At 68.0% G+C, this 57671-nt stretch carries 51 protein-coding genes and 2 riboswitches (2 of these 53 running past the window's edge); of the genes, 30 read left to right on the forward strand and 21 right to left on the reverse strand.

Annotation, left to right across the window (positions count from 1 at the left end; translation table 11 throughout):
• The 9 genes from FHS97_RS14615 to rimP form a co-directional block, all read right to left on the reverse strand.
• Positions 1–408, reverse strand: the 5' portion of a protein-coding gene (locus tag FHS97_RS14615; protein WP_184039490.1) for a thymidine kinase. It extends 177 nt beyond the left edge of the window; only the first 408 of its 585 coding nucleotides appear in the window; the start codon lies at positions 406–408; the stop codon falls past the left edge of the window.
• Positions 408–797: a type II toxin-antitoxin system VapC family toxin gene (locus FHS97_RS14620; RefSeq protein ID WP_184039493.1), complete on the reverse strand. Its 390-nt coding sequence runs from the start codon at positions 795–797 to the stop codon at positions 408–410. Before FHS97_RS14620 ends, FHS97_RS14615 begins: the two co-directional genes overlap by 1 nt.
• Positions 794–1069: an AbrB/MazE/SpoVT family DNA-binding domain-containing protein gene (locus FHS97_RS14625; RefSeq protein ID WP_184039496.1), complete on the reverse strand. Its 276-nt coding sequence runs from the start codon at positions 1067–1069 to the stop codon at positions 794–796. The genes FHS97_RS14620 and FHS97_RS14625 overlap by 4 nt, the downstream gene beginning before the upstream one ends.
• Positions 1070–1090: 21 nt before the next feature.
• The gene (rbfA, locus tag FHS97_RS14630) at positions 1091–1474 is read right to left on the reverse strand and encodes a 30S ribosome-binding factor RbfA (RefSeq protein WP_184039499.1); all 384 of its coding nucleotides are present in this window, start codon (positions 1472–1474) and stop codon (positions 1091–1093) included.
• 130 nt (positions 1475–1604) lie between these two features.
• Positions 1605–4427, reverse strand: coding sequence for a translation initiation factor IF-2 (infB, locus tag FHS97_RS14635; protein WP_184039502.1), 2823 nt, complete (start codon positions 4425–4427; stop codon positions 1605–1607).
• Complete coding sequence (locus FHS97_RS14640; protein WP_184039505.1) at positions 4428–5162, reverse strand: DUF448 domain-containing protein; 735 nt, start codon at positions 5160–5162, stop codon at positions 4428–4430.
• Entirely contained in the window at positions 5143–5373 is a 231-nt protein-coding gene (locus FHS97_RS14645) for a tautomerase family protein (RefSeq protein WP_184039508.1), read from the reverse strand. Before FHS97_RS14645 ends, FHS97_RS14640 begins: the two co-directional genes overlap by 20 nt.
• Positions 5373–7004: a transcription termination factor NusA gene (gene nusA / locus FHS97_RS14650; protein ID WP_184039511.1), complete on the reverse strand. Its 1632-nt coding sequence runs from the start codon at positions 7002–7004 to the stop codon at positions 5373–5375. The genes FHS97_RS14645 and nusA overlap by 1 nt, the downstream gene beginning before the upstream one ends.
• On the reverse strand, positions 7004–7609 hold the full coding sequence (gene rimP, locus FHS97_RS14655; protein WP_184039727.1) for a ribosome maturation protein RimP: 606 nt from the start codon (positions 7607–7609) through the stop codon (positions 7004–7006). Before rimP ends, nusA begins: the two co-directional genes overlap by 1 nt.
• 199 nt (positions 7610–7808) lie before the next feature.
• Between rimP and FHS97_RS14660 the strand changes: the two genes are divergently transcribed.
• Positions 7809–8990 (forward strand): PQQ-dependent sugar dehydrogenase, encoded by a 1182-nt coding sequence (locus FHS97_RS14660; RefSeq protein WP_221233335.1) that lies wholly within the window; start codon positions 7809–7811, stop codon positions 8988–8990.
• Between the two features lie 299 nt (positions 8991–9289).
• Positions 9290–10483: an MFS transporter gene (locus tag FHS97_RS14665; protein ID WP_184039514.1), complete on the forward strand. Its 1194-nt coding sequence runs from the start codon at positions 9290–9292 to the stop codon at positions 10481–10483.
• Here FHS97_RS14665 and FHS97_RS14670 read toward each other — a convergent pair.
• Positions 10476–10739 (reverse strand): hypothetical protein, encoded by a 264-nt coding sequence (locus FHS97_RS14670; protein ID WP_184039517.1) that lies wholly within the window; start codon positions 10737–10739, stop codon positions 10476–10478. The genes FHS97_RS14665 and FHS97_RS14670 overlap by 8 nt on opposite strands.
• Before the next feature lie 117 nt (positions 10740–10856).
• A riboswitch (glycine riboswitch) is annotated at positions 10857–10959 on the forward strand.
• A riboswitch (glycine riboswitch) is annotated at positions 10960–11065 on the forward strand. It begins immediately after the preceding riboswitch.
• 58 nt (positions 11066–11123) lie between these two features.
• On the opposite strand from FHS97_RS14670, the gene gcvT reads away from it, so the two are divergent.
• The 4 genes from gcvT to gcvPB all read left to right on the forward strand — a co-directional run bounded on the left by gcvT (position 11124) and on the right by gcvPB (position 15721).
• Entirely contained in the window at positions 11124–12272 is a 1149-nt protein-coding gene (gene gcvT, locus FHS97_RS14675) for a glycine cleavage system aminomethyltransferase GcvT (RefSeq protein ID WP_184039520.1), read from the forward strand.
• 2 nt (positions 12273–12274) lie between these two features.
• Positions 12275–12646 carry a glycine cleavage system protein GcvH gene (gcvH, locus tag FHS97_RS14680; protein WP_184039523.1) on the forward strand — a complete coding sequence of 124 codons (372 nt, stop codon included), beginning with the start codon at positions 12275–12277 and terminating at the stop codon, positions 12644–12646.
• Between the two features lie 145 nt (positions 12647–12791).
• Positions 12792–14150 (forward strand): aminomethyl-transferring glycine dehydrogenase subunit GcvPA, encoded by a 1359-nt coding sequence (gene gcvPA / locus FHS97_RS14685; RefSeq protein WP_184039527.1) that lies wholly within the window; start codon positions 12792–12794, stop codon positions 14148–14150.
• Entirely contained in the window at positions 14147–15721 is a 1575-nt protein-coding gene (gene gcvPB, locus FHS97_RS14690) for an aminomethyl-transferring glycine dehydrogenase subunit GcvPB (RefSeq protein ID WP_184039530.1), read from the forward strand. Before gcvPA ends, gcvPB begins: the two co-directional genes overlap by 4 nt.
• A gap of 96 nt (positions 15722–15817) precedes the next feature.
• Here the strand turns inward: gcvPB and FHS97_RS14695 are convergent, their stop codons facing one another.
• Positions 15818–16717 (reverse strand): DMT family transporter, encoded by a 900-nt coding sequence (locus FHS97_RS14695; RefSeq protein WP_184039533.1) that lies wholly within the window; start codon positions 16715–16717, stop codon positions 15818–15820.
• Positions 16718–16844: 127 nt separating this feature from the next.
• Between FHS97_RS14695 and FHS97_RS14700 the strand changes: the two genes are divergently transcribed.
• Together FHS97_RS14700 and proS are read left to right on the forward strand one after the other, a co-directional pair.
• Complete coding sequence (locus tag FHS97_RS14700) at positions 16845–17210, forward strand: hypothetical protein (RefSeq protein WP_184039536.1); 366 nt, start codon at positions 16845–16847, stop codon at positions 17208–17210.
• Positions 17211–17241: 31 nt separating this feature from the next.
• The gene (proS, locus tag FHS97_RS14705; RefSeq protein ID WP_184039539.1) at positions 17242–18771 is read left to right on the forward strand and encodes a proline--tRNA ligase; all 1530 of its coding nucleotides are present in this window, start codon (positions 17242–17244) and stop codon (positions 18769–18771) included.
• A 103-nt stretch (positions 18772–18874) separates the two neighbouring features.
• Here the strand turns inward: proS and FHS97_RS14710 are convergent, their stop codons facing one another.
• The 4 genes from FHS97_RS14710 to thrS all read right to left on the reverse strand — a co-directional run bounded on the left by FHS97_RS14710 (position 18875) and on the right by thrS (position 24995).
• Positions 18875–21691 carry a TonB-dependent receptor gene (locus FHS97_RS14710; protein ID WP_184039542.1) on the reverse strand — a complete coding sequence of 939 codons (2817 nt, stop codon included), beginning with the start codon at positions 21689–21691 and terminating at the stop codon, positions 18875–18877.
• A 196-nt stretch (positions 21692–21887) separates the two neighbouring features.
• On the reverse strand, positions 21888–22421 hold the full coding sequence (gene infC, locus FHS97_RS14715) for a translation initiation factor IF-3 (RefSeq protein ID WP_184039545.1): 534 nt from the start codon (positions 22419–22421) through the stop codon (positions 21888–21890).
• Between the two features lie 207 nt (positions 22422–22628).
• Positions 22629–22949, reverse strand: a complete 321-nt coding sequence (locus tag FHS97_RS14720) for a hypothetical protein (RefSeq protein ID WP_184039548.1) — start codon at positions 22947–22949, stop codon at positions 22629–22631.
• A gap of 60 nt (positions 22950–23009) precedes the next feature.
• On the reverse strand, positions 23010–24995 hold the full coding sequence (gene thrS / locus FHS97_RS14725; protein ID WP_184039734.1) for a threonine--tRNA ligase: 1986 nt from the start codon (positions 24993–24995) through the stop codon (positions 23010–23012).
• Between the two features lie 285 nt (positions 24996–25280).
• Between thrS and FHS97_RS14730 the strand changes: the two genes are divergently transcribed.
• A complete protein-coding gene (locus tag FHS97_RS14730; protein WP_184039551.1) occupies positions 25281–25910 on the forward strand; it encodes a retropepsin-like aspartic protease family protein in 630 nt (209 codons plus the stop codon).
• Between the two features lie 96 nt (positions 25911–26006).
• Here the strand turns inward: FHS97_RS14730 and FHS97_RS14735 are convergent, their stop codons facing one another.
• A complete protein-coding gene (locus FHS97_RS14735) occupies positions 26007–26822 on the reverse strand; it encodes an LD-carboxypeptidase (RefSeq protein WP_184039554.1) in 816 nt (271 codons plus the stop codon).
• A gap of 50 nt (positions 26823–26872) precedes the next feature.
• Here FHS97_RS14735 and FHS97_RS14740 point away from each other — a divergent pair, with 50 nt between their 5' ends.
• The 7 genes from FHS97_RS14740 (at position 26873) to FHS97_RS14770 (ending at position 34338) form a co-directional block, all read left to right on the forward strand.
• Positions 26873–28291 carry a glutamate ligase domain-containing protein gene (locus FHS97_RS14740; RefSeq protein WP_184039559.1) on the forward strand — a complete coding sequence of 473 codons (1419 nt, stop codon included), beginning with the start codon at positions 26873–26875 and terminating at the stop codon, positions 28289–28291.
• 1002 nt (positions 28292–29293) lie between these two features.
• Positions 29294–30019, forward strand: coding sequence for an alpha/beta hydrolase (locus tag FHS97_RS14745; protein ID WP_184039562.1), 726 nt, complete (start codon positions 29294–29296; stop codon positions 30017–30019).
• A gap of 18 nt (positions 30020–30037) precedes the next feature.
• Positions 30038–30472: a VOC family protein gene (locus tag FHS97_RS14750; RefSeq protein ID WP_184039565.1), complete on the forward strand. Its 435-nt coding sequence runs from the start codon at positions 30038–30040 to the stop codon at positions 30470–30472.
• 1 nt (position 30473) lies between these two features.
• Positions 30474–31190: a hydroxyacylglutathione hydrolase gene (gloB, locus tag FHS97_RS14755; RefSeq protein WP_184039568.1), complete on the forward strand. Its 717-nt coding sequence runs from the start codon at positions 30474–30476 to the stop codon at positions 31188–31190.
• A 57-nt stretch (positions 31191–31247) separates the two neighbouring features.
• Positions 31248–31655, forward strand: coding sequence for a hypothetical protein (locus FHS97_RS14760; protein WP_184039571.1), 408 nt, complete (start codon positions 31248–31250; stop codon positions 31653–31655).
• 11 nt (positions 31656–31666) lie between these two features.
• A complete protein-coding gene (locus FHS97_RS14765; protein WP_184039574.1) occupies positions 31667–32986 on the forward strand; it encodes a cystathionine gamma-synthase family protein in 1320 nt (439 codons plus the stop codon).
• Between the two features lie 173 nt (positions 32987–33159).
• A complete protein-coding gene (locus tag FHS97_RS14770) occupies positions 33160–34338 on the forward strand; it encodes a BaiN/RdsA family NAD(P)/FAD-dependent oxidoreductase (protein WP_184039577.1) in 1179 nt (392 codons plus the stop codon).
• A 97-nt stretch (positions 34339–34435) separates the two neighbouring features.
• Here FHS97_RS14770 and FHS97_RS14775 read toward each other — a convergent pair whose 3' ends face one another.
• Positions 34436–35563, reverse strand: a complete 1128-nt coding sequence (locus FHS97_RS14775; RefSeq protein ID WP_184039580.1) for a zinc-binding dehydrogenase — start codon at positions 35561–35563, stop codon at positions 34436–34438.
• Between the two features lie 95 nt (positions 35564–35658).
• Between FHS97_RS14775 and FHS97_RS14780 the strand changes: the two genes are divergently transcribed.
• The 4 genes from FHS97_RS14780 (at position 35659) to FHS97_RS14795 (ending at position 42146) form a co-directional block, all read left to right on the forward strand.
• Positions 35659–36492, forward strand: a complete 834-nt coding sequence (locus FHS97_RS14780; RefSeq protein ID WP_184039583.1) for an arylamine N-acetyltransferase family protein — start codon at positions 35659–35661, stop codon at positions 36490–36492.
• A gap of 199 nt (positions 36493–36691) precedes the next feature.
• Positions 36692–38539: a beta-L-arabinofuranosidase domain-containing protein gene (locus FHS97_RS14785; RefSeq protein WP_184039737.1), complete on the forward strand. Its 1848-nt coding sequence runs from the start codon at positions 36692–36694 to the stop codon at positions 38537–38539.
• 230 nt (positions 38540–38769) lie between these two features.
• Entirely contained in the window at positions 38770–40986 is a 2217-nt protein-coding gene (locus FHS97_RS14790) for a S9 family peptidase (RefSeq protein WP_184039586.1), read from the forward strand.
• 89 nt (positions 40987–41075) lie between these two features.
• The gene (locus FHS97_RS14795; protein ID WP_184039601.1) at positions 41076–42146 is read left to right on the forward strand and encodes an aspartate-semialdehyde dehydrogenase; all 1071 of its coding nucleotides are present in this window, start codon (positions 41076–41078) and stop codon (positions 42144–42146) included.
• A 195-nt stretch (positions 42147–42341) separates the two neighbouring features.
• On the opposite strand, the gene FHS97_RS14800 is transcribed toward FHS97_RS14795, so the two are convergent.
• Positions 42342–42950 carry a YitT family protein gene (locus tag FHS97_RS14800; protein ID WP_184039603.1) on the reverse strand — a complete coding sequence of 203 codons (609 nt, stop codon included), beginning with the start codon at positions 42948–42950 and terminating at the stop codon, positions 42342–42344.
• An 82-nt stretch (positions 42951–43032) separates the two neighbouring features.
• On the opposite strand from FHS97_RS14800, the gene FHS97_RS14805 reads away from it, so the two are divergent.
• A complete protein-coding gene (locus tag FHS97_RS14805; protein WP_184039605.1) occupies positions 43033–43479 on the forward strand; it encodes a GFA family protein in 447 nt (148 codons plus the stop codon).
• Complete coding sequence (locus FHS97_RS14810; RefSeq protein ID WP_184039607.1) at positions 43460–44221, forward strand: alpha/beta fold hydrolase; 762 nt, start codon at positions 43460–43462, stop codon at positions 44219–44221. The genes FHS97_RS14805 and FHS97_RS14810 overlap by 20 nt, the downstream gene beginning before the upstream one ends.
• A gap of 53 nt (positions 44222–44274) precedes the next feature.
• On the opposite strand, the gene FHS97_RS14815 is transcribed toward FHS97_RS14810, so the two are convergent.
• From FHS97_RS14815 to FHS97_RS14825, 3 genes are all read right to left on the reverse strand, one after another.
• The gene (locus tag FHS97_RS14815) at positions 44275–44757 is read right to left on the reverse strand and encodes a hypothetical protein (protein ID WP_184039609.1); all 483 of its coding nucleotides are present in this window, start codon (positions 44755–44757) and stop codon (positions 44275–44277) included.
• A gap of 66 nt (positions 44758–44823) precedes the next feature.
• Positions 44824–46254 carry an AMP nucleosidase gene (locus FHS97_RS14820; RefSeq protein ID WP_184039612.1) on the reverse strand — a complete coding sequence of 477 codons (1431 nt, stop codon included), beginning with the start codon at positions 46252–46254 and terminating at the stop codon, positions 44824–44826.
• A 70-nt stretch (positions 46255–46324) separates the two neighbouring features.
• A complete protein-coding gene (locus tag FHS97_RS14825) occupies positions 46325–46804 on the reverse strand; it encodes a peroxiredoxin (protein ID WP_184039614.1) in 480 nt (159 codons plus the stop codon).
• Positions 46805–46900: 96 nt separating this feature from the next.
• Between FHS97_RS14825 and FHS97_RS14830 the strand changes: the two genes are divergently transcribed.
• The 8 genes from FHS97_RS14830 to addA form a co-directional block, all read left to right on the forward strand.
• Positions 46901–47461 carry a YqgE/AlgH family protein gene (locus FHS97_RS14830; RefSeq protein ID WP_184039617.1) on the forward strand — a complete coding sequence of 187 codons (561 nt, stop codon included), beginning with the start codon at positions 46901–46903 and terminating at the stop codon, positions 47459–47461.
• Between the two features lie 161 nt (positions 47462–47622).
• On the forward strand, positions 47623–49041 hold the full coding sequence (gene ahcY, locus FHS97_RS14835) for an adenosylhomocysteinase (RefSeq protein ID WP_184039620.1): 1419 nt from the start codon (positions 47623–47625) through the stop codon (positions 49039–49041).
• Between the two features lie 133 nt (positions 49042–49174).
• The gene (locus FHS97_RS14840; RefSeq protein WP_184039639.1) at positions 49175–51511 is read left to right on the forward strand and encodes a sensor histidine kinase; all 2337 of its coding nucleotides are present in this window, start codon (positions 49175–49177) and stop codon (positions 51509–51511) included.
• The gene (tsaE, locus tag FHS97_RS14845; protein WP_184039645.1) at positions 51508–51963 is read left to right on the forward strand and encodes a tRNA (adenosine(37)-N6)-threonylcarbamoyltransferase complex ATPase subunit type 1 TsaE; all 456 of its coding nucleotides are present in this window, start codon (positions 51508–51510) and stop codon (positions 51961–51963) included. The genes FHS97_RS14840 and tsaE overlap by 4 nt, the downstream gene beginning before the upstream one ends.
• Positions 51960–52943: an aminoglycoside phosphotransferase family protein gene (locus FHS97_RS14850; protein WP_184039740.1), complete on the forward strand. Its 984-nt coding sequence runs from the start codon at positions 51960–51962 to the stop codon at positions 52941–52943. Before tsaE ends, FHS97_RS14850 begins: the two co-directional genes overlap by 4 nt.
• Before the next feature lie 53 nt (positions 52944–52996).
• On the forward strand, positions 52997–53695 hold the full coding sequence (locus FHS97_RS14855) for a nucleotidyltransferase family protein (protein ID WP_246346700.1): 699 nt from the start codon (positions 52997–52999) through the stop codon (positions 53693–53695).
• Positions 53688–56663 (forward strand): double-strand break repair protein AddB, encoded by a 2976-nt coding sequence (addB, locus tag FHS97_RS14860; RefSeq protein ID WP_184039649.1) that lies wholly within the window; start codon positions 53688–53690, stop codon positions 56661–56663. The genes FHS97_RS14855 and addB overlap by 8 nt, the downstream gene beginning before the upstream one ends.
• A gap of 117 nt (positions 56664–56780) precedes the next feature.
• On the forward strand, positions 56781–57671 hold the 5' portion of the coding sequence (gene addA / locus FHS97_RS14865) for a double-strand break repair helicase AddA (protein WP_184039651.1). Its footprint extends 2559 nt past the window's final position; the window shows 891 of its 3450 coding nt (coding positions 1–891); its start codon is at positions 56781–56783; the stop codon falls past the right edge of the window.

The raw sequence follows: 57671 nt of genomic DNA on the forward strand, positions 1-57671 counted from the left end.
GTCCGCCAACGCCAGCAGCCGTGCCGATCCTTCGAACAGCGCGCCACGAAAGTCGGTGCGCAACCCGTACGCGAGGACCGGTATCCCCACGCGATCCGCCAGCGCGGCGAGTTGGTCGACCTGTGCCGCGGTCAGGAACTGCGCCTCATCGACCAGCACGCACGCGAGCGGTGTCTCGACATGACGTGCGAGGGCGCACGCGGCGAGGTCGGTGCCCGAATCGAACATCGTCGCCGGCGCGGACAGGCCGATCCGCGACGCGATCGTCCCCGCGGCAAAGCGATCGTCGACCGCCGCCGTGAACAGCATCGTCGCCATCCCGCGCTCCCGATAGTTGAAGTCGGCCTGCAGCAGGTTGGTCGACTTGCCGGCGTTCATGCTGGCATAGTAGAAATACAGCTTGGCCATTATGTAAGCGTCTCGATAACGAGCGGGCAGTCGTCTCCCGCTGCCGGACCGATGCCGCGATCGAAGGTCACGAAGCGATTGGCAGGTTCGGCTGCCGCAATGTGGAGAAGGTCTGCGATGTCGCCGCCGCTGCGATAGCGCGCCAATGCCCAGCGGACCCGCGCCTCCGCCTGCACCAGCACGTTGGGATAGTCCAGAAAGGCGTCGAGCAGCGCCGCGACGGTCGCGCGATCAAAGCCGTAACGCGAGCGCAATACCCATGCGCTTTCGATCAAGACGGTGATCGTCACCAGCACTGGCGCGCCCAGCAATGCCCTCGCGGTCGCCTGTTGAGCAGGATCATCGCCAATCAACAGGCGAACCACAACATTGGTGTCGATCGCCTTCATTGGCGACCGCTGGATGCCCAGTGACCCGCAATCGTCGCGTTCATGTCGTCGATCGACACGGGCGGCCCGCGGTAGGAGCCGGCGAGTTCGCGGACCCGAGCCGCGACCTCGTCAGCCGACTGGCCGCTTTTCGCGGGTGTAGGACGGAGAAGCACCGCATCGCCGGAGCGGATGACGTCAAGCTGCTGCCCCGCATGGAGCCCCAGCGCATCCCGCACATCCTTGGGGATAACGACTTGCCCTTTGGCCGATAATGTCGTGCGCGCCCTCATGCCGGTAAGATGCGTCTTACCTCATTCCCCGTCAAGGTCGCGCGCCACCTCCGGACGCCGCAGCAGCGCATCGATATGGCTGCCCTCGTCGAAGCTCTCGTCAGCCAGAAACTTGAGCCGCGCGGCATATTTCATCTTCACGCGCGTCGCGACCTCGCGTTGCAGATAGGCCGTGTTGGTGCGCAGCGCCTTCAGCACCGCTTCCTCGTCCTTGCCGAGCAGCGGCTTCACGAACACCGTCGCGTGGCGCAGGTCCGGCGACATGCGCACTTCGGTGATGCTGACCATATGGCTGGCGAGCGTCTCGTCATGCACGTCACCGCGCTGAAGCACTTCGGACAGGATGTGACGGACCTGCTCGCCGACGCGCAGCGTGCGGACAGATTTTTCTGGCTTGTCGGTCATAGTGGATAACTCCCTCTCCCCTCCGGGGAGAGGGTGGGGGAGAGGGGTCGGTGTCTCACCGAGGAAGACGCTCGTGGCAACCCCTCACCCAACCCTCTCCCCGGAGGGGAGAGGGCTTTGACGTTGAGACTTAAAGCGTACGCTCGCGCAGTTCGACCTCGAAGGTTTCGAGATAATCCCCGGCCTTGATGTCGATGAAGTTCTGCGTGAACGTGACACCGCACTCCAGACCGGCGCGCACTTCGGGCACGTCGTCCTTGAAGCGACGCAGCGACGCAATCTCACCATTGTAGATGATGACGTCGTTGCGCGTGATGCGCGCCTTGAGCGCCTTGCGGATGACACCCTCGGTGACCAGCAGACCGGCGGCCCGGCCATGCTTGCCCGCCGAGAAGACCTCGCGGATTTCCGCGCGACCGACGACGGTTTCGAACGCTTCCGGCCCGAGCTCGCCCGCCATGCCGGCGCGGATCTCGTCGATCAGGTCATAGATGACGTCGTAATATTTCAACGCCACCTTCTGCCGCTCGGCGATCTCGCGCGCCTTGGCATTGGCGCGGACGTGGAAGCCGATGATCGGCGCGCCGCTGGCGCCCGCCAGCGTCACGTCGCTCTCGGTGATCCCGCCGACACCCGCGTGCAGCACGCGCGCGCGGATCAGATCGGTCGAGATCTTGTTGATCGACGCGACGATCGCCTCGACCGTACCCTGCGTATCAGCCTTCACCACCAGCGGATATTCGATCGCGGCGTTCGCGCGCAGCGCCGAGAACATGTTCTCGAGGCTGGTCGGCGCCGAGGTCGTGCGCTTCTGGAGCACCACGCTCTGGCGATATTCAGCGACTTCGCGTGCACGCTGCTCGTTCTCGACGACCTGCAACTGGTCGCCTGCCGACGGCGTGCCCGACAGGCCGAGCACCTCGACCGGCATCGACGGACCCGCCGACTTGAGCTGACGTCCCTTGTCGTCGACCAGTGCACGGACCTTGCCGCTTTCCGCACCGACGACGAACACGTCGCCGACCTTGAGCGTGCCGCGCGTCACCAGCACCGTGGCGACCGGGCCGCGGCCCTTGTCGAGCTTGGCCTCGATCACGCTGCCCTCGGCGGCACGATCCGGATTCGCGCGCAGGTCGAGCAGTTCGGCCTGGAGCTGGATCTTCTCGATCAGCTCGTCGAGCCCGATCTTCTTGAGCGCGGAGACCTCGACGTCCTGCGTCTCGCCGCCCATCATCTCGACCTGGATGTTGTGCTCGAGCAGCCGCTCGCGGACGCGCTGGGCATTCGCCTCGTGCTTGTCGATCTTGTTGATCGCCACGATCATCGGCTTGCCCGACGCCTTGGTGTGATTGATCGCCTCGATCGTCTGCGGCATCAGCCCGTCGTCGGCCGCGACCACCAGCACCACGATGTCGGTGACATCGGCACCACGCGCACGCATCGCGGTGAATGCCTCATGGCCCGGCGTGTCGAGGAAGGTGACCTTCGACTTGTCCTTCAGCGTGACCTGATAGGCACCGATATGCTGGGTGATGCCACCGGCCTCGCCGCGCACGACATCGGTGCCGCGCAGCGCGTCGAGCAGCGAGGTCTTGCCGTGATCGACATGGCCCATGATCGTAACGACCGGCGGACGCGTCTGCAGCGTCTCGGCCGCATCCTCGGTGGTGTCCATCGCGAGATCGACGTCCGAGTCCGACACGCGGACGATGTTGTGGCCGAATTCGGTCACCAGCAGCTCGGCGGTGTCCTGGTCGATCGTCTGCGTCATCGTGACGGGCATGCCCATCTTGAACAGCGTCTTGACCAGATCGGCGCCGCGCTCCGCCATACGGTTCGCGAGTTCCTGCACCGTGATCGCCTCGGGCACCTGCACGTCGCGGACCTGCTTGGCCTGCGGTTCGCGCGGGCCGCCGAAGCCACGCTTCTCCTTCTCGCGGGCGCGCTTGAGCGCCGCGAGGCTGCGGGCGCGTGCGCCATCCTCGTTGAGCGCGCGCGTGACGGTCAGCTTGCCGCCGCGACGCTCGTCACCCTTGCGATCCCGCTGCTGCGGACGCGCCGGGCTGTTATTGCGCGGGGTCGCCTGACCGCTCGGCAGGCTGCGCGGCGCATTGCTGCCGCCAGTTGCGGAAGCGCTCGCCGCCGCCGTCGGAGCCGCTGCGGGAGCCGGTGCCGGCGCCGGCTTGGGCTGCGGCTTGGGGATTTCGGGACGTGCGACCGGCGAGAAGCGCCGCGGCGCGGGCATCGACGGATCGCGACCCAGCCCAAGCGACGGGGCAGGCGCTGGCGTCGGCGCGGCACGCGGTGCGGGCGCCGGCTTCGGCGCCGCGGCGACCGGCGCCGGGGTTGTCACTGCCGCCGGAGCGGGGGCAGGGGTCGGCGCAGGCGTAGCGGCAGGAGCCGGCGTGGTCGCTTCGACCGGTGCCGGGGCAGGCGCCGGGGCCGGGGTCGGCTCGGGCGCAGGCTGGGCGGCGACCGGCTCCGGCGCGGCTGGCGCGGGGGCGGGCGTCGGCTCCGCCGCCTTGGCGGTTGCCTCGGTTTCGGCACGCGCGCGCTCTTCGGCACGACGACGCTCTTCTTCGGCGGCGCGCTGACGCTCGGCGTCCTCGCGACGGCGCGATTCCTCGAGCGTGTGCATCCGCTGGTCTTCGGCCTCGCGCAGCAGACGCGCCTGGCGCTCCTGCGCGGTCTCGTTCGAGACCGGCGGGCGCGGCGCGGGACGCGGCGCAGCGACCGGCGCGGCGGGCGCCGGGGTCGGCTCGGGTGCCGCAGTCGCCGCCTCGGGCGCACCGCCTTGCGGACCGAGCACGCGGCGACGCTTCACCTCGACCACCACCGTATTGCTACGGCCGTGGCTGAAGCTCTGCTTCACCTTGCCGGTCTCGACCGTGCGCTTGAGCCCCAGCGGCTGGCGCATTCCGAGTTTCGGCTTGTCGTTGTCGGTCTCGCTCACTCAAATTCCTCGTGCAGTCTCACGGCCGGTAACGGTCGCCCCGGCAATGCCGGGCGCCGATGCGCCTTGCGCGGCCGTAGCGCAAGGTGCTGTATTCAGATCAGGGCCGATAAAGTGCAGCCAACGATCGAGCGCTTCGCTGAGTCGTTTGGCCGCAGCGCGGTCGATGACGCCGATGTGTACCACATTTTCGCGGCCCAGCGCCAACGACAATATGGGGCGCGCCACCGGCAGTGCCAAGCCCCTGACGTCGGAACCTTCGCGATCGGACCCAACGCGCCACGCCTGCGCCAGCTTGCGGCACCCGTCCTCGGCCGCGTCGGCGGCGTGGTAGAGCGCGTGGAGCTTGCCCGAGCGCGCGGCGGCCTCGATCCGCTCCGAGCCGGTCAGGATCGTGCCCCCGCGCGATTCCAGCCCGAGCCGGTCGAGCGCATTGCGTTCCAGCGCGGCGGCGATCAGCGTGGGCAGATCGTCGGGGATCGTCAGCTCGCCGGTCTTGAACGCCCGCGCGAGCGCGCCGCGTAACTTGCCCTTGGCGATCGCCTGTTCCAGCCCGGCGCGATCGACCCCGATCCACGCCCCGCGGCCCGGCGCCTTCGCGCGCACGTCCGGCAGCACTCGCCCGTCAGGGGCGAGCGCCAGCCGGATTAGCGCCGCGGGCGACGCGCGCTCGCGGGTGAGGATGCAGGACCGTTCGGGAGCGCCGTCTAGCGTCTCATTGTCGGGGGTCCGCATGTGCGTCTCCCTTGGCAACGGGCGCGTCGCGGTCGGCCAGCAACTGGCCGCCCGCACCGTAATTCTCGGTCGACACTTCCTCGATCACGATCTGCACCGCGGCCGGGTTCTTGCCCAGCCGCGTGACGAGCGACGTCGTGACGTCCGCCACGATCGCCGCTTTCTGTTCGCGCGTCGCCGCGCCGGCCAGTCGGATCGATACGAACGGCATCAGGCGTCCTGATCCTCCGACGCCGGCTCGGCGGGCTGCTCGGCGGCCGGCTCGTCGTCGAACCAGTGCGCGCGCGCGGCCATGATGATCTCATTGCCCTGCTCGTCGCTGAGGCCATACTCGCCCAGCACGCCGCCCTTGTTCTCGGGACGATCGGTGCGGCGCGGCGCATCGTCGTTGCGGCGGCGCGGCTCGGCGCGCTTCTTCTCGACCAGCTCGTCGGTCGCCAGATCGGCGAGGTCGTCGAGCGTCTTGATCCCGGCCTTGCCGAGCGTGACCAGCATCGCCTCGGTCAGATACGGCAGCTCGGCCAGCGCATCCTCGACGCCCAGCGCCTGCCGCTCCTCGCGATTGGCCTGTTCGCGGCGATCGAGCGCTTCCTGCGCACGGCTTTGCAGCTCCTGCGCGAGATCCTCGTCGAAGCCCTCGATCCCGGCCAGCTCGTCGAGTTCGACATAGGCGACCTCTTCCAGCGCGCCGAAGCCCTCGGCGACCAGCAGCTGCGCCAGCGTCTCGTCGACGTCCAGCTCGTTCTGGAAGGTCTCGGAATTCTTGACGAACTCCTGCTGACGCTTCTCGCTGGCGTCGGTCTCGGTCAGGATGTCGATCGCCTTGGCGGTCAACTGGCTGGCGAGGCGAACGTTCTGGCCGCGACGGCCGATCGCGAGGCTGAGCTGATCGTCGGGGACGACCACCTCGATGCGATCCTCTTCCTCGTCGATCACGACGCGCGCGACGTTCGCCGGCTGCAACGCATTGACGACGAACGTCGCGGTGTCGGGCGACCACGGGATGATGTCGATCTTCTCGCCCTGCATCTCCTGCACGACCGCCTGCACGCGGCTGCCCTTCATGCCGACGCACGCGCCGACCGGGTCGATGCTCGAATCATGCGAGATGACGCCGATCTTGGCGCGGCTGCCCGGATCGCGGGCGGCGGCCTTGATCTCGATGATGCCGTCGTAGATTTCCGGCACTTCCTGCGCGAACAGCTTCTTCATGAAGTCGGGATGCGCGCGGCTCAGGAAGATCTGCGGCCCGCGGTTCTCGCGCACCACCTTCAGGATCAGCGAACGGATACGGTCGTTGACGCGCACCACCTCGCGCGGGATCTGCGCGTCGCGGCGGATCACGCCCTCGGCGCGGCCGAGGTCGACGACGATGTGGCCGAACTCGACGCGCTTGACGACGCCGGTGATGATCTCGCCGGCGCGTTCCTTGAACTCTTCATACTGGCGCTCGCGCTCGGCATCGCGGACCTTCTGGAAGATCGTCTGCTTGGCGGCCTGCGCCTGGATACGGCCGAACTCGATCGGCGGCAGCGGGTCGACCAGATAGTCGCCGACGCTCGCCCCCGGCTGCAGCTTCTGCGCGCCGTTGACGTCGACCTGCTTGTAGATGTCGTCGACCTGCTCGACCACCTCGACGACGCGCCACAGCCGCAGGTCGCCGTTGTTGGCGTCCAGCTTCGCGCGAATGTCCATTTCCTGGCCGTAGCGCGTGCGCGCGGCGCGCTGGATCGCGTCCTCCATCGCTTCGATGACGATCGCCTTGTCGATCATCTTCTCCGAAGCGACCGAATTGGCGATCGCGATCAGCTCCGCACGATTGGCGGTGACGCCGGTGGCCATCAGTGGGTTTCCTCTTCTTCCCCGTCCGCGTGCGCGGACATGTCGTCACTATCGTCCGTGGACGTTATCTGAATCTCTTCTTCCGCGCCCTCCATCGAGAACGGGACGGTGGCTTCGATCAGCCGATCGGTCAGCACCAGCTTGGCATCGGCGATCAACGCGAACGGTACCTGCTCCAGCACGCCGGTGCGCGGATGGCGGATCGCGATCATCCCGTCGGAATCGATGCCCTCGAGGTCGCCCTTGAACTGCTTCTGCCCGTCGACCGCCTCGGTCAGCACGATCCGCGCTTCATGCCCGGCCCAGTCGATGAAGTCCTGTTTGCGGGTCAGCGGGCGGTCGATGCCCGGCGACGACACTTCCAGCCGGTACGCACCCTCGATCGGGTCCTTGCCGGCTTCTTCCAGTGCGTCGAGCTTGTCCGAGATGCGGCGCGACAGTTCGGCGCAATCGTCGATGTTGAGCTGCCGCGTGTCGGGCCGCTCGGCCATGATCTGCAGCGTGCGCTCGTCGTCCTTGCCGAACAGCCGGACGCGCACCAGCGCGAAACCGAGCGCATCGGCCTCTGGCTCGATCAACCGGACGAGGGGAGTGATGTCGTTCAAAAGCACCTACCGCACATGCGTTTCTTGCCGCCGCGGAGCGAACCCCGCAGCCCCTTATCACCTCGCGATGTAAGAGAAAGCACCGTCCATATAGCGCCACTGCGCTACGCTCGCAAGCGCCTAGCCCCGCCTGCCGGAACAATGCAGGGAACACGGGTTTGTTGAATGAAATCCGGATGAAATAAGGAGAATCGGGGTGCTGTACCGTATCGCGCTCGCCGCCGTCGCGCTCACCGCTGCGGCGGCTTGCAACGGGGAGGATTCGGCCGCGGTGCAGCCGGTCGCCGCCGCGCCGACGCCGACGCCGAGCCCTTCACCCTCGCCGAGCGGCACGCCGGTTGCGGGGACGCCGTTCGCCCGCGCGGTGGTCGCCGATTTCGACGCGCCCTGGGCGATGACCTTCCTTCCCGACCGGCGGATGCTGGTCACCGAGAAGAAGGGCGAATTGTTGCTCGTCAGCGCGGATGGCTCCGCCCGCCGCACGATCGCGACCATCGATGTCGATTCCGCCGGGCAGGGCGGATTGATGGACGTGGTGCTCGCCCCCGATTTCGCGACCAGCAAGCGCGTCTATTTCAGCTATTCGGCCGCCGGGCAGGGCGGCAAGGGCGTGGTGCTCGCGCGTGGCGTGCTGTCGGGCGACGCGGGGGCCGAACGTCTTTCGATGATCGAGGCGCTGTATCGCGCCACACCGTTGGTCAACGGCGACGGCCATTATTCGGGGCGGATCGCCTTCTCGCCCGACGGTCAGTATCTGTTCTTCACCAATGGCGACCGCCAGAAGTTCACGCCCGCGCAGGATAAAGGCGGGTCGCTCGGCAAGGTGCTGCGGCTCACCCCCGATGGCAAGCCGGCGGCGAACAACCCGCTCGCGGCACAGGGCTTCCTGCCCGAGGTATGGAGCAACGGGCACCGCAACCTGCTCGGGCTCGCCTTCGACGCACAGGGCCATCTCTGGCAGCAGGAGATGGGGCCCAAGGGCGGGGACGAGCTGAACCTGGTGCTGCCCGGCCGCGATTACGGCTGGCCGAACGTCTCGAACGGCTCGAACTACGACGGCAGCGACATTCCCGACCATGCGCCCGGCGACGGCTTTGAGGCACCCAAGGTGTGGTGGAACCCGGTGATCTCGCCCGGCGGGCTGATGGTCTACTCGGGCGAGCTGTTCCCGCAGTACAAGGGTGACGCGTTCATCGGCGGCCTGTCGTCGCAGTCGCTGGTGCGCGTCGATCTGAACGGGATCAACGCGACCAAGGGCGACCAATGGTCGATGGGCGCGCGGATCCGCGAGGTCGAGCAGGGGCCCGACGGAGCGATCTACGTGCTGGAGGACGGCGGCGACTCGCAGGGCCGGTTGCTACGGTTGACGCCGGCGTCGTGAACCGTCGCGAGCAGAAGACGCGGGCTTCCGGATCCAGTCCGTGATGACGGCAGGCGCGGACAGGCGACACCTTCACCCACCGTCGTCCCTGCGCAGGCAGGGGCCCGTGTCTGGCGAGTGTCGCGAATGGTTTGACACACTCGCTTTCGCTTATGTGTCAAATGCATTGCGCCTCCAACGCCAGCCATGGGCTCCTGCCTTCGCGGGAGCAACGGTAGCTTTCAGGGCAAGGCCTTGACGCTGCACCGCAGCATCGCCAGCTATGCCGTTCACCAGAACAGCCGACCCGGGGAAATCGCATGGCCATCGCCATCGCCGACGTGCGCACTGCACCCGTCGGCTTGATCCATTTGTCGCTCGCGGTCGGCGGGTTTGCGATTGGCACCACCGAATTCGCGACGATGAGCCTGCTGCCCGATATGGCGCGCGATCTCGGCGTCGACGCCCCGACTGCCGGGCACGTCATCAGCGCCTATGCGCTGGGCGTAGTGGTCGGTGCGCCGTTGCTCGCGGTGCTCGGCGCACGGATGGCGCGGCGGCATCTGCTCATCGCGTTGATGACCCTCTTCGCGCTCGGCAACGGCCTCTCCGCGCTGGCACCGACCTACGGCTGGATGATGCTGTTCCGCTTCATGGCGGGTCTGCCGCACGGCGCCTATTTCGGAATCGCGATGCTGGTCGCGGCGTCGCTGGTCGATCCGGGCCGGCGAACGCAGGCGGTCGCGCGCGTTATTCTGGGGCTGACCGTGGCGACGATCGTCGGGGTGCCGCTCGCCAATTTCATGGGGCAGTTGCTCGGCTGGCGGTCGTGCTTCTTCGTCGTCGCCGGTCTGGCCGCGCTTACCGCCGCGTTGGTGGCGGTCTTCGCGCCGCGCGACCATGGCGATCCGGCGGCGAGCCCGCTGGCGGAACTGCGCGCGCTCCGGCGCCCGCAGGTGTGGCTGACGCTCGGGATCGGCGCGATCGGCTTCGGGGGATTGTTCGCGGTCTACACCTATCTCGCCGACACGATGGCCGACGTAACGCAGGTCGGCCCGCGCATGGTGCCGTTCGCGCTCGCGGCCTTCGGCGTCGGCATGACCGCGGGCAACCTGATCGTCCCGAAGTTCGCCGACCGTGCGCTGCTGCCGACTGCCGCCGCGATCCTGGTGTGGAGCATCGCGGCGTTGCTGCTCTGGCCGCTCGCGGCTCAGCATTTCGCGACCGTGCTCGTCGCGATGGTCGCGATCGGGATCGGGGGGTCGCTCGGCACCGTACTCCAGACCCGGCTCATGGACGTCGCGGGCGACGCGCAATCACTGGCCGCCGCGCTCAACCATTCGGCATTCAACACCGCCAATGCGCTCGGGCCGTGGTTGGGCGGTATGGCGATCGCCGCTGGCTGGGGCTGGACGTCGACCGGTCTGGTCGGGGCGGCGCTCGGCGTCGCCGGACTGGTGGTGCTCGCCGGCTCGTGGCTGCTCCAGCGCCGTACCGCGCCGGCAACTACATGACGATGCCGGGCTTCGCCTCCGCGATCGCCGCCAGCATCATTCGCTCCCACACCGCAACATCGCCGGCCGCCGCCATCGCCGGGCTGGGTGCGCGCATCGTGTGCAGCACCGCGATCGCATCGTCGCGGTGATCCTTCCATTGCGCATCGACCTGCGCGCTGGCCGATTCGACGGTGCCGTGCCCGTTGGCGCTCAGGTGCTGCGCGGCGAGCACGCGCGCGATCCGCTCGACGACCGGGGAGGTGGCAGTGTCCATTGTCGATCTCCTCTACCTCGGGTGTAAACGTGCCGCGCACGTAACGGCTCCACTCGGCGATTGACTCCCGCTCCGGCGGGCGTAGAGCGCGGTTCAGTCGATGCCGCGCGAGGGGCATGGGCAGGCGCGGGAGAGCGCGGCCGGCCTTTCAGGTCACCAGCCGCCGCCGAAGGAGCAACCACCCCGGAATCTCTCAGGCAGCAGGGACCGCGCCGGCCGATCGACACTCTGGAAAGCGGCACGCAGGCTTCTGCCCGCGCGCCCACCGAAGGGGTAACCCGGCGCGACCGGGGAAAGCTCTCAGGTTCCGTGACAGAGGGGGACATTCGGATCGTCAACGGGCTTCGGCTCCGCGCACCGGCCTCTTGTGACGGAAGACCTGTGATGAGCGATACGCCCGCCACCCATGAAGACGACGGTTTCGAGCCGCTGGAGATCCTGACGCTCCCGCTCGACGCCTGGCACCGCGCGAAGGGCGGCCGCATGGTCGAGTTCGCCGGCTATCACATGCCCGTTCAGTATGAGGGTATCATGGCCGAGCATCTCTGGACGCGCGAGAACGCCGGGCTGTTCGACGTTAGCCACATGGGCCAGTTGTCGATCACCGGCGATAACGTCGCCACCGCGCTCGAGGCGCTGATGCCCGCCGCGATTCATGATGCGCCGCTCAACAAGGCGCGTTACTCGCTGCTGCTCAACGAAGAGGGTGGCGTGCTCGACGATCTGATGCTGACGCCGCAAGCCGCGGATCGCATCTACATGGTCGTCAACGGCGCGACCAAGTACGACGACGTCGCGCACATGATCGAGCATCTGCCCGACGACATCACGCTCAACATGATGGAAGACCACGCTTTGCTCGCGGTACAGGGGCCGAAGGCGGTCGACGCCGTCGCGCGGCTCGTGCCCGGTGTCGCGGCGCTGACCTTCATGCAGGCCGGCGCGTTCGAGTGGAACGGCCACGCGCTCTGGATCAGCCGCTCGGGCTATACCGGCGAGGACGGCGTCGAGATGTCGGTGCCCGCCGAGGCCGCCGAGGCGTTCGCCGACGCGCTGGTCGCGCAGCCCGAGATCAAGCCGATCGGGCTCGGCGCGCGCGACTCGCTGCGGCTTGAGGCAGGGTTGCCGCTCTACGGTCACGACCTCGATCCCGCGATCACCCCGGTGCAGGCCGATCTCGGCTTCGCCTTGTTCAAGCGCCGCCGCGAGACCGCCGACTTTCCCGGCGCCGCGCGCATCCTTGCCGAGCGCGAGAGCGGCCCCGCCACCAAGCGCGTCGGCCTGCTGGTCGAGGGACGCCAGCCGGTCCGCGAAGGCGCCGACGTGCTCGACGCTTCGGGCGCGGTCGTCGGCCGCGTCACCAGCGGCGGCTTCGCGCCGTCGGTCGGGGCGCCGATCGCGATGGCCTATGTCCCGCTCGCCGATGCCGTTCCCGGCACCGTCGTTACCCTATCGCAGCGTGGCAAGGCGCACCGCGCCACCGTCACCGCGATGCCGTTCGTTCCCCACCGCTACTTCCGAGGAGTGAAGTAAAGATGAGCCGTTATTTCACCGAGGATCACGAGTGGATCGACGTCGATGGCGACACCGGCACGGTCGGCATCAGCGACTATGCGCAGAGCCAGCTCGGCGACATCGTGTTCGTCGAAGTGCCCGACGCTGGCCGCTCGCTGTCGAAGGGCGACGAGGCCGCGGTGGTCGAGAGCGTCAAGGCCGCATCGGACGTCTATTCGCCGGTGTCGGGTAATGTGCTGGAAGGCAATCCGGCGCTGACCGACGAGCCGGCGCTGGTCAACAGCGACCCCGAAGGCGAAGGCTGGTTCTTCAAGATCACGCTGTCGGACGCGTCCGAGCTGGACGCGCTGATGGACGAAACCGCCTACGCCGCGTTCGTCGCGAAGTTGTGATGTGACATAGCCCCTCCCTTTCAAGGGAGGGGTTGGGGTGGGTGGCGTGCTCGAATACGGCCGACGCCGCGCGATGCAGCTACCCGTACCCCTGGACGAAACCCACCCCCGGCCCCTCCCTTGAAAGGGAGGGGAGGAGCACTCGATGCGCTACCTGCCCCTGACCCCCACCGACCGCCAGGACATGCTGGCCGTGATCGGCGCGTCGTCGATCGACACATTGTTCGCCGACGTGCCCGAGGCTGCGCGCCTCGACGGCCCAATCCACGATCTGCCGATGCACGCCAGCGAGCTGGCGGTCGAGCGCCACATGGCCGCGCTCGCCCGCAAGAACACCGTCGCGGGCGACGTGCCGTTCTTCCTCGGCGCCGGGGCGTATCGCCATCACGTCCCCGCCAGCGTCGATCACCTGATCCAGCGCGGCGAGTTCCTGACCGCCTATACGCCGTACCAGCCGGAGATCGCGCAGGGCACGCTCCAGATGCTGTTCGAGTTCCAGACGCAGGTCGCCGCGCTGCTCGGCACCGATGTCGCGAACGCCAGCATGTACGACGGCTCGACCGCGTGCTGGGAAGCGATCGGCATGGCGCGGCGGATCACACGGCGCGGCAAGGCGATCCTGTCGGGCGGGCTGCACCCGCATTACGTCTCGGTTGCGAAGACGATGGCCAAATACACCGGCGACGTGCTCGACACCGCGCTGCCGACGCTCTCCGCCGACGCCGATCTCGACGCGCTGATCGCGAAGCTCGACGACGATACCTCGTGCGTGGTCGTTCAATATCCCGACATCCTCGGCCGTATCGCCGACCTGACCCCGCTCGCCGACGCCTGCCACGCGAAGAAGGCGCTGCTGATCGCGGTCGTCACCGAGCCGGTCGCGCTCGGCGCGCTGCGCGCACCCGGCGAGATGGACGCCGACATCGTCGTCGGCGAGGGCCAGTCGCTCGGCGTCGGGCTCCAGTTCGGCGGACCCTATGTCGGGCTGTTCGGCTGCAAGGAGAAATACGTCCGCCAGATGCCGGGCCGGTTGTGCGGGCAGACCGTCGATGCCGAGGGCCGTCGCGGCTTCGTGCTGACGCTCTCCACCCGCGAGCAGCATATCCGCCGCGAGAAGGCGACCAGCAACATCTGCACCAACTCCGGGCTGTGCGCGCTGGCCTTTTCGATCCACATGACGTTGCTGGGCGAGGCGGGATTGCGGCGGCTGGCGGCGCTCAACCACGCGGGGGCGTGCCGCGCGGCGGACCGGCTGGCGAAGGTGCCGGGCGTGCGCGTCGTCAACGACACCTTCTTCAACGAATTCACGCTCGACATCGGCAAGGAGGCGCGACCCGTGGTGCGCGATCTTGCCGACAAGGGCGTGCTGGCCGGCGTGTCGCTCGGCCGGCTCTATCCGGGCGAGGATGCGCTGGCGAACGGGCTGATCGTCGCGGTCACCGAAACCGCGACCGACGAGGATATCGAGGCGCTGGCGACCGCGCTTGAGGAGGCACTGGCATGAGCATCAATGCAAGCGGCTGGAAGCCGACCGCCCCCGTCAAAGGCGAGGGCGCTGCGCCCACCTTCACCGGCAACAAGGCGCTGATGCTCGAAGAGCCGCTGATCTTCGAGATCGGCTCGACCGAGACGACCGGTGTCGATTTCGCAGACGGCGATGTCGCCGGCTCACGGCTCGGCGACTTGACGCGCAAGAGCGCGATCGGGCTGCCCGGCCTGTCGGAGCAGGAGACGGTCCGCCACTACACCCGCCTCAGCCGCCAGAATTACGCGATCGACCTCGGGCTGTTCCCGCTCGGCTCGTGCACGATGAAGCATAATCCGCGCCTCAACGAGAAGGTCGCGCGGATGCCCGGTTTCGCCGACATCCACCCGCTCCAGCCGGTCGACACCGTGCAGGGCGCGTTGGGCGTCATCAACGAGCTGGCGGTATGGCTGATCAAGCTGACCGGCATGCACGGCGTGGCGATGAGCCCCAAGGCCGGCGCGCATGGCGAGCTGTGCGGCATCCTGTGCATCAAGGCGGCGCTGGAGAAGCGTGGGCAAGGCCATCGCAAGGTCGTGCTGGTCCCCGAGAGCGCACACGGCACCAACCCGGCGACCGCCGCCTTCGCGGGCTTCACGGTCGAGGACATTCCCGCCACCGCCGACGGCCGCGTCGACACCGCGGCGCTCAAGGCGCGGCTTGGGCCGGACGTCGCCGCGGTGATGATCACCAACCCGAATACCTGCGGGCTGTTCGAGCGTGATCTCAAGGAGATCAGCGACGCGGTCCATGCCGCAGGCGGCTATGTCTATTGCGACGGCGCGAATTTCAACGCGATTGTCGGGCGCGTGCGGCCGGGCGACCTCGGCGTCGACGCGATGCACATCAACCTGCACAAGACCTTCTCGACCCCGCATGGCGGCGGCGGGCCGGGTTCGGGGCCGGTGGTGCTGTCGGAGGCGCTCGCGCCGTTTGGCCCGCTGCCGTTCACCGCGCGGATGGCCGACGGGCACATCCAGTTGATCGAGGAAGAGACCGCGGGCGACGACCATCCCGACACCTTCGGCCGCATGGTCGCCTTCCACGGCCAGATGGGCATGTTCACCCGCGCGCTCGCCTATATCCTCAGCCACGGCGCGGACGGGTTGAAGCAGGTCGCCGAAGACGCGGTGCTCAACGCCAATTACGTGCTGCGCTCGCTGGAGGACGTGTTCGACGCGCCGTTCGCCGGGGCGGGGCCGTGCATGCACGAGGCGATCTTCTCGGATAAGGGCTTCGCGGCCGGCTTCTCGACGATCGACGCCGCCAAGGCGCTGATCGACGAGGGCTTCCACCCGATGACCATGTATTTCCCGCTGGTCGTCCATGGCGCGATGCTGATCGAGCCGACCGAGACCGAGAGCCGCGCCGCGCTCGACCAGTTCATCGGCGCGCTGCGTTCGGTGGCGGAGCGGGCGAAGGCCGGTGACCCGTCGCTCAAGACCGCCCCGCACTTCGCACCGCGCGCGCGCCTCGACGAGACGCTCGCGGCGCGCAAGCCGGTGCTGACGTGGAAGCCTCTGGTCGTGCAGGCCGAGGCGGCGGAGTAAACGCCGGACCGTCATTGCGAGCGTAGCGAAGCAATCCAGGGGGTCACACGCTGGCCTCTGGATTGCTTCGCTACGCTCGCAATGACGTGCCGCCGCTCAATCCTCCGGCGCGGCCGTCACCGTCTGCTGCTTGCCCAGCCGCTGCTCGCGCCACACGATGAACAGCCCGCTCGCGATGATCACCGGTGCGCCGACCCACGTCATCGTGCTCGGCAGCACCCCGAACAGCAGCCAGCCGTAGAGCGTCGCCCAGATCAGCCCCGAATAGTCCATCGGCACCACCGTCGTCACCGGCGCCAGCTTCGCCGCGCCGGTCAGCGCCAGTTGCCCGCACCCGCCGACCAGTCCGATCGCAGCGAGGTTCAGCCACGTCAGCGGATCGTGCGTCTTGAGGTGGAAGGCATAGGGCACGGCGATCAACGGCAGCGTCAGCACCGAGAACCAGAACACCGTCGTCCCCGACGGCTCGTCGCGCAATTGCCGCAGCAGGATCGCGACCAGCGCCACGAACAACGCCGCCAGCAACCCGACGATCGCCCCGAACAGCGGCACGTGCGTTCCGCCGCCCGGCTGCGCGACGATCAGCACCCCCGCGAACCCGACCAGCACCGCACCCCAGCGCTGCACGCCGGTGCGCTCGCCGAGCACCAGCGCGCCGAGGATCGTCGCGAAGATCGGCACCGTGAACTGAAAGGTCGTCGCTTCGGCAAGCGGCAGCAGCAGCACCGCGCCAAACGTGAACACCATCCCGACGACCCCGACCAGCGAGCGCGCCAGATGCCCCTTGATCCGCGTCGTGCGCAAGGAGCCCAGCCCGCGCGTCGCCGCCACGAACGCCAGCACGACCGGTAGCGCGCACGCCTGTCGCCAGAACATCGTCTCGGGCAGCGATGCCCCGCGCGTCTCGGCGAGCTTCACCAGCGCCGACATCGTGGAGAGAAAGAAGATCGCCAGCAGGCGCAGGGCGATGCCCTTCAGGACGCGATCACCCGACATGCCGCCGTCCCTAGCCGCGGGGCGCGCGCAAAGGAACCCCGCAGCCTCGCGGCTGCGGCGGATCGTGTCGCCCGCCACGGGGCGTGCCGTTCGCGTCTATAATGGGAAAACAGGGCGGGGGGCATGCATGTTCTTTATCAATTGGGGTTCGAAGACCGTTGTCATCAATCTGGGTCTGACCGGCAGCTATTTCTGCGGTATCTGCGAGCATGACCGCGACTTCTACCGGCTGTTGCACTATCGTGTTCACCACGTCTGGTGGATCTTTCGCCGGGCGACCCGAAAGACCTACCGCGACGCATGCGACATCTGTGGTCGCGGCAACGAAGTCGATGCCCGCGAGGTAGAGGAACGGCTCGGGAAATCACCGATGCCGTTTCTCGATCGCTTCGGATGGGCGTTCGGCGTCATCCTCCTTGCCGCCTTCGTCACGTTTGCGACCCTGGACACGCCGCCACGCAGCCGCCCGACGCAATCCGTGTCGAGGGGGTGACGCGCCGGGCGGCTTTGGCTAGGCGTCGCGCATGAAACATGCGCTCCCCGTCACCCGCGAGGCCGATTTCGCCGCCTGGTATCAATCCGTCATCACCGAGGCCGACATGGCCGAGGAATCGGGCGTGCGCGGCTGCATGGTCATCCGGCCATGGGGCTATGGGATCTGGGAACGGTTCCAGCGGCTGCTCGACGATCGCATCAAGGCGACCGGTCATGAGAATTGCTATTTCCCGGTCTTCATCCCGCTCAGCTATTTCGAGCAGGAAGCCAGCCATGTCGAAGGCTTCGCCAAGGAAATGGCGGTCGTCACCCATCACCGGCTGATCGCCGACGGGAAGGGCGGTCTGGTCCCCGATCCCGCCGCGAAGCTGGAGGAGCCGCTCGTCGTCCGCCCTACCAGCGAGACGGTGATCGGCCATGCCTTCGCGCGCTGGGTGCAATCGTGGCGCGACCTGCCGGTACTCATCAACCAATGGGCGAACGTCGTGCGCTGGGAAATGCGCACCCGCATGTTCCTGCGCACCGCCGAATTCCTGTGGCAAGAGGGACACACCGCGCATGCCACCGCCGACGAGGCGCGCGAGGAAACGCTGAAGATGCTCGAAGTCTATCGCGACTTCGCCGAAAATTGCGTCGCGGTGCCGGTGATCGCGGGCGAGAAGCCCGAGAACGAGCGCTTCCCCGGCGCGGTCGGCACCTGGTCGATCGAGGCGATGATGCAAGACGGCAAGGCGCTCCAGGCGGGCACCTCGCATTTCCTCGGCACCAATTTCGCCAAGGCGCAGAACATCCGCTTCCAGAATGCCGAGGGGCAACTGGAACATGCGCAGACGACCAGCTGGGGCGTGTCGACGCGGATGATCGGTGCGCTCATCATGGTGCATGGCGACGACGACGGGCTGCGCGTGCCGCCGCGCGTCGCGCCGTGGCAGGTGGTGATCGTCCCGATGCTGCGCGACACGCCGGAGGACGAGGCGCTGGTGAGCTATTGCCGCGAATTGCAGCAGGCGCTGGCGGCGGAAAGCGCGTTCGGGGAGCCGGTACGCGCCTTGCTCGATCTCAAGCCGGTCAAGGCGACGAACAAGCGCTGGGGCTGGATCAAGAAGGGCGCGCCGCTCGTGATCGAAGTCGGCGGGCGCGATATGGCGGCGGGCAACATCTCGGTGATCCGCCGCGACCACCTGTACCGCGAGGACGGCAAGCTCGACAGCGCTGCGGTGGCGCGTGACGGCTTCGCGGGCGGTGTCGCGGCGCTGCTGGAGGACATCCAGCAGACCTTGTTCGATCAGGCCAAGAAGCGCCTCGACGCGAACATCACGCCGGCCGGCGACTGGGCGCAGGTCGAGGCGCATTTCGCCAAGGGCGCAAAGAACCCCGGCTGGCTGGAAGTGCAATGGTCACGCCCGACCGGTGCGGGGCTCGATGCGGTGGTCGAGCGGCTGAAGGCGCTCAAGCTGACGCTGCGCAACGCGCCGATGGGGCAGGCGGCAACGGACGGTGCGTGCATCTTTACCGGCGACGCCGCAGTCGAACGCGTGCTGGTCGGCCGCGCTTACTGACGCACTTCGTCATTGCGAGCGTAGCGAAGCAATCCAGGGCGTCCTGGTCCAACTCTGGATTGCTTCGCTGCGCTCGCAATGATGAAAAATCGGCCGTTCCCGCTCAGAACCGCGTCCGCAGGGTCAGTCCGTAGGTCCGCGGCTCGGCGAGGAACGACGCGAACAGCTGGTTGCCGACCCCGCCGAACGACTGCACCTGCTGGAGGCTGCCCGCGCCCTGGAACGGCGCGTTGAACGCCACCTGCTGATACTCCGTGTCGAGCAAATTCTGCGCCCACACCTCGACCGCCCAGCGATCCTGATTGCCGCGCAACCCGATGCGCGCGTTGAGCAAGGTAAAGCCGTCCTGCGTCTTCTCGACGAACAGGTCGGAGCCGGTGTTGTAATCCGACACCGTCCGCTGATCGACGTAGAACAGCGCCGACATGCCGCTGCTGCCGATCGGCGGGTTCCAGCTCACCGACGTGGTGATGACGTTGCGCGGCGCATTCGACATCTGCGATCCCGACAGCAGGAACAACGCCGGATCGAGCGCCGCGCCCGCGTCCGAGCCGACGAGATTGCGGCGGTACTTCGTGTCGGCGAACGTATAGCCCATGTTGATCGCGAGATGTTCGGCCGGGTAGAAGCCTGCCTCCGCCTCGAAGCCCTGGCTCACCACGCCGTACCGGACATCGCCGCTGCATGCGCCCGTGGCGAGCGAATTGTCGCGATCGGTGCCGTTCAGCCCGTCCGAACACGATCCGATATTCTCGACGACATAATTGGTGCCGTTGAAGGTGTTGAGCTGGAAGTTCTTGAACTCGGACCGGAAGCCCGCGAGGTTGAACGTGAACTGCCGGCTCGAATATTTCAGCCCGACCTCATAGGCATTGACCGTCTCGGGATCGAAGCGCAGCCGGCTGCCGTCGATATTGGCGATCGTCGCCGGATTATAGGCGTCGCCCAGATCGGAGCGGTCGAGATTATAGCCGCCCGCCTTGTAGCCGCGCGAATAGCTGGCATAGGTCATCAACCGGTCGGTCGGTTTCCAGCTCAGCACCGCGGTGCCGGTCAGCTGATTCTCGCGCAGCTTGTCGTTGATCGTCTGCCCGTTAAGCCGGCTCGACGAATTGCCGGTACACGCCAGCGTCGCGATGCCACGGGTCAGTGCGGCGAGTTGCGCGTTGTTGAACAAATTGCCGGCTTGAGGGGTGGCACCCAGCAGCGACTGCACCTGCGGACAGACGGTGTTGTTGTTGCCGAAGGTCGCGTCGAAGTCCTTCTGCTCGCGGGTCCAGCGCAGCCCTGCGGTCAGCGACAGCTTGTCGGTCAGCCGGAGGATGTTGTGCGTGAAGACCGCGAAGCTCTTGCTGTTCTGGTTGTAGACGTCGCGTGTCGTGCCAAGGTCGTTGAGCGTCGAGAGCAGGCGGATGCTGCCCAGCACGATCGGCGTCGCCGCGCCGAATGCCGCGGTCGTGCCCGGCACCTGTCCCTGAAGGATCGCCGACCCGGCGGCGCTCAGGCACCCCGGATTGGCCGGGTTGCGCAGCGCGGCATTGGGGTTGATCGTCGCGACGATCCGGCACGCCGCGAACGCGCCATAGTCGCGGCCGAACTTCAGATTGTCGACGACCTGCAAATCCTCGTTGCTGAAGAAGCCGCCGATCAGCCAGTTGAGCCGGTCGCCGAAGGCCTCGCCGTTCAGCCGCAATTCCTGCGTGAAGGTATGGAATTGCCGGTAGTTGTTGCCGTCGTCCGGGCGATAGCCGATGTCGAGGACATTGGCGTCGATGTCGTTCGCGCCGTCCGACTTGTACTCGCGATAGGCGGTGATCGAGGTGAGCGCGGCGCTGCCCAGATTCCAGTCGATCTGCCCGGACCCGCCATAATCCTTGGTGACGTTGGAATAGGCGCGGCCCGGCGTGAAGGCGATGCGGCGGCTGTACGGATCGTTGCCGGCCGGGAACACGCTGCCCGCGGGATAGCCGCGCAGCGCCGCCACCTGCTGCATGACGCTGACGATGCGATTGCCCGCCGGGTTGATCGCATAATCACCCGGCGTGCCCGGCGTCGGATCGGTCTTCTCGCGCGTATCGACATAGACCGCCCCGCAGCATTTCTCGTTGCGCCACGTATAGTCGCCGATCAGCCGCACCGAGAAATCGGGCGAGGGTTCGAGCAGCAACTGCCCGCGGACGAACCAGCGGTTGCGGTCGTTGTAGTCGGTATCGTTGACAACGTCGCGGTAGAAGCCCTCGCGCTTCGAGGCGACGCCGTCGATGCGGAACGCCAGCAGGTCCTTGACGATCGGTCCGGTGATCGCCCCCGCGACGCGGTAGAAATCGTAATTACCGTACGTCCCCTCGGCATAGCCGCCGAAGTCGAATGACGGCGCCTTGGTATAGATGTTGATCGCGCCCGCCGAGGAGTTGCGCCCCGAGAGCGTGCCCTGCGGCCCACGCAGCACCTCGACCCGGTCAACCTCGCCGAGATCGTTGAGCCCCGAGCCGGTCCGGCTGCGGTAAACGCCGTCGATGAACACCGTCACCGAGCTTTCGAGCCCGGGATTGTCGCCGACCGTACCGATGCCGCGGACGCGCGCCGAGGCGTTCGCCTCTGATCCGGTCGACGAGACGTTGAGCGATGGCGCGAGCTGCGCGAGCTGGCGGATGTCGGTCGCGCCGGAATTCTGCAAGGCGGCCTGGCTGACGGCGTTGATCGAGATCGGCACGTCGGCGAGCCGCTCGGCACGGCGCGTCGCGGTCACGACGATGTCGCCGGCGTTGAGCAACCCGGTGTCGCCCGACTGCGCCGACGCGGTGTCGCTCTGTCCGGCGACCGCGGCGTTGGTGGTGACGGGGCTCGTCTGGTCCTGCGCCAGGGCCGGCATCGCCAGCACCGCGGCGGCGGTGGACAGAAGGGTGGCGGTAAGACGCATGGCGCTATCTCTCTCCCAATGTCATCCGAACTCTTTGAAGGTTCGGTATCGGGTGAGCGTAACGCAGAAGCCGCGCTCGTCCAGCCATTTTACATGATCGGCCGGCGATTTTGGAAAACACTGTCCGACAAATACAACGCCGCCGCGCGGGTCAGGCGCGGCGGACGTTACGGCAGGCTGGGTAAAACCGCCGCGCTTACTTCGGCGCGAGCACCATGAGCATCTGACGGCCCTCCATGCGCGGATAGGCCTCCACCTTGGCGATTTCCTGCACCTGCTCGGCGACTCGCTGGAGCACGTTCATGCCGAGCTGGCCGTGGCTCAGCTCGCGACCGCGGAAGCGCATCGTGACCTTCACCTTGTCACCTTCCTCGATGAACTCGGCGACCTTCTTCATCTTGGTGTCGTAGTCGTGGTCGTCGATGTTCGGACGCATCTTGATCTCCTTGATCTCCTGCGTCTTCTGCGACTTGCGGGCGAGGTTCGCCTTCTTCTGCGCCTCGTACTTGAACTTGCCGACGTCGAGGAACTTGGCGACGGGCGGATCGGCGTTGGGCGACACTTCGACGAGGTCGAGCCCGAGCTCACGCGCCTGCTCCATCGCCTCGCGCGTGTACATCACGCCAAGGTTCTCTCCCTCGTGATCGATCACGCGGACCTTCTGGCTCTGGATCCACTCATTGAACCGCGGGCCGTTCATCGGCGGCGCCTGGTTTGGCCGGCGCATCATGGGAGGACGTATGGGTATTGCTCCTGTTTCAATTACCCCCTCAATATAGAGTATCGAGCGGCGTTTTGGAAGATGCCATGCGGGGCAAGGACGGCGGCTGCCCGCCGCCTCGCCCCGGACGCAATCCGCGAGCGTGATTCTTCCGCTGTGGCGCCGAAGCCGGAGCGTCGGTCACGTCCGGGATGACGGTCGCCGGGTATCCGTCCGTCAGCGCTTCGGCGCAACGCGGGCGGGCGCATCGAGAATGCTACGCATCGCATTGTTGCGGTTCGTGATCTCGGTCTGCTCGGCGTCGGTGAGGCGCCCGTCGTTGCCATAGCGGTCGGCCAGTGAGTCGTTGACGCCATTCTCGGCTTTCGCCCGTCGCGCATCGCCCCGCGACAGCCGTCCGGCCGAATGCTCCCGATCGATCCGCGCATTGTTGTCGCGCACGCCGCGATCGACAGGGACGATCCGGGCGTTGATCCCCGTCTGCGCCGCCGCGGACAGGGGAAGCGCCAACGCAACGGCGGTCAGCAAGATACGCATCGTCTCCGCTCTCCCATGAAGTTCCTCCATCATAGGCGAGCGGAGCGAAACGGTCGAGCGTCAGCGCAAGTCCGGCGCGCGCGCCTCATCGCGGAGCATCTGCACCGCCTCGTCGAGCGTCAGGAAGGTCTGCGCCTGGCTGCCCAGCCGGCGTAGCGCGACCTTGCCTTCCTCGGCCTCGCGCTTGCCGACCACCAGCAGGTTCGGAACCTTGGCGACCGAATGTTCGCGGACCTTGTAGTTGATCTTCTCGTTGCGCAGGTCGGTCTCGACGCGGATGCCCGCCGCGCGCAGCTTGGCAGCCACCTCATGCGCGTAATCGTCCGCGTCGGAGACGATCGTCGCCACCACCGCCTGCACCGGGCTCAGCCACAGCGGGAAGCGCCCGGCATGATGCTCGATCAGGATGCCGATGAAGCGCTCGAACGTGCCGAGGATCGCGCGGTGCAGCATCACCGGGCGGTGGCGATTGCCGTCCTCGCCGACATAGCTCGCGTCGAGCCGGTCGGGCAGCACGCGATCCGACTGGATCGTCCCGACCTGCCACGTCCGCCCGATCGCGTCGGTCAGATGAAATTCCAGCTTCGGCGCGTAGAAGGCGCCCTCGCCGGGCAGCTCCTCGAACTTGTCCTTGATCTCCTGCGGGAGGTTCGAGGCCTGCACCGCCTCGCGCAACTCCTGCTCGGAGCGGTCCCACATCTCGTCTGAACCGAAACGCTTTTCCGGACGCAGCGCCAGCTTCACCGCATAATCGGTAAAGCCCAGATCCTGATAGACCGAGTGGAGCAGCTCGCAGAACTTGCGCACCTCCTCGACCAACTGGTCCTCGCGCACGAAGATATGCGCGTCGTCCTGTGTGAACTGGCGGACGCGCATGATCCCGTGCAGCGCGCCATGCGGCTCGTTGCGGTGGCAGCAGCCGAATTCGGCCATGCGGATCGGCAGGTCGCGATACGATTTGATCCCCTGCTTGAAGATCAAGACGTGCGCCGGGCAGTTCATCGGCTTGAGCGCCATCATGTCGGCGTCGCCCGAGATGACCGCGCCCTCATCCTCGGTATTGGGGATTTCGTCGGGAACGACGAACATATTCTCGCGATACTTGCCCCAGTGACCCGATTGTTCCCATTGGCGCGCGTCCATCAGCTGCGGGGACTTCACCTCGGCATAATCGGCGGCGTCGAGCCGGCGGCGCATATACGCCTCCATCTGCCGCCACAGGATATAGCCTTTGGGGTGCCAGAACACCGAGCCCTGCGCCTCCGACTGGAGGTGGAACAGGTCCATCTCCGCGCCGATCTTGCGGTGGTCGCGCTTGGCGGCTTCCTCCAGCATCGTCAGATGCGCGTCGAGCTGCTTCTTGTTGAGCCAGCCGGTGCCATAGACGCGGCTGAGCATCGCGTTCTTCTGGTCGCCGCGCCAGTACGCGCCCGAGACGCGCGTCAGCTTGAACGCATTCGGATCGAGCCGCCCCGTCGAGGGCATGTGCGGCCCGCGGCACATGTCGAGCCACGCACCCTGGCGATAGATCGTCAGCTCCTCACCGTCGGGGAGTTCGGCGGCCCATTCGGCCTTGAACGTCTCGCCCTGCTTCTGCCACGTTTCGATCAACTGCTCGCGCGACCAGACCTCCCGCGTGAACGGCTCGTTCCGGGCGATGATGCGGCGCATCTCGGCCTCGATCGCGGGCAGGTCCTCGTCGGTGAACGGGCGATCCTTCGGCGCGAAGTCGTAATAGAAGCCGTCGTCGGTCGCCGGGCCGAAGGTGATCTGCGTGCCGGGGAACAGATGCTGCACCGCCTCGGCCATGACGTGCGCGAAGTCGTGGCGCGCCAGCTCCAGCGCGTCCGCCTCGTCCTTCTGCGTCACCAGCGCGAGCTGCGCATCCTGTGTCAGCGGGCGCGACAGGTCGCGCAGCTCGCCATCCACGCGAGCGGCGATCGCCGCCTTGGCGAGCCCCGGCCCGATCGCGGCGGCGATGTCGGCGGGGGTGGTGCCGGACGCGACCTCGCGGACCGAACCGTCGGGCAGCGTGATCGAGAGCATTTCCATCGAAGGGTCTTCCTGCACAAAGTCGTGACAACGGCCTAGCGATGCCGTGCCCCGACGAAAAGAGCGGCGTGGGTGATCGTCAGGATGGAAAGCCGCCGCACCGCCTCCACCCGGTCCGGGCGGGCGGTGCCGTACGTCAGCCGATGACGCGGGCGCCGGCCCCCGGACACGGCCGGGTCGTGGTGGTAGTGGGCATTGTCATCACTTCATCGACATAGCGCGCTCACCGCGCCCGCGCCAGCCATTCTCCAGCAAGCTTGCCGTCCCTATATCGTCGTCATGCCCGCCTGGATCTCGGCCAACCCGCATTTCTACCTGCTGCTCGGGGCGCTGTTCGTCGCCGCGCTGGTGGCGCGACGCATCCCGATCCTGCGGACGCTGGTCAGCCTCGCGCTATGGATCGGTGCGGGACTGCTGCTGTACGCGACGATCGCCGAGCGCGGCCGCTTCGACCCGTGGCTCGGTCGTGCGGCGGCGGCGCTCGACCTCGACGAACAGAAGGTCGCGGGCGAGGAAACCCGCATCCGCATGAGCCGCGACGGCCATTTCTACGTCCGCGCGACGATCGGCGGGACGCAGCACCGGCTGCTGGTCGACAGCGGCGCGACGATCACCGCGCTCTCCCCCGCCACCGCCGCCGCGGCGGGCGTCGAGGTTAAGCCCGCGGTCTTCCCGGTGCTGCTCAAGACCGCCAACGGCACGATCCGCGCCGACACCGGTGAGGTCCCCGAACTGCGCTTCGGCAACGTCGTCGCGCGCGATCTGGCGGTGGTGGTGTCGCCCGCGTTCGGCGACGTCGACGTGCTGGGGATGAACTTCCTGTCGCGGCTGAAAAGCTGGCGCGTCGAGGGCCGCACCTTGATCCTCATCCCGCATCATCCGCAGGAGACGAAGGCGGACACCACCTGACGCCGTCGTCCCGGGCTTGACCCGGGATCCCGCTTCTCTCCGACGGTAGAAGTAAAAGCGGGGCCCCGGATCGGGTCCGGGGCGACGATGAGGCAATCAAGCCACCCCGAACGGCACGACATGGTTCGCCTGCGTGTGCCCGATCTGCGCGCGCCCCAGATACGGCACCCCCAGATCGCGGCACCAGCGCACCATCATCGCCTCGATCGGCTCGCCCCAGTCGGGCTCGTTCTCCTTCACCGCCGTCACCGCCCCCAGCCGCACTCCCGCGACACTCCGCAACTGCGTGGCATTGCCGAGCGTGAACAGCATCCGGTCGATCGCATACATCGCCTCCGACACTTCCTCGACGATCAGCACATGATCGGCGAGGTCGGGCAAATACGGCGTCCCGATCAGCGCGGCGAGGATCGACAGGTTGAACGCCGCCGCCGGCCGCCCGTCGAGCCCCGGCTCCAGCCCGGCACGATCCCCTCGCGCCAGCCACCCCAGCGCCCGCGCCACGGTCGCGTCACCACCACGCCGCCGGATATCGCTCGCCATTGGCCCGTGCGCCACGCGCCCGATCCGCCGCGCATAGAGCGCGCCGAGCAGGAAGCCGACGTCGGAATAGCCGAGATACGCCTTGCTCCGCGCCGCCGGCCCCAGCTGCGGCATGATCGTCGCCAGCAACCGGTTCGATCCATAGCCGCCGCGCAGGAACCAGATCGCGTCGAACGCCGGGTCGTTGGCATATTCCAGAAACGCCGCCGCGCGTACCGCGTCGGACCCCGCGAAATGCCCGTCCTGCGCATAGCATTGCGGGTGAAAGATGAGGTCGATCTCAGGGTAAGCGACTGCCGCGAAGGCGGAGACCGGCGCGATCACGTCCGGGTTGGCGACGCTGCTCGCCGCCAGTACGCCGATCCGCATTGCCACCTCCTGCTTGTCACGCCCGCGCAAAGCGCCGATAGCCCGCCGCCATGCATGACGGCAACGTATCGGGCCAGCGCTTCTTTCTGGTCGGGATCGGCGGATCGGGAATGATGCCGCTGGCGATGATCCTCACGGGCCGCGGCGCGATCGTCGCGGGCAGCGACCGCGGGCTCGACCAGGGCCGTGTCCCCGCCAAGTTCGACGGCCTGCGCGCACTCGGCGTCGAATTGTTCGCGCAGGACGGCAGCGGCGTGACCACGCCCGATCAGATCGTCGTCGCCTCCGCCGCGGTCGAGGACAGTGTGGCCGACATCGTCGCCGCGACCCGGCTCGGCTGCCGCCGCCTGTCGCGCGCCGAACTCAACGCCGCGCTGTTCAACGCCGCCGCGCAGCCGATTGGTATCGCTGGCACCAGCGGCAAGTCGACCGTCACCGGCATGATCGCGACGATCCTCCACGCCGCCGGGCGCGACCCGACCGTGATGAACGGCGCGGTGATGAAGGATTTCGCCAGCCCCGACCGCCCGTTCGCCAGCGCCTTGGTCGGGCAGGGTGATCCGTATGTCAGCGAGGTCGACGAAAGCGACGGCTCGATCGCGCTCTATCGCCCGCAGGTCGCGGTGCTCAACAACGTCAGCCTCGACCACAAGTCATTGGAAGAGCTGAACCGTCTGTTCGGCGACTTCATCGGCCACGCGCGCGTCGCGGTCGTCAACGCCGACAATATGGACGCCGCGCGGCTCGCGATGGCGCTCCCGTCCGCGCGCGTGACGCGCTTCTCGCTGACCGACGACAGCGCGGACCTGTTCGCGACCGATATGGCCGCCGCGCCGTTTGCGATCCGCTTCACGCTGGTGAGCGATGGCCGGCGCACGCCCGTCGCGCTCAAGGTGCCCGGCCGCCACAACGTGTCGAACGCACTCGCCGCGATCGGCGCGACCCGCGCCGCCGGCCTCTCGCTCGAACAAGCGGTGCAGGGCGTCGAGCATTTCACCGGCCTGCGCCGCCGCTTCGATTGGGTGGGAGAGGCGAACGGCGTCGCGGTGATCGACGACTTCGGCCACAACCCCGACAAGATCGCCGCGACGCTCGACACGCTCCACGCCTTTCCTGGCCGTGTGATCGCGCTCTTCCAGCCGCACGGCTACGGCCCGCTCAAGGTGATGCGCGCCGAGCTCGCCGCAATGTTCGCGACGCACCTGCGCGCCGACGACCTGCTCGTGCTCCCCGATCCGGTCTATCAGGGCGGCACCGTTTCGCGCGACGTGACCAGCGCCGACGTCGTCCACGACGTCACGATCGCCGGCGGCAACGCGCTCCACATCCCCGACCGAGCGGCGGCGGCGGCGCATTGCGTCGCACAGGCGCAGCCCGGCGACCGCATCGTCGTGATGGGCGCGCGCGACGACACGCTGTCGCTGCTCGCAGGCGAGATGGTGCAGATGCTGGGTGTAAAACCGGCTTGACGTAAGACGGTATAACCCATGCCGGCAGAGCGTGGGCGGCGTAAGAACATATTGCGACGGTTGCTTCTCGGTTTGCTTGTGCAAACCACTGTTGCCTTTCCATGCAAACCTTCCTAAGTGTCCAGAATGGAAAGGGGTGCCGAGTCGTGACTGACATTCGCTCAGCAACAATTCGCTTACGCGATGAGGCTTGGGATCAAGTCCGTAGCTCACCGGAGTTTGCTGAGTTCAAAGCGCTTGATGACGCTGTCGCAGCAATGGGTGGGAAGCCACTTGTGAGCCGCGATGCTCAGGCTGAGGCTGGGCAGCGAGCCTTTAGGCATGTTACGGAAACCCTTCGCGCCGGGATGGAGCAAACCCGCATCCGGGTATCCCAGTCAGATGCCGCAGCGGCGTTGCTGGAAGAACGTGGCGAGCCAACGCCGGGATCCAAACTGTTGGACTTGTTAGCCACGAAGGGCGCAACGGTCTCTGGGGCGAACCCCATGGTAAATTTTACGTCTTCTATGTCGAAGTCAGGACGCTTTCGTAGCGTCCGACGGGCTGGAAGCTATTTCTGGTGGTTCAAGGATCGACCCTTGCCAGCAGGCTGGAATGAACCGGAGTCGGATGACTTTGAGCATCTGATCGGCTCCGGTCCATCTGAGCCCTCAAGCCAGGAAGGAGGTGATGGGCATGGCCCGGCAACAACCTAGCTAGCCATTGAGGCTTCCGGGCGGCGGGAGAGATTAGGCCCTCTTCCGTCGTTCGCAGCCCCGTTGGGGAGCAATCGCGACAATCATCACTCTTGCGCGCCGGGTGTCTGGAAGACACCCGGCGTCGACGTTATGTCAGACACGCGAGTAAATGGCAAACGCAGGAAACCCAACGAGGCGTTGACGCACTGCCGCTCGCCTTCCGCATCGCCGAAACCTTAAGCAAGCGCATCGAGGAGGTGTTCGTCAGCCCCTCGGCCGCCTGACGCGCTTTCCTGACCCGCCGCCCGCTCCTATGTCCGGGCGCATGAGCATCGTCACATCGCAACCGCCGCGCCCGCGGCTCGCCTATCACCACACGCAGGGCACCACGCCGACGATCGTCTTCCTGCCCGGCTATGCCTCGGACATGACCGGCAGCAAGGCGGTCGCGCTCGAGGAATGGGCGAAAGCGCAGGGCCGCGCCTATCTCCGCTTCGACTATGGTGGCTGCGGCGCCAGCGAGGGCAAGTTCGAGGACCAGTCGCTCGCCGACTGGCGCGACGATGCGCTGGCGATGATCGACCACCTCGACGGGCCGGTGGTGCTGGTCGGCTCGTCGATGGGCGGATGGATCGCGTTGCTCGCCGCGCTCGCCCGGCCGGAGCGCGTCGCGGCGCTGGTCGGCATCGCCCCCGCGCCCGACTTCACCGACTGGGGCTTCTCGCAGGACGAGAAGATGTACCTGCTCCAGCACGGCCGCCTCGAACGTCCGAACCCGTATGGCCCGGCGCCGACCGTCTATACGCGCCGTTTCTGGCAATCGGGCGAGGCGAACCGCTTGATGGGCGGCACGATCGCCTATGACGGGCCGGTGCGATTGTTGCAGGGGCAGCAGGATCCCGACGTGCCGTGGCATCGCACTTGCCGGCTCGCCGAACTGATCCGCTCGCCGCACGTTCAGACATGGTTGGTCAAGGACGGCGACCACCGGCTTTCGCGCGAGGACGACATCGCGCTGCTGGTCCGCGCCGTCGAGGATGTGGTGCCCTGACGGGCGGGAGCGAAGACGTTGAAATATCTGCACACGATGATCCGGGTCAGCGACCCCGACGCGACGATCGCCTTCTTCGAGCTGCTCGGGCTCAGGGAAGTCCGTCGCATCGACAACGAGAAGGGCCGCTTCACGCTGATCTTCCTCGCCACCCCCGAGGACATGAACGCGCCGGGCGAGCGCGCGAATGCCGAGGTCGAGCTGACCCACAATTGGGATCCGGAGGACTATACCGGCGGGCGCAACTTCGGCCATCTCGCCTATCGCGTCGACAATATCTACGAGACCTGCCAGCGGCTGCTCGACCATGGCTACGTCATCCACCGCCCGCCGCGCGACGGGCATATGGCGTTCGTGAAGACCCCCGACGGCATCTCGATCGAGCTGTTGCAGGACGGCACGCTCGAACCCGCCGAGCCGTGGGCGTCGATGCCCAACACCGGAGCGTGGTGAGATGCTGGAGATCGTCCGCGTCCCCGTGCTGAGCGACAATTACGCATGGCTGCTCCACGACGGCGCGCAGACGGTTGCGCTCGATCCCGGCGAGGCGCAGCCGCTGCTCGATGCCGCCGAGGCGCGCGGCTGGACGATCGACGCGGTATGGCTGACACACTGGCACGGGGACCATGTCGCCGGCGCGGCGGCGATCAAGCAGGCGACCGGCGCGCGTGTGATCGGCCCTGAGGCCGAGCGCGCGAAGATCGCAGCGCTGGACGACGGCGTCGGGGAGGGCGATGCCGTCACCCTCGGCGAGCACCGCGCCGACGTTTGGCACGTTCCCGGCCACACCGCCGGGCACATCGCCTTCCACTTCGCCGGCGATGGCGTGATCTTCACCGGCGACACCTTGTTCGCGATGGGCTGCGGCCGGCTGTTCGAGGGGACGCCCGCCGAGATGTTCGCGAACATGCAGCGCTATGCCAAGCTCGATGATGCAACGCGCGTCTATTGCGGCCACGAATATACCCAGTCCAACGGCCGCTTCGCGCTGACCGTGGAACCCGACAGTCACGCGCTCAAAGAGCGGGTGGCGGAGGTCGACCGCCTGCGCGCCGCCGGTGAGCCGACGATCCCGACCACGATCGGAGATGAGCGCGCGACCAACCCGTTCCTGCGCGCGGCGGATGTCGCCACCTTCGCCGAACGCCGCTTGCGCAAGGATCAGGGCTGACGATATGGTATCGCACGTAACCATGCCGGTAACGTGCGGACGGAAGGAGAGAAAGCGATGCGTTTCCTCATGACCTTCGCCGCTGCGGCGGCGCTCGGCGCGGCCGCGGTGGTCGCCGCCCCGGTGCAGAAGGCGGGCAGGCCCGACAAGAACCGGATCGCCTACGAGAAGCTGCTGGCGGGCAAGACCGCCGGCAAGCCGCAGGATTGCATCGACACGCGCTTCACCCGCCCGCAGCTCACCGCCTACGACGGCAAGCTGCTCTACCGGGTCAGCGGCAAGCTGGTCTATGTCACCGAAACCGGCGGCGGCTGCGAGGCGGTGTCGCGCGGCGACGCGATCATCACCCGTCAGTTCCAGACGCGCCTGTGCCGCGGCGACATCGCGCAGACCATGAACCTGCAGGCCAACATTCCCAGCGGCAGCTGCGCGATGGGCCAGTTCGTTCCCTATCGTTCCCAATAGGTGAGACAGTCATGACCAAGCCGACCGAAGACGATCTGACCGGCGTCGAGACGCGCCGCTCCCCCAAGGCGCAGATCGACTCGATCGGCGGGCGCAAGCTCAAGCCGGCGACGCTGATGATGGGGCACGGCTACGATCCCGCGCTGTCCGAAGGCGCGCTCAAGCCGCCGGTGTTCCTCACCTCGACGTTCGTGTTCCCGAACGCCGCCGCGGGCAAACGCCATTTCGAGGGCGTCACCGGCAAGCGTCCCGGCGGGGCCGAAGGGCTGGTCTATTCGCGCTTCAACGGCCCCAATCAGGAGATTCTGGAGGACCGGCTCGGCATCTGGGAGGGAGCGGAGGATGCGCTGACCTTCTCCAGCGGCATGTCGGCGATTGCGACCTTGTTCCTGTCCTTGGTGCGGCCGGGGGACACGATCGTCCACTCCGGCCCGCTCTATGCCGCGACCGAAACGCTGATCGCGCGCGTGCTCGGCCGCTTCGGCGTCAACTGGCTCGACTTCCCGGCCGGCGCGACCCGCGAGGAGATCGACGCGGTCATGCGACAGGCGAACGATGCTGGCCGCGTCGCGCTGATCTATCTGGAAAGCCCTGCCAATCCGACCAACGCCTTGGTCGATGTCGAGGCGGTGCGCGCCAGCCGCGACGCGATCTTCGCAAACGCGGAGGAGCTGCCGCCGATCGCGATCGACAACACCTTCCTCGGCCCGCTCTGGTCGCAGCCGCTCCAGCACGGCGCCGATGCGGTGGTCTACAGCCTCACCAAATATGCCGGCGGCCATTCCGATCTGGTCGCGGGCGCGGTGCTGGGGGCGAAGCCGCTCATCAACACGATCCGCGCGATGCGCAACACGATCGGGACGATCTGCGACCCCAATACGGCGTGGATGTTGATGCGCAGCCTCGAAACTTTGGAATTGCGGATGAGCCGCGCCGGCGAGAATGCCGCCAAGGTCTGCGCCTTCCTGCGCGATCACGAAAAGGTCGAGCGCGTCGGCTATCTCGGCTTCCTCGCCGAGGCGGAGGGGCGACAGGCCGACATCTACCGGCGTCATTGCACCGGCGGCGGCTCGACCTTCTCGCTGTACCTCAAAGGCGGCGAGCCCGAGGCGTTCCGCTTCCTCGACGCGCTCAAGATCGCCAAGCTCGCGGTCAGCCTCGGCGGCACCGAGACGCTCGCCAGCCACCCGGCGGGCATGACGCATTTGTCGGTCGCCGACGAACGCAAGCAGGCGCTGGGCATCACCGACAATCTCGTCCGCATCTCGATCGGCGTCGAGGATGCCGACGATCTGGTCGCCGACATGGAACAGGCGCTGGCGGCGATTTAGAGGCGAGCAAGGTTCACCGAGCTTCCCCGCTCGTCATCCCGGACTTGATCCGGGATCCCGCTTTTACCACGGTTGGCAAGGAGCGGGGCCCCGGATCAGGTCCGGGGCGACGAAGCGGGGTATAAAGCGGCTAATGCGTAGCCTTTGCGCATGATCTATGACACGGCCGCGTCATGGAAACATTCGACGCGATCGTGCTGGGCGCGGGCGGGGCAGGGTTGATGGCGGCGGCGGTCGCCGGACAGCGCGGGCGGCGCGTCGTCGTGCTCGACCATGCCGAGGCGCCGGGCAAGAAGATCCTGATCTCCGGCGGCGGCCGCTGCAACTTCACCAACCTGCACACCGCGCCCGACCGCTATCTGTCCGCCAACCCGCATTTCGCCAAGTCGGCGCTCGGCCGCTATACCGCGCGCGACTTCCTCGACATGGTCGAGCGCCACGGCATCGCGTGGCACGAGAAGACGCTCGGGCAATTGTTCTGCGATGGCTCGGCGCGCGCGATCGTCGACATGCTGCTCGGCGAGTGCGAGCTGGGTGGCGCGACGATCCGGCTCGGCCAGCCGCTCGGCGAGATCGGCCACGCCGATGGGCGCTTCACCGTGCGCCACGGCGACCGCGGTTATACTGCCCCGGCGCTGGTGATCGCGACCGGCGGGCCGTCGATCCCGAAGATGGGAGCGACGGGCGTGGCCTATGACATCGCACGCCGCTTCGGGCTGAAGGTCGTCGAGCCGCGCCCCGCGCTGGTGCCGCTGACCTTGCCGGGCGACGAAGCGCTGTTCCGCGCCCTCTCGGGGGTCGCCACCCCGGTCGTCGCGCGCGCGGGCAAGGCCGCGTTCGCCGAAGCGGCGCTGTTCACGCACCGCGGCCTCTCCGGCCCGGCGATCCTGCAGGCGTCGAGCTACTGGCGGCATGGCGAAGCGGTCGCGATCGACTTCCGCCCCGATGCCAGCGCCGGCTGGCTGACCAGCGCCAAGCGTGCCCGGCCGCGGGCGACGCTCGCGCAGACGCTCGACCTGCCAGCGCGGCTGGCCGAGGTGCTGGCGGAGCGGCTGGGCGTCGGCGAACTCGGCGCGACCACCGATCGCGCGCTGGCGGATGCCGAGCGGCGCCTGTCCGACTGGCGCTTTCATCCCGACGGCACCGAAGGCTGCGCCAAGGCCGAGGTCACGGTCGGCGGCATCGCCACCGATGCCTTGTCCTCGAAGACGATGGAGGCCCGTAAGGTGCCGGGCTTCTACGCGGTCGGCGAGGCGGTCGACGTGACCGGTTGGCTGGGCGGCTATAACTTTCAATGGGCGTGGGCGAGCGGCTGGGCGGCGGGGCAGGCGATCTTACGTCCCAGCGCGTGATAACGTCAGCCACGTTCGTCATTGCGAGCGTAGCGAAGCACTCCAGGGCGTCCTGATCCGGCACTGGATTGCTTCGCTACGCTCGCAATGACGTTCTTCAGCGCGTCGGGTCGATCAGATACTTCTCGCCGGTCGCCTTGCGCTCATAGGCGCGCAGCACGTCGGCGTGCAGCGCCTCCTTGAGCCCGATCGTCGCGGTATAGTTGCTGGCGAAGGTCGTGGTCAGCTCGTCGGCGATCCGCTGCCGCATCCGCCCCGCGGTTTCCGCACCCGCCTTCTTCAGCCACGGCGTCAGCAGGAACCCCGACACGCTCCACTGGAACCCGAAGGCGAGCCGGTTGAGCGTCGTCGCGCCGGTGTCGAGCGCACCGTAGATATACAGCTGCTTGAACGCGTCCGAACCATAGCGGCTGTACTCGCCGGCGTTGCGGTTGGCGGCCTGTTCCATCGCTTGCACGATATCGCTGCCCAGCGTCCCGCCGCCGATCGCGTCGAAGGCGATCGTCGCTCCCGTCTCCGCACAGGCGTCCGCGAGTTGCGCGCGGAAATCGTCATCCTGACTGTTGAGCACATGGGTCGCGCCGATGTCGCGCAGGATCGCCGCCTGCTCGGGCTTGCGGACGATGTTCACCAGCGGCACGCCATCGGCGAGGCAGATCTTCTGGAGCATCTGCCCGAGGTTGGACGCCGCCGCGGTGTGGACGATCGCCTTATGCCCTTCGGCGCGCATCGTCTCGACGAACGCCAGCGAGGTAAGCGGGTTGACGAACATCGCCGCGCCGTCCGCCGCGCTCGCGCCCTCGGGCAGCGGCACCACCTCGCGCAGCTTGGCGAGGCGGTATTGCGCGAACATCGCGCCGCCGATCATCCCGACCTTGCGGCCGATCAGTTCCTGTCCCTGCGCGCCGGCCGCCACGACGGTGCCCGCGCCCTCGTTCCCGACCGGCAGCGACTGGCCGATCCGCGCGCGCAGCCCGCCCATCCGCCCGCGCGGCACCGAAAAGCGCAACGCCGGCGCGTCGGGGGCGCCGACCTCTTCCAGCGTCGTGACATCGGCCGGCCCGAGCAGCAGCCCGAGATCGGACGGATTGATCGGCGCGGCCTCGACGCGCACCAGCACCTCGTCATCGGCGGGCGCCGGATAGGTGACCTCTTCCAGCCGCAGCGTCAGCGAACCCTCGGCGTCGACGATCGATCGCAGCTCCAAACCCTTGATGTCGCTCAACTTGGCCTCCTAATCTAGATGATCCGGCATGGGCCAGTGCGCAGGGGCGGTCAAACCCGTTCTCATCGCCGCGCAACCGCGCTACCGCCGGCGGCATGTTCGACCTCGACGCCTATCTCGCCCGCATCGATCTTCCCGCGCGCCCGACCCGCGATGCCGCCGGCCTGTCGCGTGTGCAGCATGCCCACCGGCTCACGATACCCTTCGAGAATCTCGACGTGCGGCTCGGCCGTGCAATCGCGATCGACGGCGCGAGCGTCGCTGCCAAATTGGTCACCGCGCGGCGCGGCGGCTATTGTTTCGAGCAGAACCGGCTGCTGCTCGACGCGCTTGCCGCGCTCGACTTCAGCGCGCGGCCGTTGCTCGCGCGCGTCTGGCTCGGCGCGACCGCGACACCGCCGCTGACCCATACGCTGTCGCTGGTGACGATCGACGGCCAGCAGTGGATCGCCGATGCCGGCTTCGGCGGCAGCTATGCGCCCGTCATGCCGCTGGCGGACGGCGCGCAGGGCGAGGCGCCCGATGGTGCGCGCTTCCTGCTGGTCCGCGACGACGCGCGCGCCGGGGAGGGCGGGTGGCTGCTGTTGCGCGATGGCGACCCGACCACCACCGACGGCCGCGGCGCCGGGCCCGGGTGGCAGCCGCAATACAGCTTCACCACCGCCGAGGTGCACGACAGCGATCTGGCGATGGGCAACCACTGGTCGATGAGCGCGCCCGCCAGCCGCTTCACCACCGTGACGGTGACGAGCATCATCCTGCCGCGCGGCTTCGCCTCGCTGACCGATCGGCAATATCGCCGCCGTGCCTCCGAAACGATCGCCGAGGCGGAAATCACCGATCCGCGCGTCTATCGGATGCGGCTCAGCATGATGTTCGGGATCGACCTGAGTGCGGCCGAGGTGGCGGCGCTGGGACTGTTCGGCTGAGCGGCGGCGACGAACACACGCTGGCGCACCTCGCACGATCACGGCGCGCGACGGACGACCGGTGGCAATTGACGGAGTAATGGCTATGATCGGCGTGCGCGGCCCGAGCTGCGCACGATAGGAGAGTTTCGTGAGCATCGCCTGTTGCAACCCGCTGTCGCGTCGACATTTCCTCTCCGGCGTCGCCGGTGGCGCGCTGATGGCCGGGGTCGCCGCGCCGGGATGGGCGCAGGCGAGCGCGCCCGCCACGCTCCAGCCGTTCGACATGCGCGACGTCGATCTGCACGACAGTCCGTTCCTCCACGCGCAGCACCAGACCGAAGCCTATCTGCTGCGGCTCCAGCCCGACCGGATGCTCCACAATTTCCGCGTCAATGCCGGCTTGAAGCCCAGGGCACCGGTTTATGGCGGCTGGGAGTCGGAGCCGATCTGGGCGGACATCAACTGCCATGGGCACACACTCGGTCATTATCTCTCCGCCTGCGCGCTGGCGTATCGCGCGACCGGCAAGCAGGAATATCGCAAGCGCATCGACTATATCGCCGGCGAGCTGGCGGCGTGCCAGAAGGCCGCGAACAGCGGGCTGGTCTGCGCCTTCCCAAAGGGCGCGGCGCTGGTCGCGGCGCATCTGCGCGGCGAGCCGATCACCGGCGTGCCGTGGTACACGCTCCACAAAGTCTATGCCGGGCTGCGCGACGCGACGTTGCTCGCCGACAGCACGGCGGCGAAGGCGGTGCTGCTGCGGCTCGCCGACTGGGGCGTGGTCGCCACCCGACCCCTGAGCGATGCGCAGTTCGAGGAGATGCTCAAGACCGAATATGGCGGGATGAACGAGGTCTATGCCGACCTGTTCGTCATTACCGGAAACGCAGACTATCAACGACTTGCCGAGCGCTTCTCGCAGAAAGCCGTACTCGCGCCGCTGGTGAAGGCGCAGGACCAGCTTGACGGGATGCACGCCAATACGCAGATCCCGAAGATCATCGGCTTCCAGCGCGTCCACGAAGCCGGCGGCGACTCCAGCTACCACGCCGCCGCGCAATTCTTCTGGAAGACCGTCGCGCGCACCCGCGCCTTCGCGACCGGCGGGCACGGCGACAACGAGCATTTCTTCGCCATCGCCGACTTCGACAAACACGTCTTCTCGGCCAAGGGGTCCGAGACGTGCTGCCAGCACAATATGCTCAAGCTGACACGGCAATTGTTCCTGCAGGATCCGCGCGCCGATTACGCCGACTATTACGAGCGCACGCTCTACAACGGCATCCTTGCCTCGCAGGACCCTGACAGCGGGATGGCAACCTACTTCCAGGGCGCCCGCCCCGGCTACATGAAGCTGTATCACACTCCGGAGGACAGCTTCTGGTGCTGCACTGGCACCGGCATGGAAAACCACGTCAAATACCGGGACTCGATCTACTTCCGAGACGGACGACAGCTTTACGTCAACCTGTTCATCCCATCCATGCTCAAGTGGCGTGACCAAGACGTTGTTCTGACACAGGAAACCGCCTTTCCCGCACAGGCCGGCACGCGGCTGCGCATCGCCGCGAAGCGCCCGGCCTCGCTCGCGCTCAAGCTGCGCCATCCGCGCTGGAGCCGCACTGCGACGTTGCTGGTCAACGGCCGCGCCGCGGCGACCTCCGCCGACCCCGGCAGCTATGTCACGCTCGACCGGACGTGGCGTGACGGCGACACCGTCGAGCTGCAGTTGGTCATGGAGCCCGCCGCCGAACAGGCGCCGGCCGCGCCGCAGATCGTCGCCTTCACCTACGGCCCGCTGGTGCTGGCCGGCGCGCTCGGCAGGCAGGGGCTCGCTCCCGGTGCAGACATCATCGTCAACGAGCGCAAATACGGCGAGTATAATGACGCGACGGCCGCGGTGCCGGTGTTGGCCGGCGCGCCCGACGTGCTGGCGAAGAGCATCCGCGCGACCGGCGCGCCGCTCGAATTCACGATCGCCGCGCAGGACGGCACTCCGGTGCGGCTGGTTCCGTACCACCGGATCGCACACGAACGCTACGCGACCTACTGGAAGCTCGCTTAGGTGGGTTCATAGGGTCGGGCGGACCAAAACCTTAATCGTCGCCCCGGACTTGATCCGGACCCCCGCTTCGTGGCGACAGAAGAAAGAAGCCCGATCCGGGATCGGGTCCGGGATGACGGAAGAGGGCAGGTGATCGGCGCAAGTCGATCGCCGCCAGGATGGAAACCCAAGATTCCGCTGTCCCTGCGCATTGATCTTTGCCACCAGCATCCGGGTGACGGAGGGTCTGGATGCACAAGTGGTTTATCGCCGCCGCGCTGGCGACGACGGGGTTTTCGGCCGTGGCTGAGGCGCAGGCACCGGCCGCCGCGCCGCTGACGCTGGAACGGGTGTTCGCCACCCCCGATCTCGCCGGCCCGCAACCGCGTTCGCTCAAACTGTCGCCCGACGGCACGTTGCTCACCTTCCTGCGCCCGCGTCCCGACGACAAGGACCGGCTCGACCTCTGGGCGCGCGACACCGGCACCGGCGCGGAGCGGATGCTCGTCGACAGCCTCAGGATCGGCACCGGCGCCGAACTGTCCGAGGCCGAGAAGATGCAGCGCGAACGCGCGCGGATCGGTGCGCTGAAGGGCATCGTCGCCTATGACTGGGCGGCGGACGGGCGCAGCCTGCTCGTCCCGATCGACGGCAACCTCTATCTCGCCGGCACCGACGGACAGGTCCGCCGGATCACCGACGTCCCCGGCGGCGTGCTCAACGCCAATGTCTCCCCGCGCGGCGGCTTCGTCAGCTACGTTCGTGACCAGAATGTCTGGGTCCAGCCGCTCGGCGGCGGGGCGGCGCGCGCGCTGACCAGCGAGGGCCGGGGCCTCGTCCATTTCGGCGAGGCGGAGTTCGTCGCGCAGGAGGAGATGCACCGCACCGACGGCTATTGGTGGAGCCCCGACGATCGCTACCTTGCGGTCGAGCGGTTCGACGAGACGCCGGTCAAGGTCTTCACCCGCGCGTCGATCGGCGCGACCGGCACCAGCATCTACGAACAGCGCTATCCCGCCGCCGGCACCCCTAATGTGCTGGTCGACCTGTACGTGATGCGCGCCGACGGCTCGGGGAAGGTGAAGGTCGATCTCGGCAGCGATCCCGACATCTATCTCGCGCGCGTCGACTGGCTGCCCGACGGCTCGGCGCTGCTCGTCCAGCGCGAGGACCGCGCGCAGACGAAACTCGACATGCTCCGCGTCGATCCGGCGACCGGCGCGGCGACCGTGCTGTTCACCGAGACCGCGCGCGCGAAGAGCTGGATCAACCTCTCCGACAGCTATCGCGCGATGGCGGACGGCAGCCTGTTGTGGCGCTCCGAGCGCGACGGCTTCGCGCATCTCTGGCGGCTGAAGGACGGGCGCTGGACGCAGCTGACCAGGGGCGACTGGGTCGTCACCGGGCTGGTCGCGGTCGACGAGACGAAGGGACGCGTCTATTTTCTCGCCAATAAGGACGATGTCCTCGAACAGCATCTCTACGCGCTCGACCTCAAGCGCGGCGACATCACGCGGCTGACCGAGCGCGGCTGGAACAACAGCGTCACTGCCGACGGCGCGGCGCAGCGCTTCCTCGTCACGCGTTCCAACCCCGACCAGCCGCCGCAGACCTATCTCGCCGACGCCCGCGGCAAGCGCCTGTCGTGGATCAACGAGAATCGCGTCGAGGGCACGCACCCCTACGCTCCCTATCTCGCCAGCCATCGCCCGGTGCAGTTCGGGACGCTCAAGGCCGCCGACGGCCGTACCGATCTCCACTGGCAGATGGTCACGCCGGTGCTGGAGCCGGGCAAGCGCTATCCGGTCTTCTTCCAGCATTACGGCGGGCCGGGGTCGCAGGGCGTGGTCCGCAACTGGAAGAACCCGCTGATCCAGCATCTGGTCAGCCGCGGCTGGATTTATTTCGAGCTCGACAATCGCGGCTCGCCCAATCGCGGCGTCGCGTTCGAGAGCGCGATCTGGCACGCGATGGGCACCGTCGAGGTCGCGGACCAGCGCAAGGGTGCCGATTATCTCAAGACGCTCGCCTTCGTCGATCCGGCGCGGATCGCCACTTATGGCTGGTCCTATGGCGGTTATATGTCGCTCAAGATGATCGAGGCCGACCAAGGCGTCTATGCCGCGGCGATCTCGGGCGCGCCGGTCAGCGACTGGCATCTGTACGACACGCATTATACCGAGCGCTACATGGGCGATCCGCGTGTCGACGGCGTGGCCTATGACGCGTCGCGCGCGGTGATCGACCCCAGGAAGATCACCACGCCGCTGCTGCTGATGCACGGCATGGCCGACGACAACGTCTTCCTCGACAATTCCACCAAGGTGGCGGCGGGCTTGCAGGCGGCGGACATGCCGTTCGATATGATGCTCTACCCCGGCAAGACGCATTCGGCGGTGCGCGATATCCACGTCTGGACGACGATCGAGCGCTTCCTCGACCAACACGTCGGCAGCGGCCCGAAGTAGACGTTGCTGGCTTTTCGAAAATTGCGGCGCTACGGCGCGTCCGCGACATGATGTGAAAGCGCCGCACGAAGGCGCGTGGAAGGACGGATATGGGGTACCGGGTGGTGGTGGCGGGGGCCACGGGCAATGTCGGGCGCGAGATGGTCAACATCCTCGCCGAGCGGCAGTTTCCGGCAGACGAAATCGCGGTGCTCGCCTCGTCGCGTTCGGTCGGCGACCAGATCGAATATGGCGATACCGGCCGGATGCTGAAGGTGCAGAACATCGAGCATTTCGATCCTGCCGGCTGGGACATGGCGTTGTTCGCGATCGGCAGCGAGGCGACCGCCGTCTATGCGCCCAAGTTCGCGGCGGCGGGCTGCACGGTGATCGACAATTCGTCGCTCTACCGCATGGACCCTGACGTGCCGCTGATCGTGCCGGAGGTGAATGCCGCCGCGATCGACGGCTACAAGGCGAAGAACATCATCGCCAATCCGAATTGCTCGACCGCGCAGATGGTCGTCGCGCTCAAGCCGCTGCATGATGCGGCCAAGATCAAGCGCGTGGTGGTGGCGACCTATCAGTCGGTGTCCGGCGCAGGCAAGATCGGCATGGACGAGCTGTTCGAGCAGAGCCGCAACATCTTCGTCGGCGACCCCGCCGAGCCGAAGAAGTTCACCAAGCAGATCGCCTTCAACGTCATCCCGCACATCGACAGCTTCCTCGACGACGGCTCGACCAAGGAAGAGTGGAAGATGGTCGTCGAGACCAAGAAGATCCTCGATCCGAAGATCAAGATCACCGCCACCTGCGTGCGCGTGCCGGTGTTCGTCGGCCATAGCGAGGCGCTTAATATCGAGTTCGAGAACGAGCTGTCGGCCGAGGACGCGCAGAACATCCTGCGCGAAGCGCCCGGCGTGATGCTCGTCGACAAGCGCGAGGACGGTGGCTACGTCACCCCGATCGAGAGCGCCGGCGACGACGCCACCTATGTCAGCCGCGTCCGCGAGGACCCTACCGTCGAGAATGGTCTGGTGCTGTGGTGCGTCAGCGACAACCTTCGCAAGGGCGCGGCGCTCAACGCGGTGCAGATCGCCGAACTGCTCGGCCGCCGGCATCTGAAGAAGGCCGACGAAACCGAAGTCGACGACTTCCAGGCGGTGTTTTCGGGCGAGTAACCGCCGCCCGTTCCTGTCACCCCGGCGGAGACCGGGGGGGCAGCGCCACTGGCAGCGACGCGGCCTTGCTCGCGACCCCGGCCCAAACCCGTCATTCCCGCGCAGGCGAGAATCCAGACGCGCAGGTCCTCGCAAGAGGCGAAACGACAGCGGTTCTGGATCCCCGCCTCCGCGAGGATGACGGTAGTGGGACGCTCAATACCCCCGATACCGGCCCGGCCGGTGCCACGCGATCAGGATGCCGCTGATCGCCGCCGACGACACCGCCGACCAGCCGACGCGCTCGGCCGGCAGGAAGGCGAGCGCGGTCAGCAGGATCAGCGCGTCGATCGCCATCTGCGTCCGCCCGGCGTTCCACCCGCGCGTCTTCTGCAGCCACAGCGTCACTACCCCGGTCCCGCCGATCCCGGCATGGTGCCGCGCCAGCGCCAGCGCGCCGAACCCGATCACCGACCCGCCTGCCAGCGCCGCGAACGCCGGATCGATATGCGCGATCGTCAGTCCGATCCGCGTCCACGTCCCCAGCGCGGCGACTCCGAGCCCGACCAGCACGGTGCGCAGCGTGAAGCGCCGCCCCATCGCCTTCCACGCCAGCCACATGAAGGGCAGGTTGATGAGCGTGAACAGCACGCCGGTCGGCAGCGGCACCGCATAGGAGATCAGCAATGCGATCCCGGCGGTTCCACCGGTCACCAGCCCTGCGGCGTGGAGCAGCGCGAGTCCGAGCACGACGAGAATGCAGCCGAGCGTCAGCGCATAGGCGTCCTCGATGGCGGAATGGGGCAGGGGTTCGTCGGGGATCACCCGCGCTCCCTATCGGCGCCGCCGGTGTGCTGCAATGCAGCATCGGTGGACGCAGGGCCGGTCGGTGCGTAGAGCCGCAGGCATGAGCCGCATCATGACCGGTGGCTGCCAGTGTGGCAGCGTGCGCTACAGCGTCGTGGTGACCGATGACGACGCCTATCTCTGCCACTGCCGGATGTGCCAGCGTGCCACCGGCGGCGTCTTCGCGGCGCTCAAACAGGTCCCGCGCGACGCCGTGACCTGGACGACCCGCGAACCTGACCGCCACGCTTCGTCCGAGATTGCGCACCGCGGCTTCTGCGCCGTGTGCGGAACGCCGCTCACCTACGAAGGCAACGGGTCCGACAACATGGATTTGACCGTCGGCAGTTTCGATGACGCGCACCGGTTGCGACCCGTCGGTCATTTCGGCGTCGAAAGCCGCCACCAGGCGTGGATCGAGCTGGTATTTCTGCCCGAGAAGCGCACCTGGGATCTCCCGAACATCGTCAGCCAATGGATGGAAACGCGTGGCCATGTCCCCGACTGAGACCCGGTACTTCGACAGCTTCGACGGTCAGCGGATCGCATGGCGCGAATTGGGTGAGGGGCGCCCGGTGGTGCTGATCCACGGCTTCTTTTCCGACGCGCAGACCAACTGGTTGAAATACGGCCATGCTGCCGCGATCGCCGCGGCCGGGTTCCGGGTCATCATGCCCGATCTGCGTGCGCACGGCGCCAGCGCCCGCCCACATGACGCCAGTGCCTATCCGCCCGACGCTCTGGCGCGAGACGGGCACGCGCTGGTCAAGCATCTGGGGCTAAGCGACTATGATCTCGGTGGATATTCGCTGGGTGCGCGCACCACGGTGCGGATGCTCGCGACCGGCGCGACGCCACGGCGGGTGGTGATCGCGGGCATGGGCCTGGACGGCATCACGCGTGCCGATCGCCGCGCGGGTCACTTCCGCAACATCCTGACCAACCTCGGCAAACACGAGCGCGGCAGTCCGGAATGGCTGGCCGAGGCGTTTCTGAAGACCACCGGCGGTGATCCGGTCGCGCTGCTGGGGATCATTGAAACGTTCGTGGGTACCCCGGAGGCGGCGATCGACGCGATCGTCCAGCCGGTACTGGTGGTTAGCGGCAAGGACGACGACGACAACGGCTCCGCGCCGGCGCTCGCGGACGCGCTGCCACAGGCGCGCTACGTCGAGGTGCCGGGCAACCACATGAGCGCGGTGACCAAGCCCGAACTGGGGCAGGCGATCGCGGCTTTTCTCAAAGGCTAAGCATTATCTTATCACGCCATCCCGGATCAGGTCCGGGATGGCGCGCCGGCCGCTCACGCCTTTTCGGGAATGGTATTCTCGTCGGCGATCCCTGCGTCGAACGACTTGGAGGAACCCTTACCATCCGGCTGATGAGCCTTGGTTTTCTTGGGCGCATCAGGGGCGGGAAGCCGCGGCGACTTGGGCGTTGAGCTGCGCAGCGTCAGCAACGCCGCGGTGGCCGCTGCGCCGATCGCGGCGACGCCGCCCGCGATCGCCGCCGCGCCCCATTTGCCGCCCACCTTGTCGATCGCCGCCTCGCTCCGAGACGTGGATTTGCGACTCGCCGCCGTCCGCGCCTTCGCCGGAGCCGCGCGCGTGCGCTTGGCAGCCGGCTTCTTGGCGGGCGCGGTGCCGGCATCCGACTTGCCCGACTTGGTTTTCGTGGCGCGCGGTGACGCCGCCTTGGGCGCGGCAGCCTTCCGCGGCGCGCGACGGCGCGGGGTGGCGGGCTTCGACGCCGCCGGGGTCGGCGTATCGCTGGTGTCGTCGGCCATGATCTGCTCCCGTATCAGTGATTTCGGGAGCGCAACGCACGGGAAAGCGCTGTGTTTCCGGCCCGATCAGCGAAACGGCGGCTCGTTGAAGGCGCGCAGTTTGCGGCTGTGCAGCTTCGCACCCTCACGGCGCAGTTCCTCGCAGGTCTCGATGCCGATCCGCATATGCTCGCTGATCGCGCGTTCGTAGAAGCGGTTGGCCTGGCCGGGCAGTTTCAGCTCACCGTGCAGCGGCTTGTCCGACACGCACAGCAACGTCCCGTATGGCACGCGGAAGCGATAGCCCTGTGCGGCGATCGTCGCCGATTCCATGTCGATCGCCACCGCGCGGCTGAGCGAGAAACGCAACGCCGAGCGCGCGTAGCGCAGCTCCCAGTTGCGATCGTCGGTGGTGACGATCGTCCCGGTGCGCAGCCGGCGCTTGAGTTCGTCACCTGACTGACCCGACACGGTTTCCGCGGCGCGCGCCAGCGCTTGCTGCACCTCGGCGATCGCCGGCACCGGGATCTCGGGCGGCAGCATGTCGTCGAGCACATGGTCGTCGCGGAGATAGGCGTGCGCAAGCACATAGTCGCCGATCCGTTGCGACGGCCGCAGCCCGCCGCAATGCCCGATCATCACCCACGCCTCGGGACGCATCACCGCGAGATGATCGCAGATCGTCTTGGCGTTCGACGGTCCGACGCCAATATTGACCAGCGTGATGCCGGTGCGATCGTCCGCCATCAGATGATAGGCGGGCATCTGCAACCGCCGCCACGCGCTGTCGTCGAGGATCGCGGGATCGTCGCCGGCCTTGAACAGCACGCCGCCCGGCCCCGACAGCGCGGTGAAACGCCCGCCCTCGCTCACCTGCTGCGCGCCCCAACGAACGAACTCGTCGACATAGCGATGATAGTTGGTGAACAGGACATAGCGCTGGACATGCTCGGGCGGGGTGCCGGTGTAATGCCGCAGCCGCGCGAGGCTGAAGTCGGTGCGCAGCCCGTCGAACAGCGCCAGCGGCCGCGTTCCGTCGATCGACGCCCAGAGTCCGTCGGCGATCTCGTCCCCGATGAAGGCCAGTTCGGTGGTCGGAAAATAGCGCGCCAGTTCGGCGGCCGACGTCGCATCGAGGCTCAGCGCGTGGCTGGCATCGATGACATAGGGGTAGGGGATTTCCTGCGTTCCCGGCACCGCGTCGACCTGCACGTCATAATCTTCGATCAACAGCGTCAATTGCTCGACCAGATAGTCGGCGAATACCGCCGGCTTGGTGACGCTGATGCGATAGTCGCCGGGGCTGACCAAACGGCCGAACGAGCGCATCGGGGTCGGGCGGCCGTCGCTGCCCGCGAAGCGCAGCCGGATCTCGGGATAGGCGAACGAGCCGTCGTTGCGCGCGGCGCGATCGGGCACGGTGCCGTCGGCGATATAGGCGGTGATCGCTGCCTTCAGTCGATCGACGGAGGCGGTGTAGAGCCGGTCGAGTTCCCGGACGAGGTCGTTCGCTGTCATGTCGGACGGTTACATAGTCCGTATGACCGCGGCAAGTCGCCCCGCCGATGCACGGCGGGGCGAGAGCTACTTACAGCGTTTCGAGCAGATGATCGGCGGAGCTGACGCGGAACTCGCCCGGTGCCTCGACGTGCAGCGACTCGACCTTGCCGTCGTTGACGACCATCGCATAACGCTGGCTGCGGCGGCCCATGCCGAATTTGGTGCCGTCCATGTCGAGCCCCAGCGCGGTCGCGAAATCGGCGTTGCCGTCCGACAGCATCGTGATGCCCTGCGCGTCATTGGCCTTCGCCCATGCTTCCAGCACGAACGGATCGTTGACCGCCGTGCAGGCGATCTCGTCCACGCCCTTGGCCTTAAGCGCGTCCGCGTTCTGGATGAAGCCGGGCAGATGCTGCGCCGAGCAGGTCGGGGTATAGGCGCCCGGGACCGCGAACAGCGCGACGCGGCGGCCCTTGAAAAACTCGGCGGTATCGACCGGCTCGCGCCCGTCGGCGATAAGCTTCGTCAGTTGTACGGAGGGAAGGGAATCGCCGACGCCGATGGTCATGGAAGGTACTCCGGTTGGGATGCGCTCCACCGATGGCGAGTAGCCGGCGCCATTTCAAGCTTTGGCAAGCGCGCCGCAAGCGCCTAGATCACCGGCATGGAGCAAGCGACCTATCTTACCGGCCAGTTTCTGCTAGCGATGCCCGGCATCGGCGACGCGCGCTTCGATCATTCGGTGATCGCGATGTGCCGCCATGACGAACAGGGCGCGCTCGGCATCGGGATTGGCGCGGTGGTCAACGGCCTGGGGCTGCACGAGGTGCTGGAGCAGCTCGAGATCGCGCCTGGCGTCGCGCCCGATGCACCGGTGCATTTCGGCGGACCGGTCGAGCCGCGACGCGGCTTCGTGCTCCATTCGGCGGATTGGGGCGGACAGGACACGCTCGATGTCGCGGCGCGCTGGCGGTTGTCGGGGACGCTCGACGTGCTGCGCGCGATCGCGGGCGGTACCGGACCGTCGCATTGGCTGGTCGCGCTCGGCTATGCCGGCTGGGGGCCGGGGCAGCTCGAGACGGAGCTGACCCGGCACGGCTGGCTGAACGTCAGCGACGATACCGACATGCTGTTCGATACGCCGGTCGAGGAGCGCTGGACGCGCGGCTTCGTCGCGGCCGGCGTCGATCCCCGGCTGCTATCGAGCCAGAGCGGCCATAGCTGATCCCTCCGGCGGCGACGGCGGTCGAGGACGCCACCCCGCCACCGATCACATATAAAGATACCTTTATATTTGATCCGGGCGGTCATCGCGGCTAAGGCGCGCGGATGCCGATCGGTGTGGGTGCATGCCTTGGTCGGCCTCATCTGAGTGGAGACAACGCCGTGGCAACCGCCCCCGTGCTCGAGAACAACGACTATGTCATCAAGGACATCGGCCTTGCCGACTTCGGCCGCGCCGAGATCAACATCGCCGAGACCGAGATGCCCGGCCTGATGGCGCTGCGCGACGAGTATGGCGCGTCGCAGCCGCTGAAGGGTGCGCGGATCACCGGCTCGCTGCACATGACGATCCAGACCGCGGTGCTGATCGAAACGCTGACCGCGCTGGGCGCCGACGTGCGCTGGGCGACCTGCAACATCTTTTCGACGCAGGACCATGCTGCCGCCGCGATCGCCGCTGCCGGTATTCCGGTGTTCGCGGTGAAGGGCGAGACGCTCGCCGATTACTGGGATTATGTCGGGTCGATCTTCGACTGGGACGACGGCAACGGCCAGACCGCCAACATCATCCTCGACGACGGCGGCGACGCGACGATGTTCGCGCTGTGGGGCGCGAAGCTCGAGGCCGGCGCGACCTTCGGCGAGCCCGAAAATGACGAGGAAGTCGAGTTCCAGCGTTCGGTGAAGGCGTTCATCGCCAAGAAGCCGGGCTATCTGACCGAGACGGTCAAGAACCTGAAGGGCGTTTCGGAAGAGACCACCACCGGCGTTCACCGGCTTTACGAGATCGCGAAGAAGGGCGAGCTGCCGTTCCCCGCGATCAACGTCAACGACTCGGTTACCAAGTCGAAGTTCGACAATCTCTACGGCTGCAAGGAATCACTGGTCGACGCGATCCGTCGTGCCACCGACGTGATGCTGGCCGGCAAGGTCGCGTGCGTCGCGGGCTTCGGCGACGTCGGCAAGGGCTCGGCGCAGTCGCTGCGCAACGGCGGCGCGCGCGTCCTCGTCACCGAGATCGATCCGATCTGCGCGCTGCAGGCGGCGATGGAGGGTTTCGAGGTCGTGACGATGGACGAGGCGGTGAAGCGCGCGGACATCTTCTGCACCGCGACCGGCAACGCGGACGTCATCACCGCCGATCACATGAAGGCGATGAAGCCGATGTCGATCGTGTGCAACATCGGCCACTTCGACAGCGAGATCCAGATTGCGGCGCTCAGCAATTATGAGTGGACCGAAGTGAAGCCGGGCACCGATCTGGTGAAGTTCCCGGACGGCAAGCAGATCATCATCCTCGCCAAGGGGCGTCTGGTGAACCTCGGCTGCGCGACCGGCCACCCGTCGTTCGTGATGTCGGCGTCGTTCACCAACCAGACGCTGGCGCAGATCGAGCTGTGGACCAAGTCCGAGAACTACAAGAACGAAGTGTACGTGCTGCCGAAGCATCTCGACGAAAAGGTCGCGGCGCTGCACCTCGAGAAGCTCGGCGTCCAGCTGTCGAAGCTGACCCCGAAGCAGGCCGGCTACATCGGCGTGCCGGTCGAGGGGCCGTTCAAGCCGGATCACTATCGCTACTGATCGTCCGATCGGCGATGGCGAACGAAGGGCGGGGCCGCTGGCCTCGCCCTTTTTCGTGCGCGGTGGCCACGCCGCTTGCCGGTGGGGAAAGCCCACCCTAGACAAGCCGCATGTCGCGGAACTCGCACGCTCTATGACGCCTTTCTCGCCGGGCATCGCGGTTGCGATTGGGGCGGTGGTGTTGCTGCTCGTGCTGGCGGGCGTCGTGCTGATCGCAATGGGGCTGCGCGCGCGCGCCGGCGCGGTCGAGGCGGTGCGTGAGCGCGAGACGATCGAGACGTTGCTCGCCGCCGCGCCGATGCAACCGATGGTGGTGCTCCCCGACGGCCGGGTCGAGATGGCGCGGCGCGTCGCCGACTGGCTGGGGTTCAGCGACATTCCCGGCTATCTTCAGGAGGTCGAGGCGGCGGGCTGGGGGCTGCCCGCCAGCGAGGCGCAGGCGCTGTCGCACGGGCTCGCGTCCTGCCAGCGCTCGGCGCGCAACTTCACCCACACGATCCATGCGCGTGACGGCGGGCGGACGCTGACCGTACAGGGCGATCGCCGCGGCGATGCGGTGATGCTGTGGTTCTACGATTCGACCGCCAGCGAGGGCGAGATGCGACGGCTGCGCGCCGAGCTCGACGGTCTGTCGGGCGCGTTCGACGCCTTGACCGGGCTGGTCGAGGCCGCACCGCTGCCGATGTGGTATCGCGACGGCGACCTCCAGCTCGCGATGGTCAATTCGGCCTATGTCAACGCGGTCGAGGGCAGTGATGCGGCCGATGTCGTCGGCCGCGGGCTGGAGCTGGTCGACGGCTCGGGGCAGGTCGGCCCCAGCGCGGGTGCGATCCTGGCGCGCAGCGAGGGACGGCCGCAGCAGCGCGTCCTGCCCGCCACGATCGGCGGCGCGCGGCGTTCGCTGCGCATCCATGACATACCGCTGCCGGTCGGCGGGGTCGCCGGCTATGCGATCGATATCGAGGAGCTGGAGCAGAGCCACGCGCGGGAGCGGCGCTTCGCCGAGGCACAGCGTGCGATGCTCGACCGGCTGTCAGCCGGCGTGGCGCAGTTCGCGCGCGACCGCAGCCTCGTCTTCTGCAACCAGCCGTTTCGCCGGATGTTCGCGATGCGGCTGGAATGGCTGGCGGATCGCCCTGAGTTCGATCGCGTGCTGGAGCGGATGCGCGAAGCCAATCGCGTGCCCGAAGTGCGGGATTTCCCCGGCTGGAAGGCGGAGCGGCGCGGCTGGTTCGTCAATGCCGACACCGCGGTCGAGGAAAACTGGCATCTCCCCGGCGGCACGCATCTGCGCGTCGTGGCGCAGCCGATCCCCGACGGCGGGTTGATGGTGTTCTTCGAGGACCGTACCGAACAGGTCCAGCTCGCCAGCGCGCGCGACACCTTGCTGCGGGTCCGCACCGCGACCTTCGACAATCTGTTCGAGGCGCTGGGGGTTTTCTCCGCGGACGGTCGCCTGCAACTCTGGAACAACCGCTTCCGTGCGTTGTGGGATCTCGACGAGGAGTTCCTCACCGGTCACCCGCGCGTCGACGTGATCGCCGAGAAGGTCGCCCCCAAGCTGTCGAACCCGCGCCGCGCGCGCTCGATCGCCGAGCTGGTGCGCACCGCGACGATCGACCGTCAGCAACGCGCCGGACATATCGCGCTGGCGGACGGACGACAGTTCGAGTTCGCCGCGGTGCCGCTGCCCGACGGCAACGCGCTGTTCACGATGCTCGACATCAGCGACAGCCGCGCGATGGAACAGGCGCTGCGCGAGCGTAACGACGCGTTGGAAGCGGCGGATCAGGTGAAGACCGCATTCGTCGCCAATATGAGCTATGAGTTGCGCACCCCGCTCACCTCGATCAGCGGCTTCGCCGAGATGCTCCACGGCGGTTATGCCGGCGAGCTGTCGCCGGACGCCATCGCGTATCTCGATGCGATCCTCGACTCGGTCGACCGGCTCGGGCTGCTGATCGACGACGTGCTCGACCTCACCTCGACCGACAGCGGCGCGCGTCCGCTGGAGCGCGCGGACTTCGACGTGGCGGCGGTGGCGCGGGCGGCGGTCGACGCGTTGCGGGCCAGCGCGCGGCGGCATCACGTCGACCTCGCGGTAGAGGTGCAGCGCTCGGCGGGGCGCTTGACCGGCGATGCCCGCCGAATTCGCGAAGTCGTGGAGCATCTGCTGCGTCGCGCGATCGGCGCCGCGCCCGAGCACGGCCGCGTCGCGCTGACGGTCGACGGCAATGCGCGCGGCGCAAGGATCGTGGTGACCGACAGTGGTCCGGGCATGACCGCCGAGCAGGTTTCGCGCGCGTTCGATCGCTTTGCGGGCGAGGGCGCGCCCGCGGCGGGCGATCGCGCGCTGGGGCTCGGTCTGCCGCTCGCCAAGCAGTTCGTCGAGGCGCATGGCGGGACGATCGCGCTGCACAGCACGCCGGAGACCGGCACGACCGTCACCGTGGACCTGCCGCGGCGATGAGGCATGGCGAGGCGTGGCTGGCGGACGTCGTGGCGACCGCGGCGGCAGGCGCGCGGCTGGCGGAGGTGCTGCGCCCCGGCGATGTCGTGACGCTGACCGGCGGGCTGGGCGCGGGCAAGACGAGCCTGGCGCGCGGGGTGCTTGCCGCGCTGGGGCTGGCGGAGGAGGCGCCGAGCCCGACCTTCGCGATCGTTCAGCCCTATGACCCGCCGGAGGTGCGGTTGCCGGTGCTGCACATCGATCTATACCGGCTCGACGATCCGGCGGAGGTCGACGAACTCGGGCTGGAGGAGGCGCGGCGGGAGGCGGCGTTGCTGGTCGAATGGCCCGAGCGGGCCGGGGCGGATCGCTGGCCGGATGCGCTGGCGCTGGACATCGCGCTGGCCCTGGATGGCGCGCGTCGCTTGACTTGGACGGCGCCCGACGCTTGGGACGGGCGATGGCCACGATGACACCCCCGGCGGATGCGCCGGCCTTTCTCGACGCACACGGATGGGGCGGCGCGCGGATCGAGCCGCTCGCCGGCGACGCCTCGTTCCGGCGCTATTTCCGCGTTCATGCCGGCGCCCGCCGTGCGATCCTGATGGACGCACCGCCGCCGCAGGAAGACCCACGGCCGTTCCTCGCGGTCGCGGGGTGGCTGGCCGAGCACGCTTTCGCGGCACCCGCGATCCATGCCGTCGATCTCGAGCGCGGCTTCGTGCTGCTGGAGGATTTCGGTGACGTGCGGCTGCGCGAAACCGCGGATGCCGACGCCGATGCGGCGGTTGCACTCTACGCGGCGGCAGTCGATCTGCTCGTCGCGCTGCGCGCCAAACCGGCAGGGCCGTGGCGCGCCTATGACCGCGCCGAGTTGCAGCGTGAGGCCGGGCTGCTGGTCGACTGGTATTGCCCGGCGGTCGGCGCCGACGTCGATGCCGAAGGCTATCGCGCGGCATGGGACGCGGTGCTTCATCATGTCGAGGGTGTTATCCCGGTGACGGTGCTGCGCGACTATCACGCCGAGAACCTGATGCTGGTCGGCGCCGACCGGTCGCTCGGCCTGCTCGACTTCCAGGACGCGCTGGCCGGGCATCCGGCGTACGACCTCGTGTCGCTGCTGCAGGATGCGCGCCGTGACGTCGACCCGACGATCGAGGAAGCGATGCTCGCGCGCTATCGCGCCGCGACCGGCGAAGGTGATGACTTCCTGCGTGCCTATCGCGTACTCGGCGCGCAGCGGAACGCCAAGATCCTCGGCATCTTCGCGCGACTGTGGAAGCGTGACGGCAAGCCGCGCTACGCGGCGCTGTGCCCGCGGGTCTGGGCCTATCTGGAGCGCGACCTGACCGACCCGGCGCTGGCGCCGGTCGCACGCTGGTTCGACGCGCACCTGCCGCCCGAATGGCGCGGCGACCCGCTGGTTCTCGCCGAAGCGCGGGGGCTGGCGTGACGCGTCCGCGCTACATTCGCCCCGATCCGGGCTCGCGGGTGCCGCGCACCGCGATGGTAATGGCGGCCGGGGTCGGCAAGCGGATGCGCCCGCTGACCGCGACGCGACCCAAGCCGTTGGTCGAGGTGCGCGGGCGCGCGCTGATCGATCATGTCTTCGACCGGCTGCGCGCGGCGGGAGTCGAGCGGGCGGTGGTCAACGTTCATTATCTCGCCGACGCGCTGGAGGCGCATCTGCGCCACCGGGTCCACGATATCGAGGTGATCGTCTCCGACGAGCGCGCGCAATTGCTGGAGACCGGCGGCGGGATCGTCCGCGCGCTGCCGCTGCTCGGCGACGAGCCGTTCATCGTCGTCAATGGCGACAATCTGTGGCTCGACGGCCCGACCGACGCAATCCGCCAGCTCGCGGACCGGTGGGATGATACGGCAATGGATGCGTTGTTGCTGATGGTTCCCTATGCGCGCGCGCACAATCACAACGGACAGGGTGACTTCCACCTCGCCGCCGACGGGCGGATCAGCGGACGGCGTAAGCCGGGGCGGGTGGCGCCGTTCGTATTCACCGGGGTGCAGATCGTCTCGCCGCGGCTGATCCGCGACTGGCCGGAAGGGCCGTTTTCGACCAACCTGTTCTGGAACCGCGCGATCGAGGCCGGGCGCGCTTACGGGCTGGTCCATCAGGGGCTGTGGTCCGAGGTGAACGTGCCGGGCGCGATCGCGCGGACCGAGGCGTTGCTCGCGGATGGCTGACGTCGCCCCGCCGGCCGAGCGGGGGTTGCGGCTCTACACCATCCCCGCGCATCGCGCCTTTGCCGATGCGCTGGTCTCCGGGCTGTTGCGGCGGTTTGGCGGCGACCGGCTGGCGCTGGCGCGTGGGACGGTGCTGGTGCCCAACAATCGCGGCGGGCTCGCGGTACGCGAGGCGTTCGTACGCGCCAGCGGCGGCGCGCTGCTGTTGCCGCGGATCGTCGCTTTGGGCGGGGAGGAACTGGACGCCGGAGTCGGCGCGGCGCTCGATCCGGCGGACGCTACTCCGCCGCTGCCGCCCGCGATCGACCCGCTGCAACGCCGGATGATCCTCGCGCGACTGGTCGAGGAGGAGCGCGCCGCTGCGGGTCGCCCGGTCGACGCGGCCGAGGCGGTGCGGCTGGCGGGCGATCTTGCCGCGACGCTCGACCAGTTGATCGTCGAGGAAGTGCCGCCCGCCCGGCTCGCGGCGATCGATCCCGGCGCGGGGCTGTCGGACCATTGGGAGACCGCGCTCCGCCTGTTCCGCCTGCTGCTCGACCGCTGGCCGGGCGAGCGCGACCGGCTGGGCGCGATCGACGCCGCCGACCGGCGGATCCGCCTGCTCGACCAGCAGGCGGCGCGCTGGCGCGCGGCACCGCCCGGGCAGTTCGTCTGCGCCGCCGGCATCACCGATCCTGCTCCCGCGGTCGCGCGCCTGCTGCGAACGGTGGCGGGGCTGCCGCAGGGGATGGTGGTGTTCGCGGATCTCGACCTGACGCTGCCCGGCCAGGAATGGGCGGCGCTCGGCCCGCACGACCCCGATCCGGTCACCGGGCTGCGCGCGCGGTCGATCGAGGTTCATCCGCAATTCCATCTCAAGCTGTTGCTCGAACGGATCGGCGCGGTGCGCGACGATGTGGCGCGGTGGACGGCCGGCAGCGAGCATGACGCCACCGCCGCCCGCGGCCGCGCGATCGCCAACGCGCTGTCACCGGCGCGCTTCACCGCCAAATGGACCCAGCTCGATGCCGCCGACCGACGCCTGACCGGCGTGACGGCGGTCGAACTCGCCACCCCGGCCGAAGAAGCGCAGGCGATCGCGCTCAAGCTGCGCGAGGCGGTCGAGACGCCGGGGTTGACCGCGGCGCTGGTCACGCCCGACCGCATGCTCGCGCGGCGGGTCGCGGCGCATTGCCGGCGCTGGAACATCGAGGTCGACGACAGCGCCGGGCGCGCGCTCGCGATCCTGCCACCGGGCACGCTGCTGACCGCGATCGTCGAGGCGGCGGCGCAGGATTTCGCGCCGATGGCGTTGCTGACGTTGCTCAAGCATCCGCTCGTCCGGCTTGGCGACGGGCGCGGCGCATGGCTGGACGGCGTGCGACGGCTCGATCGCGCCTTGCGCGGGCCACGTCCCGCACCGGGGCTCGACGGGATCGACCGGCACCTCGCCGCGGTCCCGGCCTACGCTCCGGCCGCCGAATGGTGGCGTACGGCACGTCCGTTGCTCGAACCGGTTGCCCGTGGCTTCGGCGCCGCGATGGCGACGCTGCCGGGGCTGGTCGCGTGCCTCCGCGAGGCGGCGACCTTGCTGGCCGGCGACGAGGCGTGGCGCGGTCCCGCCGGCCGCGCCGCTGCCGATCTGCTGGCCGGGCTGGAAACGCGGGCACCGCTCGGGCCGCAGCGGATCGCGCCGGCCGGTTTCGCGCCGCTGCTCCGGATGCTGATGGAGGAAATCGCGATCCGTCTGCTCCCGCGCGAGCGGCATCCGCGGCTCGCGATCTACGGGTTGATGGAGGCGCGGCTGCAACGCGCCGACCTCATGATCCTCTCCGGCCTCAACGAAGGAACCTGGCCGGGCCTGCCCGCGCCCGATCCGTGGCTCGCGCCGCGCGTCCGCGCCGAGCTGGGCTTGCCCGGGCTCGATCGCGGGATCGGAGTCGCCGCGCACGACTTCGGGCAGGCGCTCGGCGCGAAGCAGGTCGTGCTGACGCGCGCGCGCCGCGACGCGCGGTCGCCCGCGCTCGCGTCGCGCTTCTGGTTGCGGCTGGAGGCGATGACCGGCGAGCGTTTCCCGCGTGACAATACGCTGGCGGCCTGGGCGCGCGCGCTCGACGGGACTCGCGTGCCGACGCCCGCCGACCGGCCCGCACCGTTGCCGCCCGCGCGGCTGCGCCCGCGCCAGATCTCGGTAACCGAGGTCGACCGGCTCAAGGCCGATCCGTTCGCCTTCTACGCGCGCCGGATCCTCAAGCTGGCGGCGCTCGATCCGGTCGATGCCGATCCCAGCGCGGCGTGGCGCGGCACCGCGGTCCATGCGGTGCTGGAAGCTTGGGCGCGCGAGGATGCGTGCGATGCCGAAAAGCTGTTGCCGCGCGCGCTGACCTTGCTTGCCGACCCCGCGACGCATCCATTGTTGCGCGCTCTCTGGCAGCCGCGGCTGATCGCGGCCTTCGAATGGGTCGCCGCCAAGACGCTCGCCGACCGCGCGGCGGGTCGCACCGTGCTCGCGGTCGAGGGGCGCGGCACCGCCGACCTGTCGGGGATCGAGCTGACCGGGCGGTTCGATCGCATCGACCGGATGCCGGACGGCGGGCTGGGGATCGTCGACTACAAGACCGGCAAGGCACCTTCGGTTGCAGCGGTGCGCGGCGGGTTCAACCTGCAACTCGGCCTGCTCGGCGCGATCGCCGAGGCGGGCGGGTTCGAGGGCGTGCGCGGGGCGGCGAGCGCGTTCGAATATTGGTCGCTGGCGAAAAAGGGTGACACCTTCGGGTCGGTATCGAGCCCGGCCGATGCGGCGGGCAAGGGCGGGCGGATCGTGACCGACGATTTTGTCCGCGCCGCACGCGACAGCTTCGCCGAGGCGGCGGCGCGCTGGCTAACCGGCGAGGAGCCGTTCACCGCCAAGCTGCATCCGGAGTTCGCGCCGTTCGCGGAATATGATCAGTTGATGCGTCGAGACGAATGGTATGGCCGCGATGCTTAGTGCCCGACGTCATCCCCGCGCAGGCGGGAGCCCGGACATGCCGATGGCGCGCTTCTGTCGTGAAGGTCATTGCCTTCGGGTTCTCGCCGTCGGGGGAATGACGAAAGGCGCGACGGCATGACCCCGCGCGCCGTCAGTCCGCTACCGCAGCTCAAGGACGCGCAGCTTCGCGCCAGCCGGCCCGAGGCGCATGTCTGGCTCTCCGCCTCGGCGGGCACGGGCAAGACGCAGGTGCTCGCCGCGCGCGTCTTCCGCCTGCTGCTGCGCGATGTCGAGCCGGGCGCGATCCTGTGCCTGACCTTCACCAAGGCCGGCGCGGCGGAGATGGCGGCGCGCGTCAACCGCCAGCTTGCCGCATGGGTGCGGATGCCCGACACCGAGCTGGGCGCCGATCTCGCCGCCCTTGGCGAGCGGCCGACCCCGGCGCTGGTCGCGCGCGCCCGCACCCTGTTCGCGCGCGTCCTCGACGCGCCGGGCGGGGGCCTGCGCATCCAGACGATCCACGGCTTCTGCCAGGGGCTGCTCGCCGCCTTCCCGATCGAGGCCGGACTGGTCCCCGGCTTCCGCCCGATCGAACCGCGCGAGGAAGCGCTGCTCCGTCGTCAGGCGCTCTCCGACCTGCTGGTGCAGGCCGAGCGCGAGGGTCGTGCCCGCCCGGTCGAGACGATCGGCGCACTGAGCGTCCGGCTCGGCGAACAGGGTGCCGAGCACTTCCTCGCCGATTGCGCGCGCGCGCATGATGCGCTGGAGGCGCTGCCCGCCGGGATCGCGCCGTTCGTCCGCACCCAGCTCGGCCTGCCGCTCGGCGACGTCGCCACGCATATCCGCGACGCGTGCGGCGATGCGGCGATCGACCGCGCGACGCTCGACACCCTCGCCGCGCTCAACCGCGGCTGGGGCACCAAGAGCGGGATCGAGCGCGCGGAGGCGATCGGCGCGTGGCTGGCGGCAGGGGTTGAGGAACGCGCGGCGACGCTCGACCGCCTGCACGGCGTCTGGGCGAAGAAG

The sequence above is a fragment of the Sphingomonas endophytica genome, assembly GCF_014199415.1.
GTDB classification, from domain to species: domain Bacteria; phylum Pseudomonadota; class Alphaproteobacteria; order Sphingomonadales; family Sphingomonadaceae; genus Sphingomonas; species Sphingomonas endophytica.

Coding starts and splice junctions, on each gene's coding strand:
- FHS97_RS14790 (WP_184039586.1), top strand. CDS start 38,770: ATGCACAAGTGGTTTATCGCCGCCGCGCTGGCGACGACGGGGTTTTCG.
- gcvH (WP_184039523.1), top strand. CDS start 12,275: ATGAGCCGTTATTTCACCGAGGATCACGAGTGGATCGACGTCGATGGC.
- FHS97_RS14645 (WP_184039508.1), bottom strand. CDS start 5,373: ATGCCGTTCGTATCGATCCGACTGGCCGGCGCGGCGACGCGCGAACAG.
- FHS97_RS14625 (WP_184039496.1), bottom strand. CDS start 1,069: ATGAGGGCGCGCACGACATTATCGGCCAAAGGGCAAGTCGTTATCCCC.
- gcvPB (WP_184039530.1), top strand. CDS start 14,147: ATGAGCATCAATGCAAGCGGCTGGAAGCCGACCGCCCCCGTCAAAGGC.
- proS (WP_184039539.1), top strand. CDS start 17,242: ATGAAACATGCGCTCCCCGTCACCCGCGAGGCCGATTTCGCCGCCTGG.
- nusA (WP_184039511.1), bottom strand. CDS start 7,004: ATGGCCACCGGCGTCACCGCCAATCGTGCGGAGCTGATCGCGATCGCC.
- FHS97_RS14830 (WP_184039617.1), top strand. CDS start 46,901: ATGGAGCAAGCGACCTATCTTACCGGCCAGTTTCTGCTAGCGATGCCC.
- gloB (WP_184039568.1), top strand. CDS start 30,474: ATGCTGGAGATCGTCCGCGTCCCCGTGCTGAGCGACAATTACGCATGG.
- FHS97_RS14745 (WP_184039562.1), top strand. CDS start 29,294: ATGAGCATCGTCACATCGCAACCGCCGCGCCCGCGGCTCGCCTATCAC.
- FHS97_RS14720 (WP_184039548.1), bottom strand. CDS start 22,949: ATGCGTATCTTGCTGACCGCCGTTGCGTTGGCGCTTCCCCTGTCCGCG.
- FHS97_RS14765 (WP_184039574.1), top strand. CDS start 31,667: ATGACCAAGCCGACCGAAGACGATCTGACCGGCGTCGAGACGCGCCGC.
- FHS97_RS14785 (WP_184039737.1), top strand. CDS start 36,692: ATGGCCGGGGTCGCCGCGCCGGGATGGGCGCAGGCGAGCGCGCCCGCC.
- gcvPA (WP_184039527.1), top strand. CDS start 12,792: ATGCGCTACCTGCCCCTGACCCCCACCGACCGCCAGGACATGCTGGCC.
- FHS97_RS14665 (WP_184039514.1), top strand. CDS start 9,290: ATGGCCATCGCCATCGCCGACGTGCGCACTGCACCCGTCGGCTTGATC.
- FHS97_RS14840 (WP_184039639.1), top strand. CDS start 49,175: ATGACGCCTTTCTCGCCGGGCATCGCGGTTGCGATTGGGGCGGTGGTG.
- FHS97_RS14795 (WP_184039601.1), top strand. CDS start 41,076: ATGGGGTACCGGGTGGTGGTGGCGGGGGCCACGGGCAATGTCGGGCGC.
- FHS97_RS14820 (WP_184039612.1), bottom strand. CDS start 46,254: ATGACAGCGAACGACCTCGTCCGGGAACTCGACCGGCTCTACACCGCC.
- FHS97_RS14620 (WP_184039493.1), bottom strand. CDS start 797: ATGAAGGCGATCGACACCAATGTTGTGGTTCGCCTGTTGATTGGCGAT.
- infC (WP_184039545.1), bottom strand. CDS start 22,421: ATGATGCGCCGGCCAAACCAGGCGCCGCCGATGAACGGCCCGCGGTTC.
- FHS97_RS14700 (WP_184039536.1), top strand. CDS start 16,845: ATGTTCTTTATCAATTGGGGTTCGAAGACCGTTGTCATCAATCTGGGT.
- tsaE (WP_184039645.1), top strand. CDS start 51,508: ATGAGGCATGGCGAGGCGTGGCTGGCGGACGTCGTGGCGACCGCGGCG.
- gcvT (WP_184039520.1), top strand. CDS start 11,124: ATGAGCGATACGCCCGCCACCCATGAAGACGACGGTTTCGAGCCGCTG.
- FHS97_RS14770 (WP_184039577.1), top strand. CDS start 33,160: ATGGAAACATTCGACGCGATCGTGCTGGGCGCGGGCGGGGCAGGGTTG.
- rbfA (WP_184039499.1), bottom strand. CDS start 1,474: ATGACCGACAAGCCAGAAAAATCTGTCCGCACGCTGCGCGTCGGCGAG.
- thrS (WP_184039734.1), bottom strand. CDS start 24,995: ATGCTCTCGATCACGCTGCCCGACGGTTCGGTCCGCGAGGTCGCGTCC.
- FHS97_RS14640 (WP_184039505.1), bottom strand. CDS start 5,162: ATGCGGACCCCCGACAATGAGACGCTAGACGGCGCTCCCGAACGGTCC.
- FHS97_RS14760 (WP_184039571.1), top strand. CDS start 31,248: ATGCGTTTCCTCATGACCTTCGCCGCTGCGGCGGCGCTCGGCGCGGCC.
- FHS97_RS14805 (WP_184039605.1), top strand. CDS start 43,033: ATGAGCCGCATCATGACCGGTGGCTGCCAGTGTGGCAGCGTGCGCTAC.
- FHS97_RS14670 (WP_184039517.1), bottom strand. CDS start 10,739: ATGGACACTGCCACCTCCCCGGTCGTCGAGCGGATCGCGCGCGTGCTC.
- FHS97_RS14730 (WP_184039551.1), top strand. CDS start 25,281: ATGCCCGCCTGGATCTCGGCCAACCCGCATTTCTACCTGCTGCTCGGG.
- FHS97_RS14780 (WP_184039583.1), top strand. CDS start 35,659: ATGTTCGACCTCGACGCCTATCTCGCCCGCATCGATCTTCCCGCGCGC.
- FHS97_RS14740 (WP_184039559.1), top strand. CDS start 26,873: ATGCATGACGGCAACGTATCGGGCCAGCGCTTCTTTCTGGTCGGGATC.
- FHS97_RS14815 (WP_184039609.1), bottom strand. CDS start 44,757: ATGGCCGACGACACCAGCGATACGCCGACCCCGGCGGCGTCGAAGCCC.
- FHS97_RS14855 (WP_246346700.1), top strand. CDS start 52,997: ATGGTAATGGCGGCCGGGGTCGGCAAGCGGATGCGCCCGCTGACCGCG.
- FHS97_RS14850 (WP_184039740.1), top strand. CDS start 51,960: ATGACACCCCCGGCGGATGCGCCGGCCTTTCTCGACGCACACGGATGG.
- FHS97_RS14710 (WP_184039542.1), bottom strand. CDS start 21,691: ATGCGTCTTACCGCCACCCTTCTGTCCACCGCCGCCGCGGTGCTGGCG.
- FHS97_RS14735 (WP_184039554.1), bottom strand. CDS start 26,822: ATGCGGATCGGCGTACTGGCGGCGAGCAGCGTCGCCAACCCGGACGTG.
- addB (WP_184039649.1), top strand. CDS start 53,688: ATGGCTGACGTCGCCCCGCCGGCCGAGCGGGGGTTGCGGCTCTACACC.
- FHS97_RS14695 (WP_184039533.1), bottom strand. CDS start 16,717: ATGTCGGGTGATCGCGTCCTGAAGGGCATCGCCCTGCGCCTGCTGGCG.
- FHS97_RS14825 (WP_184039614.1), bottom strand. CDS start 46,804: ATGACCATCGGCGTCGGCGATTCCCTTCCCTCCGTACAACTGACGAAG.